This window comes from Burkholderia sp. ABCPW 14 (assembly GCF_001523835.1).
In the GTDB taxonomy this organism is placed as follows: Bacteria; Pseudomonadota; Gammaproteobacteria; order Burkholderiales; family Burkholderiaceae; genus Burkholderia; species Burkholderia mayonis.
In genome coordinates, this window is record NZ_LOVS01000034.1 from 1 (window position 1) to 56,602 (window position 56,602).

Genomic DNA, 56,602 nt, shown 5'->3' on the forward strand with positions numbered 1-56,602 from the left:
GGGTGGGCGGTGTGGGTGGTCGGGCGGGGTTGTGGGTGAGCGGCGTGGGTGTGCGCGTTGGCGGTTGGCGGTTGGCGGTTGGCGGTTGGCGGTTGGCGGTTGGCGGTTGGCGGTTGGCGGTTGGCGGTTGGCGGTTGGCGGTTGGCATTCGGCATTCGGCATTCGGCATTCGGCATTCGGCATTCGGCATTCGGCATTCGGCATTCGGCATTCGGCATTCGGCATTCGCTAATCGCTAATCGACGCTCATCATTCAGCGCTGCAGCCAAGCCACAAGCCACTCGGCTCTCGCCGCCACCGCGATACTCAGCGATCGCGCGTCCCACCATGCGCGGGCCGCGCGCGCCCCGTCGTCCCGCGCACGAGCAATCTCGGCGCGGAAGTCGTCCGCGCGCGCGCCGCTGCCGGCAGCGCCTCGCCGACGCCCCCACCCGTCTCGCGCAACGCGTTCAGCAGCTCGACCGCCAGGTCCGCCGCCTCGTCGATCGGAATCGCGACGGTCGTGAGCGCCGGCCGCACGTCGTTCGCCAGATGAATGTTCGTGATCCCGATGATCGACAGATCGTCCGGCACCCGCCTGCCGCGCTCGGCCGCCGTGTGCATCGCGCCGATCGCCGGCAAGTCGTTCGTCGCGAAAAGCGCGCTCAGGCGCGGCTTCGCGTCGAGCAGCCGGCGCGCCGCGCGCGCGCCGCCGTCGATCGTGTCCGGCTCGCAGGCGACAGCCGCGACGTCGAGACCGTGCTCGCGCATCGTGTCGACGAAGCCGTCGAATCGCGCCGCGTGCACGCCCGCCTCCGAACAGCCGCCGACGATCACGCCGACGTCGCAATGCCCGAGCGCGATCAGGTGCTGCGCCGCGAGCCGCCCCGCCAGCCGGAAATCGACCGCGACGCACGGCAGCGCGTCGGGCAGCGCGTCCGGGCGCTCCCACATGCACAGCACGACGGGCACGCCGCGCCGCTGCACGTCGAGCAGGTCCGGCAGATGCAGGTTCGCGTTCGTCACGAGGATGCCTTCGGAGATCGTCCCCGCGATCTGGTCGAGGTACGCGCGGCCTTCGGACGGGTTGTCGTTCGTATTGCAAACGATCAGGAACTGCCCGTTGCGCCGCACCGCCTTTTCGACCGCCAGCGCGAACTCCGGGTAGAACGGGTTTGCGATGCTCGACACCATCAGCGCGACCGTCGGCGCGCGCCCTTCGGCGAGCGCGCGGGCGGCAAGGTGCGGCCGATAGCCGAGCGCGCGCACCGCGTCCAGCACGCGCGCGCGCGTATCGGCGCCGACGCGCCCGCGGTTGCGCAGCACGTTCGATACGGTCGCGGCGGTCACGCCCGCGCGCTGCGCGACCTCATTTAACGTCGCCATCTCGCCTCTCACTATCTGAGCGGGTTATTCAATATTTGATTCGCGAATTTTTCTGGCGCACCATCGTCGCACATCGAGTCGCCGGAACACGGGCGCGGCCCATCCGCGATCGCAGGCGGTCATTTTTTTGAGCTTGATGATTAAGCGCTTAATCACACGCAGCGCATTAGAACATGGAGTGGAGACGATGGCGAGCATTTCATTGAGGCGCGTGCAGAAAGCGTATGGAGACGGCGCGCGGGTCATCCGCGACGTCGATCTGGAAATCGGCGCGCACGAATTCTGCGTGTTCCTCGGGCCGTCCGGCTGCGGCAAATCGACTTTGCTGCGGATGATCGCCGGGCTCGAGGATCTGAGCGACGGCGAGCTGCTGATCGACGGACGACGCGTCGACGATGTCCCCGCCGCCGAGCGCGGCGTCGCGATGGTCTTCCAGAGCTACGCGCTGTTTCCGCACATGACGGTCTACGAAAACATGGCGTTCGGCCTGAAGCTCGCGCGCACGCCGAAGCCGGAGATCGACCGGAAAGTGCGCGACGCGGCGCGCATCCTGCAACTCGACGCGCTGCTCGACCGCAAGCCGAAGGCGCTGTCGGGCGGCCAGCGGCAGCGCGTCGCGATCGGCCGCGCGATCGTGCGCGAGCCGAGCGTGTTTCTGTTCGACGAACCGCTGTCGAATCTCGACGCGACGCTGCGCGGGCAGACCCGCATCGAGATCGCCCGCCTGCACCGGCAGTTCGCGAACGCGAGCGTCGTCTACGTGACGCACGATCAGACCGAAGCGATGACGCTCGCGGACAAGATCGTGCTGCTGCACGCGGGCGCCGACGCCGCGCGCGACGGCAGCATCGCGCAGATCGGCACGCCGCTCGAGCTCTATCACCATCCGAACAGCCGGTTCGTGGCGGGCTTCATCGGCTCGCCGCGGATGAATTTCGTGCCGGCCGTCGTCGCCGCGCGCGACGCAAATCGCACGACCGTCACGCTCGCCTCCGGCGAAGCGCTGACGCTGCCGCGCGACGGCACGGCGCTGCGGGCCGGCGACGAAGTGACGCTCGGCATCCGCCCCGAGCATCTCGCGCTCGCCGACGAGCCAACGCCCGCGACGCTCACGCGCGACGTCGCGCTCGTCGAGCATCTCGGCGAGCTGAGCTACGTGCATCTCGACGAGCCGGGCGGCGCGCCGCTCGTCGCGAAAGTGCCGGGCGACGCGCGGCTGCGCGCGGGCGATCGCGTGCGGCTGCACGCGCCCGCCGCCGCCTGCCATCTCTTCACCGCAGACGGCCGCGCGGTGCCCGCGTGCGCCGACGTTCACCACTACGCATAAGGACTCGGCATGCGCATCGGCGTTTGTTACTACCCGGAACACTGGCCCGAATCGATGTGGGCGGAAGACGCCCGCCGGATGAAGACGCTCGGCATCGAGCAGGTGCGGATCGGCGAATTCGCATGGAGCCGCATCGAGCCGTCGCCGGGCGAATTCGACTGGGGCTGGCTCGATCGCGCGATCGACGTGCTCGGCGCGGCGGGACTCGACGTCGTGATGTGCACGCCGACCGCGACGCCGCCGAAATGGCTGATCGACCGCCATCCCGACATCCTCGCGACCGGCGCCGACGGCCGGCCGCGCGCGTTCGGCTCGCGCCGCCACTACGATTTCTCGTCGCCGACGTACCACGACGCGTCCCAGCGGATCTGCACGGCGGTCGCCGAGCGCTACGGCCGGCATCCGGCCGTGCGCTACTGGCAGACCGACAACGAGATGGGCTGCCACCACACGGTCGTCAGCTACTCGCCCGCCGCGCTGGCGCGCTTTCGCAACTGGCTGAAGGCGCGCTACGGGACGATCGACGCGCTGAACCGCGCATGGGGCACGGTGTTCTGGAGCATGGAGTACCGGCGCTTCGACGAGATCGACGCGCCGATCGGCACCGTGACCGAAGCGCATCCATCGCATCGCCTCGACTATCGCCGCTTCGCGTCGGACGAGCTCGCGCGCTATCACAGGATGCAGGTCGACGCGATCCGCGCGCATTCGCCCGGGCGCGGCGTCACGCACAACTTCATGCAGCTCTTCACCGAGTTCGATCACTACGAGGTCGCGCGCGATCTCGATTTCGCCGCATGGGACAGCTACCCGCTCGGCGCGCTCGAAGAGCAATGGTTCGCGCCGGAGCTGAAGGCGCGCTGGCTGCGCACGGGCCATCCGGATTTCGCGTCGTTCAATCACGACGTCTATCGCGGAATGTCGAAGCAGCCGTTCTGGGTGATGGAGCAGCAGCCGGGCCCCGTCAACTGGGCGCAATGGAATCCGGCGCCGCTGCCCGGCATGGTGCGGCTGTGGAGCTGGGAAGCGTTCGCGCACGGCGCAGGCTGCGTGTCGTATTTCCGCTGGCGGCAGGCCCCGTTCGCGCAGGAGCAGATGCACGCCGGGCTGAACACGCCGGACAACGCGCTCGACGTGGGCGGTCATGAAGCCGCGCGCGTCGCGCGGGAAATCGCCGCGCTGCGCGACGCCGCCGGCGCCGGCGCCGATGCCGAGGTTCGCGCGCAGGTCGCGCTGATCTACGACTACGAAGCGACGTGGCTGTTCGACGTGCATCCGCAAGGCGCGGATTTCCACTATCCGCGCTTCGCGTTCGAGTACTACTCGGCGCTGCGTGCGCTCGGCTTCGACGTCGACGTCGTTCCGGCCGGCGCGCCGCTCGACGGCTACCGGCTGATCGTCGTGCCGCCGCTGCCCGTCGTGCCGGACGGTTTCGCCGCGCGGCTCGCGGCGTCGAATGCGCATGTCGTGCTCGGGCCGCGCAGCGGCTCGAAGACGCGGGATCTGCAGATCCCGCCGACGCTGCCGCCCGGCCCGCTCGCATCGATCGTGCCGATCCGCGTGTGGCGCGTCGAGTCGCTGCGGCCAAACGCCGCCGAGCGCGTCGAAGGCGCGTTGCGCGACGGCACGGCGTTCTCGGGCGTCGCGCGTCACTGGCGCGATCTCGTCGAACTGCGCGACGGCGCGCGCGGCAACGTGCGCGCGCGCTTCGCCGACGGCCATCCGGCATGCATCGCGCACGGTCGGCTGCATTACTGGGCCGCCCTCTTCGACGAAGGCACGACCGAGCAGCTCTTCGCCGACGTCGCCGCCGAAGCGGGACTCGCGCCCGCGCCGCTCGGCGACAGCGTCCGCGTGAGCCGCCGCGGCGGGCTCACGTACGTCTTCAACTACGGCGACGCGCCGCACACGATCGACGCGGTTCCGCCGTCGGCGTTCGTGCTCGGCGACGCACAGGTCGAGCCGCGCGGCGTCGCGGCCTATCGCGGCTGACGGCGTCGGCGGTACCGGCGCCGCGCGGCGTCGTTCATCTACACCAACATCGGAGACACACATGAACCATCGCCCCATCCGCTTCATTGCCGGGCTCGCGGCGACGGCCGCCGTCGCGGTCGCGTCGTTCGGCGCCGCGTCGCCCGCCGACGCCGGCACGCTCGCGATCAACATCGCGTTCAAGGGCGCGAGCCAGCGCGCGGTGTGGCAGTCGACGATCGACGCGTTCCACAAGGCGCACCCGGACATCGACGTGAAGGCGACCTTCGTCGACGAAGAGGCGTACAAGGTCCAGTTGCCGGCGTGGCTCACGACGGTCGCGCCCGATGTCGTCAACTGGCACGCGGGCGAGCGGATGGCGTACTACGCGCGGCGCGGCCTGTTCGAGGACCTGAGCGCCGACTGGGCGAAGAACGGCTGGAACGCGATGTATGCGTCGACGCGCGACGCGTCGTCGTACAACGGCAAGCAGTACGCGGCGCCGACCGTCTACTACTCGTGGGGCCTCTTCTACCGGAAGGATCTGCTGCACAAGGTCGGCATCGCCGACGAGCCGAAGACCTGGGATCAATTCCTCGCCGCATGCAAGAAGCTGAAGGCGGCGGGGATCACGCCGATCGCGATCGGCGGCCGCGATGCATGGACGCTCGCCGGCTGGTTCGACTATCTCGATTTGCGAATCAACGGCAACGCATTCCATCAGCGGCTGATGGCGGGCGACGTGCCGTACACCGACCCGCGCGTGAAGAAGGTGTACACGACGTGGAAGTCGCTGATCGACGCCGGCTACTTCGTCGACAACGCGCTGTCCTACGATCTCGACGGCGCGCAGCCGTTTCTGTTCCAGGGCAAGGCGGCGATGATGCTGATGGGCACGTTCATCGCGGCCGGCTTTCCGCGGAACGTGAAGCCGCAGATGGGCTACTTCCAGTTTCCGATCATCGATCCGTCGGTGCCGACCGCCGAGGACGGCCCGGTCGAATCACTGCACATCCCGACGAAGGCGAAGAACAAGGCCGACGCGCGCACGTTCCTCGCGTTCGTCGAAACGCCGGAGATCGGCGCGAAGCTCGCGGATGGGCTCGGCTCGCTGTCGGCGAACAGCAAGTCGCCGGAACCCGACGATCCGATCTCGCGCATCGGCTTCCGGATCCTCGCCGACACGAAGGGCGGCGTCGCGCAGTTCTACGATCGCGACATGACGAAGGAAATGGCCGACGAAGGAATGAAGGGCATGCAGCAGTTCATGGCCAATCCCGCGCAGCTCGACGCCGTGCTCGCGCAGCTCGAACAGACCCGCAAGCGGATCTACAAGAAGTGATTCGGCGGCGGCCGCGCGCCGCCGCGTCCCGTTTCAGGAGTTCGCCGTGCCCCGATCGATCACGCCCCGCGAAATCGACGCCCGCCCCGACGCGCCGCCGCGCCGGGACGCCGCGCCAGTTGCGCCCGCCGCACCCGCCGCACCCGCGGCGCACCCAGCACACGCCGCGACGCCCGCGCGCCGCCCGTCGCTCGCCGCGCGCAAGCAGCAGCGCGCCGCGTGGCTCTTTCTCGCCCCCGCCTGCCTGATGGTTGCCGTCTACGTGATCTGGCCGATCCTGTCGACGATGTGGCTGAGCCTGTACAACTGGGACGGCATGAGCGAGCGCACGTTCGTCGGCATCGCGAACTACGTCGAGTTGCTGCACGCGCCGACGTTCTATACCGCACTGAAGAACAACGTGATCTGGCTCGCGCTCTTCATGCTCGCGCCGCCGCTCGGCCTCGCGTTCGCGCTGTACCTGAACCAGTCGGTCGGCGGCATCCGCCTCGTCAAGTCGCTGTGCTTCGCGCCGTTCGTGCTGTCGGGCGTCGTCGTCGGACTGATCTTCTCGTGGTTCTACGATCCGACCTTCGGCCTGCTCGCGCTCATCGCCGGACATGGCGTGCCCGTGCTCGGCGACGCGCGCTACGCGACGTTCGGCATCGTGCTCGCGGCGCTGTGGCCACAGACCGCGTACTGCATGATCCTTTACCTGACGGGCCTCACGGCGCTCAACGCCGAGCAGATCGAGGCCGCGCGAATGGAAGGCGCGCGCGGCTTCACGCTGTTCTGGCACGTCGTGCTGCCGCAACTGCGGCCGACGACCTTCATGGCGATCGTCGTCACAGTGATCGGCGCGCTGCGCAGCTTCGACCTGATCTCGGTGATGACGGGCGGCGGGCCGTTCGAAAGCTCGACCGTGCTCGCGTATTACATGTACGACCAGGCGATCAAGTACTACCGCCTCGGCTATTCCGCGTCGATCGCCGTCGTGCTGTTCGCGATCATGCTCGTCTATATCGTCTTCCAACTGCGCCGCATGTTGCGCAACGAACAGTGAGGTGCCGCCATGTTTCCGATGCCGCTCCAGCAATGGAAGCCCGTCTCTCGCAATCTGTACAAGCTGTCGCTGCCCGTCGCGCTCGTCGTGTGGCTGCTGCCGATGATCGCGGTGTTCGTCACGTCGGTCCGCTCGACCGAGGAGCTCCAGGAAGGCCGCTACTGGGGCTGGCCGAAGCACTTCTCGATGATCGAGAACTACCGCGATGCGCTGACGACGTCGCCGATGCTCCATTATTTCTGGAACAGCGTGCAGATCACCGTGCCTTCGGTGCTCGGCTCGATCGCGCTCGCGGCGATGGCGGGCTACGCGCTCGCAACCTATCGCTTTCGCGGCAACGCCGCACTGTTCGGCACGTTCGTCGCCGGCAACTTCGTGCCGGTGCAGGTGCTGATGATTCCCGTGCGCGACCTGTCGCTCAGGCTCGGCGTGTTCAACACGGTCGAGGCGCTGATCCTGTTCCACGTCGCGTTCCAGACCGGCTTTTGCACGCTGTTCTTGCGCAACTTCATCAAGCAGTTGCCGTTCGAGCTGATCGAGGCGGCGCGCGTCGAGGGCGCGGGCGAATGGACCGTGTTCTACCGGATCGTGCTGCCGCTGATCCGCCCCGCGCTCGCGGCGCTCGCGATCCTCGTCTTCACGTTCGTCTGGAACGACTACTTCTGGGCGCTGTGCCTCACGCAGGGCGACGAGGCAGCGCCGATCACGGCGGGCGTCGCGGCGCTGAAGGGGCAATGGACGACGTCGTGGAACCTCGTGTCGGCGGGCTCGATCCTCGCCGCGCTGCCGTCGGTCGCGATGTTCTTCGCGATGCAGAAGAATTTCGTCGCGGGGATCACGTTCGGCGCGACGAAGGGGTGAGCGGCATGCGTGCCGATTCGATATCCGCGAAGCGCACCGCACGCCGCGACGCCTTGAAGCGCGCGGCCGCGATCAGCCGTCAGGACAAGCCGGCCGCGAACGCCGCGGCGACCGAGCCGACGACGAGCACGACACCGACCGTGCGCCGCTTGTTGAGTTCGGTCCAGAGCAGCACGCCCGTCAGCGACAGCAGAACCATCGAACCCGCGATCGTATCCATCAGCAGCACCCAGAACAGGTTCATCCCGACGCCGCGGTGCAGGTTGTTGAGCGTCGTGAGAAATGCGTTGTCGGTGCGCTTCACCGACACGTAGCCGTTCCCCATCCAGTACTCGACCTGCACGTTGCCGTGCGGACCGAAGATGCCGAACTGCCAGTGCTCGGGCTGCGTGACGCGACGCTCTCCCCACGCGACGGGCTGCGCCGGCTCCTTCCGAATGCGGCCGAGCCGGCCATCGAACGCGAGTTCGCGCCCGACCCACGCGGCCATGGCGACGGGCGTCGCGGGTGCGGGCGACGGCAGCGCGAGCTGCAACTGGCTAACCTGCGGCTCGCCGGACGAGATCTTGAGCGGCGGCGCGCGGTGATTGAGCAGCACGCCCGTCACGCCGAACAGGAGGCCGAGCACCGCGCCCCACAAGCCGACCCAGCCGTGCACCTTGCGCAGCCACTTGATGAACGTCGCGCGCCGCGAGCGGCGGCGGCGTTCGGCCAGCTCGGCGGCGTCGAGCTTCCTCGGCGCGCCCGGATACGGCACCACCACGCCGGTATGTTTTTCGATCGATTCGGGCGCGTTCACGCTTCGGCTTCCATTCGCATAAAACATCGGGCGGCGCGCAACCGAGTCGCGCGCCGCCCGCTTCAATTAAATGAGAATGGATATCATTACACAGAATGCCGGCGGACTCAATGCTGCGGTCGGGCGGTCGGGCGGTCGGGCGGTCGGGCGGTCGGGCGGTCGGGCGGTCGGGCGGTCGGGCGGTCGGGCAGTCGGGCAGTCGGGCAGTCGGGCGGTTAGCCGGACGAGCATCGCCATCGCGCCGTTCAACCGTCACGCCGTCGCACCGCGGCGTCGCGGCGTCGCGGCGTCACGCATTCAGCGCTTCGGCAACGGCGGAAAGACCGGCTGCGCGCCGCCGCCATCGCCCGCGCCGCTCTCGAGCGCATACAGCCACGCGAGCAGCTCCGCGACCGCCTGATACAACTGCGGCGGAATCCGCGCGTCGAGATCGACCTGCATCAGCAGCGACACCATCTCGGGCGCGGTATGCACGTATAGCCCGGCGTCGCGCGCCCGCTCGATGATCCGCTCGGCGACGAGCCCGTAGCCCTTCGCGACGACGCGCGGCGCGGTATCGTCGCCCTTCGCGTCGTAGGCGAGCACTGCGGCGCTCTTGCGCTGCGGCCCGCTCATCGCGTGAACTCCCAATCGTCGTCAGTCTCGGTCGACGACGGCGGCGTCCGGCGCTCGGCGCTTGCCGCCCCGGCTGCCCCCACCGCATCCGCCAAGCCCGCCGCCCCCAGCGGCCCCGCTTCGCCGCCCGCGGCCGCGCGCGCATACGCGGACGCCGCCGCCCGCGCGACTGTCGTGTCGAAGCCGTCCAGCACGCCGTCGATCGCGCGAATCGACAGGCCGCTCACTTGCAGGCCAAGCGCCTGCAGGCGGGCGCGCAGCGCGTCGCCGTGCGGCGCGAGCCGCGCCGCGCCCGCATCGGTCGCGCGCAGCCGCGCGGTGAGCTGCTCGCCGTTCAGCACGAGCTCCGCGTCGATCGTGCCGAGCGACGGCAGCGCGAGCGTAAGGCGCGTGCGCCAGCCGCCCGCACCCGGGAAATCGGCGTCGGGCGCGGACCGTTCGCGGCCGTGCTGCTCGTCCGGCTCGATCGTCCAGTCGAGCCGCGCGCCCGGCCACGCCTCGCCGATCCAGCGAAACTGATCGGTCGCGAGCAGATCGAGCTGCTGGCGCACGATCGGCAGCGTCGCCGCATGCAGCGATGCCGCGACCGATGCCGGCGTGTCGGCGTTCGAAGGCGGCAGGCCGGCTCGCGTGCCGGACGTCTGCGCGGATGGCGCGGCGGCAGGCTTGCCGTGCGCGTCGGCGAGCGCCGCATACGCGTCGACGGAGCGCGCGAGCGCCGCCGCGTTCGGCAGTGCGCGGCCCGCCGCCGCGCCTTCGCCCGCATCGCCCGCCGTCTGCCCCGCCCCCCGCGCGGCCGCCTGCGCGGGCGCGTCGCGGACGCCTTGCGGCAGCGGCAGGCGCGCGGCGAGCAGCTCGGCAAGCGCGTCGTCGAGCGCATCGCCCGCCTGGGCGGTCTGCGCGCCCGGCTGGCCGCCTGTCGCCAGCCGCGCCTGCGGCTCGCGTGCGAGTTGGGCCGTCGTGCGCTGGCCGGCGAGCCATTGAGCGAGATGGGATTCGTAGAAGAGGCCGCTGCCAGCGACAGCCTGCGCGAGCGCTGCGCTCAGCGCGGCAGCGGGCGACGCGGCAGACGACGCTTGCGCGGCGGTCTGCGCGGCCGATGCGGCAGCGGACGGCGCGGCATTGCCCGCGCCGGCATCGAGCGGCAGGAACAACGGCTCGAGCAGCGCCCCGGCCTGCGCGGCGGAAGCGGGCGGCGCGGGCAGCAGCGGCGCGGCGCCGACGACGGCGGGCGTCGCGCCGCCGCCGTAGCGGGAAATCGCGTCGAGCGTGAGCGCGACCTCGGACAGCGCGGTCTGCGCGGACGCGGGCGGCGGTCCGCCCGTCGCGCCCTGCGGCGGCGCGGCGGCGGGCGGCGCGCGGGACGTGCCGACCGGCGGCGCCGCCGCGCCGCCCGCCGAGGGCTGGATCGCGTCGAGAAGGCTGTCGATGCGGCTCGCCAGGATGGCGGCGGCAGCGGTGTCGATACCGGTCATCGTGAATCCTGACGCGCGCCGGATGAAAATCGGGCAACCCGCGGAGACGAACGCGCGCCGTTCGTCCGTGCAAGCCGGCGCGCCCGAAGGCGGCGGCGCGCCCCGCCCGCCTTCAGCCGCGCGCCCGGTACAAGTCCTTCAGCGTCGAGCGGCTCGCGTGGATGAACGCGGACAGCCGCGCGATCTCGGGGCTCGCGAGATCGCGGATCGCGGCGTCGTCGGCGAGGATGCGGCGGATCAGCTCGAACTTGCGGGTGCGCTCGGCGTCGTCGAGCAGGACGCCCTGCTCGGCCTCCCTCAGCCCGTCGACGAGCCGCAGATACTCGTCCTGCAGCCCGCTCAGCGCATGCCACGACGCATCGCGTGCCGCGACGAGCATCCGTCCGGACACGTCGGCGATCGCTTCGTAGCGGGCAAAGTATTCGTCCTTCCGGTTCATCGCGACTGTTCCGTTCCTGCCTGCGCGGTCATCCTGGCAACCTCCGGGCCGATGCCCGTCCATGCGTCCTCGAGCGTCGCGAGCAGGCCGTCGGCCTCGATCAGCATCGCTTCGCTCGCGTCGACGTTCGCCTGCAGCAAACGCCGGCAAATGTACGTGTAGAGCGCGTCGAGGCGAGACGCGATGTCGCCGCCGACTTCGAGGTTCAGCGACTGCTGCAGGCCGCTCTCGACGATGCGGATCGCCTTGCCGATCGCCTCGCCGCGCGCGGCGACGTTGCCTTGCTGCAGATGCAGCCGCGCATGCGCGATCGCCTGGCGCGCGCCCTGGTAGAGCATGGCAATGAGCCGGTGGGGAGACGCGCCCATCACCCCTGTTTCGACGCCGACGCGCGCATAGGCACTGGCTCCAGCGTGGCCTGGGGTAAACATGGCGCTCCTCCTCTTTGGTGCATTCGATCCGATACCACCGCTCCGTGCGCGACACGGCGCGGCCTTGTACCGACGTTATCGGTAAGGAAGCCCGAAAGCTTTAGAAAAATGACGCGGAGCAACGTCCGTCAGACGGACATCTGCATGACCTCGTTGTAGGCGCTCACTAACCTGTTGCGCACCTGGAGTCCGAACTGGAAGCCGATGTTGGCTTTCTGCATGTCGACCATCACGTCGTTCAGCGACACGTTCTGCGCGCCGAGCTCGAACGCCCCGGCCTCGCCGAGCGCCTTGTGCTGGTCGCCGCTGATCTTGTCGAGCGACGCCTTCATCGCGCTTGCGAACGAGCCGGCCGTCGCCGCGCCGGAACCGGCGAGCGCCGCCGTCGGACTCGCCGCTCCGCCCGTGGCCTGAGCGGCCATCGCCTGCATTTGTTGCAGCGCCGAAGCGATTCCGTTGACGGGGGCAACCATGTGATCTCCGCAGAAGAAGCCGGGCCGCACGTGCCCGGTGGGGGGGGGGAACCCCGGCGTCCCGCGAGCGTTGCGAGGGCCGGATTGCGAAAAAGCATAGCAGCCGCGCAACGGCGAAAGCCGGAGAAGTACGGGCGAAACCCCGCTCTATTCGTCCGATCGCGCTTGACCGCGTTGCGGATAATCGCATCGTGTCAATGTCCGCCTGCTCTGCCGAGCCGGCATTCAGCCCGCAGTGGAGATACTCGACGCATGGACTCGCAGGCCAACTCGCTGATCAATCCCGACGCCCGCTCGAGCCTGACGGGTGCGTCGCCGCAAGCCGCGGCCGCGGCGGGCGCGCTGCCGGGCGCGGCGGCGGGCGGCGCGGATTTCGGCCTGGGCGGCTTCGCCGAACGCATCCCCGGCCTCGCGCGGATGAAGACGAACCCGCGCCTGCCGTTGCTGATCGGCGCGGCGCTCGCGATCGCCGCGATCGTCGCGCTCGTGCTCTGGAGCCGCGCGCCCGACTACCGCGTGCTCTACAGCAACCTGTCGGACCGCGACGGCGGCGCGATCATCGCCGCGCTCCAGCAGGCAAACGTTGCCTACAAGTTCGCCGACGCGGGCGGCGCGATCCTCGTGCCCGCGAACCAGGTCCACGAAACGCGCCTCAAGCTCGCGTCAATGGGGCTGCCGAAGGGCGGCTCGGTCGGCTTCGAGCTGATGGACAACCAGAAATTCGGGATCAGCCAGTTCGCCGAGCAGGTCAACTATCAGCGCGCGCTCGAAGGCGAGCTGCAGCGCACGATCGAATCGATCAACGCGGTGCGCTCGGCGCGCGTGCACCTCGCGATCCCGAAGCCTTCGGTGTTCGTGCGCGACCGCGAGGCGCCGTCGGCGTCGGTGCTCGTCGATCTGTATCCGGGCCGCGTGCTCGACGAAGGCCAGGTGCTCGCCGTCACGCGGATGGTGTCGTCGAGCGTGCCCGACATGCCCGCGAAGAACGTGACGATCGTCGACCAGGACGGCAACCTGCTCACGCAGACCGCGTCGGCGTCCGGCCTCGACGCGAGCCAGCTCAAGTACGTGCAGCAGATCGAGCGCAACACGCAAAAGCGCATCGACGCGATCCTCGCGCCGATCTTCGGCGCCGGCAACGCGCGCTCGCAGGTGAGCGCCGACGTCGATTTCTCGAAGATCGAGCAGACCTCGGAGAGCTACGGCCCGAACGGCACGCCGCAGCAGAGCGCGATCCGCAGCCAGCAGACGAGCACCGCGACCGAGCTCGCGCAAAGCGGCGCGTCGGGCGTGCCGGGCGCGCTGTCGAACACGCCGCCGCAGCCGGCGTCCGCGCCGATCGTCGCGAGCAACGGCCAGCCGGGCGGCCCGGCGGCGACGCCCGTCAGCGACCGCAAGGATTCGACGACGAACTACGAGCTCGACAAGACCGTGCGTCACGTCGAGCAGTCGATGGGCACGATCAAGCGGCTGTCGGTCGCGGTCGTCGTCAACTATCAGCCGGCCGCCGACGCGAAGGGCCACGTGACGATGCAGCCGCTCACCGCGGAAAAGCTCGCGCAGATCCAGCAGCTCGTGAAGGACGCGATGGGCTACGACGAGAAGCGCGGCGATTCGGTCAACGTCGTCAACAGCGCGTTCTCGACGGCCGCCGATCCGTTCGCCAACCTGCCGTGGTGGCGCCAGCCCGACATGATCGAGCTCGGCAAGGACATCGCGAAGTGGCTGGGCGTCGCCGCCGCGGCCGCGGCGCTCTACTTCATGTTCGTGCGCCCGGCGCTGCGCCGCGCGCTCCCGCCGCCGGCGGAGCCCGCGGCGGCCGCGGTCCCGGCGCTCGACGGCCCGAACGACGCGATCGCGCTCGACGGCCTGCCGAGCCCCGACAAGAAGCAGCTCGCCGACGAGGACGACGAGCACCCGGCCCTCCTCGCCTTCGAAAACGAGAAGAACCGCTACGAACGCAATCTCGACTACGCGCGCACGATCGCGCGCCAGGATCCGAAGATCGTCGCAACCGTCGTCAAGAACTGGGTGTCCGATGAACGCTGAAGGCTTGAACAAGAGCGCGCTCCTGCTGATGTCGATCGGCGAGGAGGAGGCCGCGCAGGTATTCAAATTCCTCGCGCCGCGCGAGGTGCAGAAGATCGGCGCCGCGATGGCCGCGCTGAAGAACGTCACGCGCGAAGAAGTCGAGGGCGTGCTGAACGACTTCGTGCTCGAGGCGGAGAAGCACACCGCGCTGTCGCTCGATTCGAGCGAGTACATCCGCTCGGTGCTGACGAAGGCGCTCGGCGAAGACAAGGCGGGCGTCCTCATCGACCGCATCCTGCAAGGCAGCGACACGAGCGGCATCGAAGGCCTCAAGTGGATGGATTCGGCGGCCGTCGCCGAGCTGATCAAGAACGAGCATCCGCAGATCATCGCGACGATCCTCGTGCACCTCGACCGCGATCAGGCGTCCGAGATCGCGTCGTGCTTCACCGAGCGGCTGCGCAACGACGTGCTGCTGCGGATCGCGACGCTCGACGGCATCCAGCCGACCGCGCTGCGCGAGCTCGACGACGTGCTCACGGGCCTGCTGTCCGGCAGCGACAACCTGAAGCGCGCGCCGATGGGCGGCATCCGCACCGCGGCCGAGATCCTGAACTTCATGACGAGCGTGCACGAAGAAGCGGTGCTCGAGAACGTCAAGCAATACGATCCGGACCTCGCGCAGAAGATCATCGACCAGATGTTCGTGTTCGAGAACCTGCTCGAGCTCGAGGACCGCGCGATCCAGCTCTTGCTCAAGGAAGTGGAGTCGGAAGCGCTGATCGTCGCGCTGAAGGGCGCGCCGCCCGCGCTGCGGCAGAAGTTCCTGTCCAACATGTCGCAGCGCGCGGCCGAGCTGCTCGCCGAGGATCTCGACGCGCGCGGCCCGGTTCGCGTGTCCGAAGTCGAGACGCAGCAGCGCAAGATCCTGCAGGTCGTACGCAACCTCGCCGAGAGCGGCCAGATCGTGATCGGCGGCAAGGCGGAAGACGCGTATGTCTGATCGCACGAGCGCGTCGAGCAAGCCCGTCACCGCGTACCAGCGGTGGGAGATGGCTTCGTTCGATCCGCCGCCGCCCCCGCCGCCCGACGACGGCGGCGCGGCGGCGGCCGCGCTCGCCGCCGAACTGCAGCGCGTGCGCGACGCCGCGCACGCGGAAGGCCTCGCGGCCGGCCACGTCGAAGGCCAGGCGCTCGGCTATCAGGCAGGCTATGAACAAGGGCGCGCGAAAGGCTTCGACGACGGCCAGGCCGAGGCGCGCACGCAAGGCGCGCAGCTCGCCGCGCTCGCCGCATCGTTTCGCGACGCGCTCACGGGCGTCGAGCGCGATCTCGCCGAAGACATCGCGACGCTCGCGCTCGAGATCGCGCAGCAAGTCGTACGCCAGCACGTGCAGTACGACCCGGCCGCGCTGATCGCGGCCGCGCGCGAGGTGCTCGCCGCGGAGCCCGCGCTCGCCGGCGCGCCGCATCTGATCGTGAATCCGGCGGATCTGCCCGTCGTCGAGGCGTATCTGAGCGACGAGCTCGACACGCTCGGCTGGAGCGTGCGCACCGACGCGACGATCGAGCGCGGCGGCTGCCGCGCGCAGGCATCGACGGGCGAAATCGACGCGACGCTCACCACCCGCTGGGAGCGGGTCGCGGCCGCGATCGGCAAGGTGAGCGCATGGTGAGCGACGCATCCGGCGCGCTCGGCCGCGACGAACTCGACGCGCTCGAACGCGAGCTCGCGCTGGCGTCGCGCGGCCCCGAGCACGTCGATGCGGCCGCGCACGACATCGGCGCCGGCGCGCACCCTCATCACCCTCGCCCGCTCGCGGCGCCGCCCGCGACATCGCGCGCGGCGCTCGCGAATCCGCATCTCGCGCACTGGCGCGCCCATCTCGACGGCATGCGCGAGCGCAACGCGCGCGCGCTGCCGCTGCGTCCGTGCGGACGCCTCACGCGCGCGGCGGGTCTCGTGCTCGAAGCGATCGGGCTGCGCCTGTCGGTCGGCGCAGAATGCACGATCGAGCTGCCCCCGGGCAGCGCGCTGCCGTATGCGGAAGCCGAAGTCGTCGGCTTCGCGGGCGACCGCCTGTTCCTGATGCCGACCACCGCCGTCGCGGGCGTGCTGCCCGGCGCGCGCGTGTGGCCGCTCGAAAGCGCGCCCGTCGCCGATCCGCTCGCGGGCGCGAAGCGGCTGCCCGTCGGCTGGGAAATGCTCGGGCGCGTCGTCGACGCGTCGGGCCGCCCGCTCGACAATCTCGGGCCGCTCGCGTCGAAGGTCGACGCGCCGCTCGCCGCGCCGTCGATCAACCCGCTCGAACGCGAGCCGATTCATCACGTGCTCGACGTCGGCGTGCGCGCGATCAACACGCTCCTCACCGTCGGCCGCGGCCAGCGGATGGGCCTCTTCGCGGGCTCGGGCGTCGGCAAATCGGTGCTGCTCGGCACGATGGCGCGCTACACGAGCGCCGAGGTGATCGTGATCGGCCTGATCGGCGAGCGGGGCCGCGAAGTGAAGGAATTCATCGAGCAGATTCTCGGCGAGGACGGGCTCGCGCGCTCGGTCGTCGTCGCCGCGCCGGCCGACGTGTCGCCGCTCTTGCGGATGCAGGGCGCGGCGTACGCGACGTCGCTCGCCGAATACTTCCGCGACCAGGGCAAGCATGTGCTGCTCTTGATGGATTCGCTCACGCGCTATGCGATGGCGCAGCGCGAGATCGCGCTCGCGATCGGCGAGCCGCCCGCGACGAAAGGCTATCCGCCGTCGGTGTTCGCGAAGCTGCCCGCGCTCGTCGAGCGCACCGGCAACGGACCGGAAGGCGGCGGCTCGATCACCGCGTTCTACACGGTGCTCACCGAAGGCGACGACCAGCAGGACCCGATCGCCGATTCCGCGCGCGCGATCCTCGACGGCCACATCGTGCTGTCGCGCTCGCTCGCGGAAGCCGGCCACTATCCGGCGATCGACATCGAAGCGTCGATCAGCCGCGCGATGACCGCGCTGATCGACGACGCGCACCTCGACCGCGTGCGCCAGTTCAAGCAGATGCTGTCGCGCTACCAGCGCAACCGCGACCTGATCGCGGTCGGCGCGTACGCGCCCGGCCGCGACGCGCAGCTCGACCGCGCGATCGCGCTTTACCCGCGCATCGAATCGTTTTTGCAGCAAGGCTTTCGCGAATGCGCACCGTACGCGCCGAGCCTCGCCGCGCTCGATGCGCTGTTCGATATCGAAGGAGGCTGATCGCCATGGCCCAATCCTTTCCTCTGCAACTCCTGCTCGACCGCGCGCAGCACGATCTCGACGCCGCGACGAAGCAGCTCGGCCACGCGCAGCGCGAGCGCACCGACGCGCAGACGCAGCTCGACGCGCTCGTGCGCTATCGCGACGAATATCGCGTGCGCTTCGCCGAATCCGCGCAATCGGGGATGCCCGCCGGCAACTGGCGCAACTTCCAGGCGTTCCTCGACACGCTCGACGCGGCGATCGACCAGCAGCGGCGCGTGCTCGCCGCCGCGGAGACGCGCATCGACGCGGCGCGCCCCGAGTGGCAGGCGAAGAAGCGCACGCTCGGCTCGTACGAGATCCTGCAGGCGCGCGGCGCGCAACAGGAAGCAAAACGCGTCGCGAAACGCGAGCAGCGCGACGCCGACGAGCACGCGGCGAAAGTGCTGCGCATGCGCGCGGAAGCGGCGAAGTAAGCGCCGCGCCCATCGAACCCGAACACGAGATCCGACATGCCTCCTCTTCCCCTGATCGGTATGCTGCTCGGCGCGGCGAGCACGATGATCAAGTCGTCGTCCGGCTCCGCGGCGAACGCGTCCGGCTCGTCGAGCGCGTCGTCTGGCGATGCGTCGTCGGCCGCGCCGTTCGCGCAAACGCTCAAGCAGAGCGTGCAGACGCAGCGTCAGACCATCGCGAATGCGAACGTGAACGCGCAGAACGCCGGCAACACGACGAATGCCGCGGCGAACAACGCGGCGAATTCGTCCGGCTCCGGCGCGAGCGCGCAGACGACGGCGAGCGCGGGCAACGCGAAGAGCGCCGGCAAACCGGATGACGGGGACGACGACCCAACCGCGACGCAATCGGCGAGCGCCGACGCGGCGGCGCTCGCCGCAGCCGCATCGCTGCAAGCGCAGTTGCAAGCGCGGCCCGACGCACAGACGGCGCAGGCGGCGCAGACGGCCGCCGATGCGGCCGCCGCGCAAGCGGGCACGGGCGACGCCGCCCATCCGTCGACCACGATCGCGGCGGGCGCCGCTCAGGACAGCGCCGCTTCGTCCGATCGCGCCGGCGCGCAGCAGCCGATCGGCGATGCGCTGAATGCCGCGTTGAGCAAGCTCACGGGCGCCGGCAAGACGAGCGCGGCGACGACGCCCGCCGCGCTGCCGGCGAGCCAAGGCAACGCGCCGCTCGCCGCGAACGGCTCCGCATTCGACAAGATGCTCGCCGGCGCGAAGGCTCCGGGCATGCAAACCGCACTCACCGATGCGTCGGGTGCGACCCCCGCGGCCACCATGGCGAATACCGCCGCGAATGCGGCCCAGCCGGACGCGGCGGGCGCGCTCGCCGCGTTGCAGGACGCGGCCGATTCCGCGCGCGCGACGCTCGCCGCCTCGACCGCGCCGGCTGCGCTGCAACAGGCGGCGCCGGCCGCGCTCGCCACGAACGCAGCGGCGGCTTCGGCGGCGCCGACGCTCGCACCGCCCGTCGGCACGCCGGACTGGGCCGACGCGCTGAGCCAAAAGGTCGTGTTCCTGTCGAACGCGCATCAGCAGAGCGCGGAGCTCACGCTGAATCCGCCCGATCTCGGGCCGCTGCAAGTCGTGCTGCGCGTCGCGGACAACCACGCGCACGCGCTCTTCGTGTCGCAGCACGCGCAGGTGCGCGACGCGGTCGAAGCCGCGCTGCCGAAACTGCGCGAAGCGATGGAAGCGGGCGGACTCGGGCTCGGCAGCGCGAGCGTCAGCGACGGCGGCTTCGCGTCCGCGCAACAGCAGCAGACCCCGCAACGACAATCGTCGGACGCAGCCGCGACGCGACGCGCGTTCGGCGCGACGACGGCCGACGTCGCGCTCGACGACGTCTCAGCGACAACCTCCAGCGGCGCGACGCGACGCAGCGTCGGGATGGTCGACACGTTCGCCTGACGGCCGCGCCCGCGGCCGCCTGCACGGCAGCGCGCATCAGCCGCCGTGCGTCGCCGCGACCCGCTCGCGAGCGGGCGCGGCCTGCCCTTTGCGCGCGGCCACGATGAACTCCGCCGCGCGCTCGCCGATCATCACGGTCGGCGCATTCGTGTTGCCGCCGATCAGCGTCGGCATCACCGACGCATCGACGACCCGCAATCCTTCCACCCCGTTCACGCGCAATTGCGGGTCGACGACCGCGCGCGCATCGGTGCCCATCCGGCACGTGCCGACCGGGTGATAGATCGTGTCCGCGTGCTCGACGATCGCCGAGCGCAATTGCGCGTCGGTGTCGTTCGGATCGGTGTACAGCTCGCGCCCGCCTTGCGATGCGAGCGGCGCGGCGGACAGTATCTTGCGCATCGCCTTCGCGCCGCGGATCAGCAGGTCGAGATCGCGCTCGTCGCTGAAGAAGCGCGGATCGATGAGCGGTGCGACGCGCGCGTCGCTGCTCGCGAGCGCGACGTTGCCGCGGCTCTTCGGCCGCAGCGCGCACACGTGCAGCGAATAGCCGAAGCCCCAGTGCATGTTGCGGTTGTGGTCGTCGACGAGCGCCGTGCAGAAATGCAGTTGCAGATCGGGGCGATCGAGGCCGGGGTCGCTCTTGATGAAGCCGCCCGCCTCGGCGACGTTGCTCGTCATCATCCCTTCGCGCTTCGACAGGTAGCTGAACAGCGCGGGCGTCATCTTCGCGACGCCGCGCACGCAGATGCCGACGAGCTCGGACGAATTCACGCGCTTGTTGATGATGAAATCGATGTGATCGATCAGGTTCTCGCCGACGTCGGGCGCATCGTGCACGAGCGCGACGCCGTGACGGCGCAACTGCGCGGCGGGACCCACGCCGGAGCACATCAGCAGTTGCGGCGTATTGAACGCGCCTGCGGACAGAATGACTTCCGCGCGCGCGCCGAGCGTCTCGACGCGTCCGCCGCGCGCGACCTCGACGCCCGTCGCGCGCTTGCCGTCGAACACGACGCGCAGCACCGTCGCATCGACGATCACATGCAGGTTCGGCCGCGTGCGGCCGTACACATAAGCGCGCGCGACGCTGCAGCGCGCGCCGTCGCGGTGCGTGACCTGATAGAAGCCGACGCCTTCCTGATTCTCGCCGTTGAAGTCGTCGTTGAGCGGATAGCCCGCTTCGTGCGCGGCCGCGATGAATCGTTCGGAGAACGGATTACGGAAGCGCAGATCGGATACCGTGAGCGGGCCGTCCGCGCCGTGCCATTCGTTCGCGCCGCGCTCGTTGCCTTCCGCGCGGCGGAAGTACGGCAGCACGTCGCGCCATCCCCAGCCGGTGCAGCCGAGCTGCTCCCATTCGTCGTAATCGTGCGGATGGCCGCGCGTGTAGATCATCGCGTTGATCGCACTCGAGCCGCCGAGCCCGCGGCCGCGAGGCTGATAGCCGCGGCGTCCGCCGAGGCCCGGCTGCGGCACCGTTTCGTAGCCGTAGTTCGTGCCGAGCTTGAACGGCACGAGCGCCGCGATCCCCACCGGCATGTTGACGAGCAGATTGCGTTCGGTGTGACCGCCCGCTTCGATCAGCGCGATCGTCGCGTCCGGGCACGCATCGGCCAGGCGACCCGCGAGGCTCGATCCGCCGGACCCGGCCCCGACGATAATGTAGTCGTACTGCATGTCACGTCTCCCTGTTTGTCATCAACGGCGGCTGGAATCGCGATCGAGACAGCCGGCTTGCGTCGCCATGTTCGCGCATTTTAGGAACGCAAGACGAGCCGGGACATCCCGACTCAAGAGCGATTCCTCTAAACGGCGGCGTGAACTAAATTTAAGATGATCGGATTCGCCTCGCGCGGAGGATGCGGCCAACAGAAGCCGGGCCCCGCGAAATGGGAGACAAAGGCATGCAGCAAGACCTTCTGGCGGCGACGCACCGGGTGACGAACCAGGCGCCGCCGCTTCACGATTACAACGCGTTTGAAACGGATGCCGCGCTCGTGGCCGCCGTCGAACGGTACGGCGCGAGCTGGCATCAAACGGCGCTCGCGCGCGACGGCGCCGCGCTGACGACGCTCGACGCGCTCGCGCTCGCCGATCTCGCCAACCGGCACGCGCCCGAGCTGTCGACGCACAGCCCGCGCGGCGAGCGGATCGACGCACTCGAATTCCATCCGAGCTGGCACCGGCTGCTCGCGCTGCTGCGCGACGAAGGGCTGCACGCGCTGCCGTTCTCGGACCCGCGGCCGGGCGCGATGGTCGCGCGCTGCGCCGGGTATTTCCTGCATGCGCAACTCGAATCGGGCTCGCTGTGTCCGCTCACGATGACGTTCGCAAGCATTCCCGTGCTGCAGCGCGAGCCGGCCCTTTTTGCGACGCTGCGCGACAAGCTCTATTCCCGCGAGCACGACGCGCGCGACGCGCCGCTTCCGGAAAAGCGCACGATGATGGTCGGCATGGGAATGACCGAGAAGCAAGGCGGCTCCGACGTGCGCAGCAACGAGACGCAAGCGTATGCGCTCGGCGCGGGCGGACGCGGCGAAGCGTATCGGCTCGTCGGTCACAAATGGTTCTTCTCCGCGCCGCAATGCGACGCGCATCTCGTGCTCGCGCGCACGACGGAACACGCGGGCATCTCGTGCTTCTACGTACCGCGCTTTTCGCCGGACGGCACCAAGAACGCGGTACAGGTGCAGCGCCTGAAGGACAAGCTCGGCAACCGCTCGAACGCGAGCAGCGAAGTCGAATTCCTGAATGCGTACGGCGTGATGATCGGCGACGAAGGACGCGGCGTGCCGACGATCATCGAGATGGCGAACTACACGCGGCTCGATTGCGTGATCGGCAGCGCGGCGCTGATGCGCGCGGCGCTCGTGCAGGCGATCCACCATGCGCGGCATCGCAGCGCATTCGGCCGCCTGCTCGCCGATCAGCCGCTGATGCGCAACGTGCTCGCCGATCTGGCGCTCGAATCGGAAGCGGCGACCGCGCTCTTCATGCGGCTCGCGCATGCGTTCGAAGAGGATGCGTCGGCGCGCTCGCCGCAGGCGCGCGGCTGGCGCCGCATCGTCACGCCGGCCGCGAAGTTCTGGGTCTGCAAGCGCACGCTCGAATTCACCGGCGAAGCGATGGAAGTGTGGGGCGGCAACGGCTACGTCGAGACCGCGCCGATGGCGCGCTTCTATCGCGAAGCGCCCGTCAACTCGATCTGGGAAGGATCGGGCAACGTCATGTGTCTCGACGTGCTGCGCGCGATCGAGCGCGAGCCCGACGCGGCCGCCGCGCTCTTCGCCGAATGGCGGGATGCGGCAAAGCACAGCGCGCCGCTCGCCGATGCGCTCGCGGAATTGACGCGCCTTCTGTCCCTCGAACCCGAGCAGCGCGAAGCGTGCGCGCGCCGGATCGCACAACGCATCGCACTCGTCGCGCAGGCCTCGCTGCTGCTGCGCGACGGGCCGCCCGCCGTCGCCGAGGCGTTCGTCGCCACGCGCTTCGGCGACGCCAGCAGCGAAACCGGACGCGTTTATGGAACGCTGCCGGCCACCTTCGATCACGCCGCGCTCATCGAGCGGGCGTTCCCGGCCTGAATGCCGGCCACACCCGTATCGCACTGGAGACGCCATGAAGAACGATCTGCCCGGTTTAGCCACCCTCGACGCACTGCTGCGCGACCAGCGCGCCGCATATCTGCGCGCGCCGTATCCGTCGTGGGCAACGCGCGCCGACCACCTGCGCGCACTGCGCAAGATGCTGCTCGACAACCGCGACGCGCTCGCGGCGGCGATCAGCGCGGACTTCGGCCATCGCGCGAAGGAGGAAGTGCTGATGTCCGAAATCTGGCTCGCGAAAGAGGAAATCGACGAAGCGCTCAAGCACGGCAAGCGCTGGATCAAGCCGAAGAGCCGGGCGATGAACAAATGGATGCGCCCGGCGCGCGCGAAGGTGATGCCGCAGCCGCTCGGCGTCGTCGGCATCGTCGTGCCGTGGAACTACCCGGTGCTGCTCGCCGCGGGGCCGCTCATCTGCGCGCTCGCCGCGGGCAACCGCGCGATCATCAAGATGTCCGAACTGACGCCGCGCACGTCGCAGCTGTTCGAGGAACTGATCGCGAAGACCTTCGCGCGCGATCACGTCGCGGTCGTCAACGGCGATGCTGAAATCGGCGCCGCGTTCAGTGGGCTGCCGTTCGATCACCTGCTCTTCACCGGCTCGACGAACGTCGGCCGCCACGTGATGCGCGCGGCCGCCGAACACCTGACGCCCGTCACGCTCGAGCTCGGCGGCAAGTCGCCCGTGATCGTCGGGCCGCGCGCACGCTTCGACGCGGCGGTCGATGCCGTCATCACCGGCAAGACGCTGAACGCGGGCCAGACCTGCATCGCGCCCGACTACGTGCTCGTGCCGCGCGGCAAGGAAGCAGCGTTCGTCGCGCGCGCGAGAGAGCGGATGGCGAAGCTCTATCCGAACCTGTCGACGAACCCGGACTACACGTCGATCGTTTCCGAGCGTCACTTCGCGCGGCTGCAGCGGCTCGCGAGCGAAGCGCAGGAAGCGGGCGCGCAGCTCCATCCGCTCGCCGACGCGGTACCCGATCCCGCGCTGCGCCGGCTGCCGCCCGTCCTCGTCACGCAGGCGCCCGACGCGTCGCAGTTGATGCAGGAGGAGATCTTCGGGCCGCTGCTGCCGATCGTCCCGTACGACACGCTCGACGATGCGATCGCCTACGTGAACGCGCGCCCGCGGCCGCTTGCGCTGTATCTGTTCGACGAAGACCGCGCGACCGTCGAGCGCGTGATGCGCGACACGATCTCGGGCGGCGTGACGGTCAACGACACGCTGATGCACATCGCGTGCGGCACGCTGCCGTTCGGCGGCGTCGGCGCGAGCGGGATGGGCGCGTACCACGGCTACGACGGCTTCGTCACGTTCTCGAAGATGAAGCCCGTGCTCACGCAGCCGCGTCTCAACACGCGCGGCATGATCGCGCCGCCGTACGGCAAACGCTTCGCCGCGATTCTCAAGATGATGCTGAAGTTCTGACGCGTCGCCGCCGAGGCCGGACGACCGAAGGGCCGCAGCGCCTGCACATGGCGCAGCCGCCGCTGTCCCGGCAAGTGCGCCTGCTCGAGCACCAGATCGGCACCGAGTTGCTCGAGCGCACGCGCCGCTCGGTGAAGCTGACGGCGGCCGGGCGCAGCTTCCTGCCCGATGCGGCCCGCATTCTGCGACTCACCGACGAAGCGGCGGCGAGCCGCGCGACGCGTCGCGACGGGCGCGGCCGGCACGCTCGCGATCGGCTTCACCGCGTCGGTCGGCTATGGCTTGCTGCCGTCGCTCGTGAGCGCGGTGCGCGCCGCGTCGCCGGACGTGCGGCTGACGCTGAAGGAGATGGTGAGCGGCGCGCATCTGGAAGCGCTCGACGCGCGGCTGATCGACGTCGGGCTGCTGCGCCCGCCCGTCGAGCACGGCGAGCTCGCATCGGTGCCGTGCGTGCGGGAGGCGCTCGTGCTCGCGTTGCCGGAGGCGGCCGCCGACGCATGGCCGAAGCGCCCGACGCTGCGCGATTGCGAGGGCCGGCCGCTGCTGATGTACTCGCCGTACGAGGCGCACTATTTCCACCAACTGGTGAGCGGACTGTTCGAGCGCGCCGAGGTGCTGCCCGACATCGTCGAATACGTGAGCCAGATCCATTCGATGCTGGCGCTGGTGCGCGCGGGCATCGGCGCCGCGCTGATTCCGGCGGCGGCGTCGATGCTGCACTTCGAGGGGGTCGTCTATCGGCCGGTGCGCACGACGCCGGCGAAGCCCGTCGAGCTGATGCTCGCGTGTCGGAAGGACAACGACAATCCGGTGTTCGGCGCGCTGAAGGACGTGCTGCGCAAGTCGCTCACGGGCGGCCGTCGAAGCAGGGCGTCGGCGCCGCCGACGCCTGCAAGGGACGCGATGACGCGCGTGCGAAGCGAGCCTCGTCGCATGCGACGCGATCAATCGATCGTTAGGGAAGCTGACGTTATGGAATCGCGAAGACTGCGGCGCACACGCCCATGATGTCGATCGAGTGCAGGCCGCGCCCGACCGGCCCGGCGAACGTCACACGGGCCACAACGGTCCTTCCTGCATCGCGCCGATCTGCTCGCGCAATTCGAGCACGCGCGCCTCCCAATAGCGATGCGTGTTGAACCACGGAAACGCGGCCGGAAACGCGGGATCGTCCCAGCGGCGCGCGAGCCACGCCGCGTAATGAATGAGCCGCAGCGTGCGCAGCGCCTCGATCAGATGCAGCTCACGCGGATCGAATTCGCAAAAGTCCTCGTAGCCGGCGAGCAGATCGGCAAGCGCGCGCGTCGCGTCCGGCCGGTCGCCCGGCAGCAGCAGCCACAAGTCCTGCACGGCGGGCGCCATCCGGCTGTCGTCGAAGTCGACGAAGTGCGGGCCCGCGTCGGTCCACAGCACGTTGCTCGGATGGCAGTCGCCGTGCGCGCGCAGCATCCGCACGTCGCCCGCGCGCTCGTACGCTTGCGCGATGCCTTCCAGTGCGAGCGTCACCGCCGCTTCATAAGCAGGCCGAACGTCGTCCGGCACGAAGTCGTGCGACATCAGGAAGTCGCGCGGCTCGTAGCCGAACGTATCGATATCGAGCGTCGGCCGCGCGACGTACGGCTTCGTCGCGCCGACCGCGTGAATGCGACCGATGAAACGGCCGAGCCACTCGAGCGTGTCGCGACGATCGAGCTCGGGCGCGCGACCGCCGCGCCGCTCGAAGATCGCAAAGCGAAAGCCTTCGAATTCGTGCAGCGTGCGGCCGTCGAACGCGAGCGCCGGTACGGCCGGAATCTCGCGCGCCACCAGTTCGGCGACGAACGCATGCTCTTCGAGGATCGCGTCGTTCGGCCAGCGATGCGGACGATAGAACTTCGCGACGATCGGCGGCCCATCTTCGATGCCTGCCTGATAGACGCGGTTTTCGTAGCTGTTGAGCGCGAGCAGGCGCCCGTCGGTGCGCGAACCGGCGGGGATCAGCACGCTGTCGAGCGCGTCGAGAACACGCTCCGGCGTGAGACCTGCAAAAGGCAAGCCGGCGTTGTCGCCGGCTGCGGTGGATTCGGAAGTGGCGTCGGTCATGCCCCGCATTGTGCCGCGCGCGAGGCCGAAAGACGAGCGGTCAGTGCAGCGCCGCGCCCGCGGGAAGCACGGATTCGCCGGTGTCGATCAGATCCTCGAGAAAGAATGGCTCGGTATTGAGCTCCTTGGATTCGCCCGGCACGCCCGCGTACCAGGTCACCATCGCCATGTCCCCGAGAATGCGCTGGACGATGCCGCGCGCGCCTTTCGGCACGGCGATGTGGGTGGTGCAGACAATCGAACCGACATGCATGATGTTTCCCCGCTTTCAAAGCCGGCCGCGTGCTGCCCGGCCGGAAATACCCGAATTGCGCATCCATGCGGCGACGGTTGCGCGTATCCCATTGTTCACCGTTCATGGAATCGCGAAAACGCGAGCTGACGACAAAGGTACCGCCAATTCGCGGGATGCGTCGATTACGCCGCCGCGACGCCGCCATTATTACGGCAGCGCGTCGCTCCATCATACCCTGACGCGCGCGACCGCCATTCGGCGATTGATTCTGAAGTGCGGCCAAAAGCCAACGCCTCATCTGACGAAACGACGCCGAACGAACAACCGGCGTATCGTTTAGGTTTGCTTCGCTTGGAGAATCAGCGTGACTGTATCATCCGGCGCGCCGCGGCGCGCCGCCCGCGCGCGTCAGGACGACGCATCGGCCGTCGAGCGCGCGCCGTCCGCTTCGTCCGCTTCGTCCGCTTCGTCCGCGCCGTCCGCGCCGTCCGCGCCGTCCGCTTCGTCCGCGCCGTCCGCGCCGTCCGCTTCGTATCTCGAACGCGGCTCGCGCAGCTACTGGCACGCGAGCCTCGCGCTGCTGTTCGCCGGCTACGCGACGTTTTCGCTGCTCTACTACGTGCAGCCGCTCTTGCCCGAGTTCTCGAACACGTTCGGCGTGAGCCCCGCGCAGAGCAGTCTCGCGCTGTCGTTCGCGACCGCCGCGCTCGCCGCCGCGGTCTTCGTCGCAGGCTTCATCTCCGAAGCGCTGAGCCGTCACAAGCTGATGACGGCATCGCTCACCGCATCGTCGCTCCTCACGCTCGCCGCCGCGTTCGCGCCGCATTGGCATCAGTTGCTGATCCTGCGCGCGCTGACGGGACTCGCGCTCGGCGGCGTGCCCGCGGTCGCGATGGCGTATCTCGCGGAAGAAGTGCATCCGGACGGGCTCGGACTCGCGATGGGTCTCTACGTCGGCGGCACCGCGATCGGCGGGATGGCGGGGCGCGTGATCACCGGCATTCTCACCGGTCTGTTCTCGTGGCGCGTCGCAGTCGGCGTGATCGGCCTGCTCGGTCTCGCATCGATGCTCGCGTTTCGCACGCTGCTGCCGCCGTCGCGGCACTTCACGCCGCGCCGCGGCCTCAACCTCGCGCATCATCGCGCGTCGCTCGCCCACCATCTCGGCAAGCGGCGCGAACTGCCCGTGCTGTTTCTGATGGCGTTCGTGCTGATGGGCAGCTTCGTCACGCTCTACAACTACATCGGCTATCGGCTGCTCGCGCCGCCGTATTCGATGGGCCAGACGACGATCAGCGCGATCTTCGTCGTCTATCTGACGGGCGTCATCGCGTCGCCGCTGTCGGGGCGACTCGCCGATACGCTCGGCCGCGGCCGCGTGCTGATCGCAAGCCTCGTCGTGATGCTCGCGGGCGTCGCGCTGACGCTGCTCCATCCCGTCGCCGCGATCGCCGCGGGCATCGCGTGCGTGACGTTCGGCTTCTTCGCCGGCCACGCGGTCGCGAGCGGCTGGGTCGGCCGGCTCGCGCAGCACGGCAAGGGCCAGGCCGCGGCGCTCTATCTGCTCGCGTATTACATCGGCTCGAGCGTCGTCGGCTCGTTCGGCGGACGCTTCTGGAGCACGCTCGACTGGCCGGGCGTCGCGATGCTCGTCGGCGCGTTGCTCGTGCTGGGTGTCGTCGCGGCGACTTGGCTGCGCGTGCGCGAACGCGTCGGCGCCGCTTGACGGCATGACGCCGCCGAAGCGATTGCCAAGCGACGCATCGATGCGCTACCTTTGACGCTCTTGCATTTCCTTTCCCACTCGCCGCGATGAAACCCTCGTTGCCCGCCCGCGCCGTATCGAAGCCGTCAATCGCACGGCTGCCGCGCGCGTGCGCGCATCGTCCGCCTGCCGCTTTGCCGCGCGTCGGCGCGCCGCCTCCTCCGGCCGCGCTGCTCGGCTGACCGCCGCGCAACTTCTCTCGCTCTCCGTTCGCCGCTGACCGAACCGTTCCGCGCGCTCGTGCGCGGCGTATTCGCGCGCGCGTGCGTTCGGAGCGTTCCGATCCGATCGACAGGTGGATTTCAGATGGCTTCAGTCAAACCCGCGCTCGCTGCGCATGGTGCGACGTCGCTCTTCGTGCTGCTGTGGAGCAGCGGAGCGATCTTCGCCGAACTCGGCCTGCGGCATGCGTCCGCATTCGCTTTCCTGATCGCGCGCTTCGCGCTCGCATCGCTCGTTCTGCTCGTGCTGTCGCTCGCGCGACGCCGCTGGCTGCCGCCGCCCGGCGCGCGCCGCACGACGGTCGCGACCGGGCTGCTGCTCACGGGCGGCTACTCGATCCTGTATCTGCTCGCGCTCGAGCGCGGGCTCGCGCCCGGCATCCTCGCGACGATCCTCGGCGTGCAGCCGATCCTCACGCTCGTCGTACTCGAACGCCGCGCATCGGGCGCGCGGCTCGCGGGACTCGCACTCGCGCTGATCGGCTTGAGCCTCGTCGTCTACCGGAGCATTGCGGGCGGCGACGCGCCGGTGTCGGGCGCCGCGTGCGCACTCGGCGCATTGCTCGCGATCACGACAGGCGCGCTGCTGCAAAAACGCGTGCGCGCGGCGCCGATCGACGTGCTGCCGCTGCAGAACGCACTCGGCCTCGGGCTGTGCGTGCTGATCGCGCCGTTCGAGCCGATCTCGTTCGAAGCGAGCTGGTCGTTCGTGCTGCCGCTCGCATGGCTCGGCATCGTGATCTCGGTGTTCGCGCAGTTGCTGTTCTATCGGCTGATGCAGCAAGGCGACCTCGTCGACGTGACGAGCCTTTTCTATCTCGTCCCGGTCGTCACCGCGCTCATGGATGCCGCGTGGCTCGGCAATCGTCTCGCGCCGCTTGAGATCGTCGGCATGATCGCGATTCTCGCGGGGCTCGCGCTCGCGTTCCGACGCACCGCGCGCGAATGACGGCGGCCTGAAGACAAGGCGCCCGCACTGCAACATGCGGGCGCCTTGTTCACTGCGTCGCAACACGAGAAAGCAATTAGAAAGACGAAATGAAAGCGTATCGCCAGATTGTTCGCAATCAACCCAGCAAACTGCGAATTTTCGTCGCGCTACGAGGCTTCGGATAGCCCCAAATCGCCGGCCGTTACCTATACTCGAAGCAACCGGCCGCCCCGCACGCGACCGGGCCAGACAAGAAAGGAGACACGCATGTCGACTTACTTCACGATCGGCGACTTCATCCTGCTGATCCCGATGGCGCTCGCCGGCGCGCTGTTCCTCGGCGCGATCCCGTGCGCGACCGAATTCCGTCATAACGTACTGCGCGTGCTCGGCGCGATGCTCGGCATGGCCGTCGCCGTGCTGCTGGTCGAAGGGCTCCCCGCGCTAATCTAGCCGCGACGCCCGCGCCACGCACATCCGCCTGCGCCGCATTCGGCACGCCGGAAACCGGCAGCAGGCACGTCGTCAGGATGACTACCGATCAGATCGCCTGATCGGTGGACGGCTTTTCCCACAAGTTGATCCCGCCTTCCGTCGCATAGCGATCGATTTCGGCGATCTCATCGTCGCTGAATGCGAGCTGCTGGAGCGCCGCCACGTTTTCGCGCACCTGCTCCGCGCGGCTCGCGCCGATCAACGCGGACGTCACGCGCCGATCGCGCAGCACCCACGCGAGCGCCATTTGCGCGAGACTCTGGCCGCGCCGCTGCGCGATCTCGTTCAGCTTGCGCACGTGATCGAGGTTCTGCACGCTCAGGTGATCGTCCTTCAACGATCCGCCGCCCGGCTTGTTGATTCGCGCATCGGCTGGCACGCCGTTCAGGTACTTCGACGTCAGAAGCCCCTGCGCGAGCGGCGTGAACGCGATGCAGCCAGAACCCGTCTCGTCGAGCGCATCGAGCAGTTCGCGCTCGATCCAGCGATTGAGCAGATTGTACGCGGGCTGGTGAATCAGGAGCGGCACCTTGTATTCGGCGAGCAGTTTCGCGATCTCGCGCGTCTTCGCCGCCGAATACGACGAGATCCCGATGTAGAGCGCCTTGCCCTGCTGCACGGCCGTCGCGAGCGCGCTCGCAGTTTCCTCGAGCGGCGTGTGCGCATCGAAGCGGTGCGAGTAGAAGATGTCGACGTAGTCGAGCCCCATCCGTTGCAGGCTCTGATCGAGGCTCGCGAGCACGTACTTGCGCGAGCCGCCGCCGCTGCCGTACGGACCGGGCCACATGTCCCAGCCGGCCTTCGTCGAAATCAGGAGTTCGTCGCGATACGGCTTGAAGTCCTCGCGCAGCAGCCGGCCGAAGTTCGTTTCGGCGCTGCCGTACGGCGGCCCGTAGTTGTTCGCGAGATCGAAATGGGTGATGCCGAGATCGAATGCGGTGCGCATGATCTCGCGCTGCGTCGAGATCGGCGTCGTGTCGCCGAAGTTGTGCCACAAGCCGAGCGAAAGCGCCGGCAGTTTGAGCCCGGATTTGCCGCATACGCGATACTGCATGTCCGCATAGCGCTCGGAAGCTGCTTCGTAGGCCATCTGAATTCCCGTCAGGACGTTGAACGAGGCCGGACGCGATCCGGCCGGACGAACCTCAGCCGGCCATGTTAGCCAACGATCGCGAATCGTGCAGCAATGCGCTGCCGCGATGGACGCGACGGCGGCGCTCCCCTACACTGCGGCGTCTTCATCATCCGATTCAGCGAGGATTTTCATGACTCGAGCGATTTCCGTTGCGCTCATCGTCGGCGGCGTCGTGCTGCTGTATTTCGGTGGCCAGTCGTTTCATTCGATCAACGACGGCATCGCACGCTTCTTCACCGGCTCGCCTTCGACAAAGACGACCATGCTGATCGCGGGCGGCGTCGTCGCGACGCTCGTCGGGCTGATCGGCCTGTCGATGCCGAGCGGCAAGCGCTGACGCGCTCGCGCTTTCGGCACTGCCCCAAGACGAAAACGGGCGGCCCGCATGCGGCCGCCCGGTCGTTGTCCGATCATCAGTTGCTTGCGCGCGATGCAAGGCCGCGCGCATCCGATCCCGCATGAGACGAACGCGCGACACGCGACGCATCGCTAATCGCGAATCACGCCGCTCCCGGCCGCCGCCGCGAACGGCGAACTAGAAGCGCACTTCCGGCTTCGACGCCGAGCGCGAGCCCGGAACCGGTCGATTGCTGTCGCCGTGGTAGGTGAACACGAGCGAGAACTTCACCTGATCGGTGCGGTTCTGACCCGCCGAATGCAGCGTGTTGCAGTGGAAGAACACGACGTCGCCCGCGGCGAGCTCCGGACACACTGCCTGGTCGATCAACTGCCGGTTCGCCGGCACGTCGCCGCGGAAAAACTTCGCTTCGTCGAAGCTCTCCGGCCCGAATTCCGCGCCATGCGAGCCCGGCACGAGCCACAGCGCGCCATTCTCGTTCGTCTCTGGCCCGAGCGCGAGCCACACGGACACGAGGTCCGGACGCTCGAACGACCAGTAGCGCACGTCGCGATGCCAGCCGGTCAGGCTGCCGTATGCCGGATGCTTCGTCATCATGCAGTTGTGATGCGCGCGCGACAGCATCGGCGTCTCGCCGAAATACGCACGCATCCACGCGGCGATCTCGGGCGCCGTCGCGCGCTCGGCGAACGCTTCGTCGCGCGCGTACGCGTCGAGCAGGCGCCGCACCGTATGGCCGCCCGGCGCGTGCCGCGATTCGGGCGCGCCCGGATAGCGCAAGTCGGCCTCGAATTCGAGCGGCTGCGCCGCTTCGTGCAATTGCCGCTCGGCAATCGCCTTCAGTTGCGCGCACCGCTCGGGCGCCACGAGCCCCGGAGCAACGACGAAGCCGCGCTCGCGCAGCGTCTGGACCTGCGTGTGAATCAACTCCGGGTGCAAGGAAGACATGGGATGTTCGACATAATTTTTATCAACGATCGATTGTAAAGCGGACGTGCTCGACATGCTCGGCCGCGACGCCGCCAAGCGGAAAACGGCGCGCGATCGCAGCGGCGAATTTGATGTAACGCAAAGGAACTGCCGGCCGCGCGCGCGCCACTAAGTTCGGCAGGCCCGCGCGCCACGCGCCTGCGCACAAGGGTTAGCGCGACTTTTTGGCGTCACGAATCGCCTGTAGCCTCGACGCACCTGCTAGTTTTCGCGGGCAGCGGCGCACCGATGCTTTCGGTACGATGGGTTCGACCCGTGCCGCATAACGGCCGTTTTTACATTCGCGCCCCGAAATGGGCGCAATCTACGAGCGAATTATTTTCGTCATGCCTTTCCGACTGACTTCCCGTCTTCACCGCACCCCGAAGAGCGCGCCGTCGGCGCCGCACCGGATCGTGCGCGCGTTGCGCCACCACAGCGCCCGGGCGAGCGTGCTCGCCGAGCGCGCTCGCCAGCACCAGCCGCGGCTCGACGGCCTGCGCGCGTGGCTGCACGCGTTCCTGTCGCTGATGAGTGCGCATGCGGCGGCACGCCGCACCGCGCTGCGCTCGCTGCTGCAAAAGCCGGCGTTGCGACTGCGCGTGCCGTCGCTGCATCGCGCGAGCGTCGCGCCGCCCCGGATCAACCGGCCGCGCCGTCTCGCAGCGAGCACCGGCTGGTTCGTGTTCGCCGCGCGCTGAACGCGCGAAGCACGCGGCAATTCGCCGCGTCCCGCAAGCCGCATGCCGCGACGAACGCAGGCAACGCCGAAGCAGGACGCGAGCGAAGCCGAAATGAAAAAACCCCGGCCGAGACCGGGGTTTTTGTTTGCTACGGCGAACCGTGCGTCAGGCGACTTGCACGGCCGGCTCGACGCCAGCCGCTTCGGCGAGCACGAGCGCCTTGTCGGCGGCTTCCCACGAGAATTCCGGCTCTTCGCGGCCGAAGTGGCCGTAGGCGGCGGTCTTCTCGTAGATCGGACGCAGCAGGTCGAGCATCTGGATGATGCCCTTCGGACGCAGGTCGAAGTGCTCGCGGACGAGCTTCGTGATCGTCTCGTCAGACACGCGGCCGGTGCCGAACGTATTGACCATCACCGAGGTCGGCTCGGCGACGCCGATCGCGTACGACACCTGGATCAGCGCGCGCGACGCGAGGCCCGCGGCGACGATGTTCTTCGCAACGTAGCGGCCCGCGTAAGCAGCCGAGCGGTCGACCTTCGACGGATCCTTGCCCGAGAACGCACCGCCGCCGTGCGGGGCCGCGCCGCCGTACGTGTCGACGATGATCTTGCGGCCGGTCAGCCCGCAGTCGCCTTGCGGGCCACCGATCACGAAGCGGCCGGTCGGGTTCACGAGGAACTTGATGTCGCCCTTGATCAGGTCGGCGGGCAGCGTCGGCTTGATGACCTCTTCGATCACCGCTTCACGCAGCGCGGGCAGTTCGATGTCCGGCGCGTGCTGCGTCGACAGCACGACGGTGTCGATCGAATGCGGCTTGCCGTCGACGTAGCGGACCGTCACCTGCGACTTCGCGTCCGGACGCAGCCACGGCAGGCGGCCGTCGCGGCGCAGGTTCGCCTGGCGCTCGACGAGGCGGTGCGACAGGTGGATCGGCAGCGGCATCAGCTCGGGCGTTTCGTCGCACGCATAGCCGAACATCAGGCCCTGGTCGCCTGCGCCTTGATCGAGGTTGTTGTCGTGCGCGCGGTCGACGCCTTGCGCGATGTCCGGCGATTGCTTGTCGTACGCGACGAGCACCGCGCAGCCCCGGTAGTCGATGCCGTAATCTGTGTTGTCGTAGCCGATGCGCTTGATCGTGTCGCGGGCGATCTGGATGTAGTCGATGTTCGCCGTCGTCGTGATTTCACCGGCCAGCACGACGAGGCCGGTGTTGCACAGCGTTTCGGCTGCGACACGGGAATACTTGTCTTGCGCGAGGATTGCGTCGAGGATCGCGTCGGAGATTTGGTCCGCGACCTTGTCCGGATGGCCTTCGGAAACGGATTCGGACGTAAAGAGATAATCGTTTGCCACGTTCTCAGGCTCCTGTTTTGGTTACGGTTGAAGTTCACGTAGCCAGCTTCCTGAGGCCCGAAGTGGCGACGCTTTAGCGGATTTCCTGCGCCGTGGACGCTTGTCGCGCCCGCCGGCTTCGCCCCGCAAGTTGTCAGTTAACTCGGCGAAGCCCGTATTATAGCGGCTTTCTCGAATTGTCACAGAGCGTCGATCGTGTTGCCCCTTCCGCTGTCCTTCAACCCTGTTCTCATCGCGCCGGCCGTCCGGATCGACGGAGGATTCGCATGCTAGGCCGTCTCGGCACGCAGCTCGCCGTCGCATTCCTCAAATTCCTCGCGGTCCTGCCCTACGGATTGACCGCGCGCCTCGGCGACGGCCTTGGCTGGCTGCTCTATCGGATCCCCAGCCGGCGAAAGCGCATCGTACACATCAATTTGAAACTTTGCTTCCCTGATTGGAGCGACGCGCGCCGCGAGGAAGTGGCCGGCCAGCACTTCCGGCACGCGATCCGCAGCTACGTCGAGCGCAGCTATCAGTGGTTCGCGTCGGAAGAAACCTTCCGCAAGCTGTACACGGTCGAGAGCGAGATCGACCTCACCGATCCGGACATGCCGCCGACCCTGCTGCTCGGCTTCCATTTCGTCGGCATCGAAGCCGGCTCGATGGCGATCAATCTCGCGCTCGGCCGCATATGCGGCTCGCTCTATACGCCGATGAAGAATCCTTTGATCGAAGCCGCGGCCAAGGCCGGCCGCAGCCGCTTCGGCGCGGAGCTGGCGAGCCGGGCGGACAACGCCCGCGTCGTGCTGCGCTGGCTGCGCGACCGCAAGCCGGTGATGCTCGGCGCCGACATGGACTACGGGCTGCGCAACTCGACCTTCGTGCCGTTCTTCGGCGTCCCGACCTGCACGCTGACGGCTGTCGGCCGCTTCGCGCAGGTCGGCCGTGCGCAGGTCGTGCCGTTCATCGGCGAAGTGCTGCCCGATTACAAGGGTTATCGGCTGAAAGTGTTCAAACCTTGGGAAAATTATCCGACGGGCGACGACGATCTCGACGCGCGCCGGATGAACGCATTCCTCGAAGCGCAGATCCCGCTGATGCCCGAGCAGTACTACTGGGTGCACAAGCGCTTCAAGACGCGCCCGCCCGGCGAGCCGAGCTTCTATTGACCTCGCCGCCGCGGCATACAATAGCGCCCATGAAACTCTCGTTTACCAAGATGCACGGCGCGGGCAACGACTTCGTCGTGCTCGACGGCTACACCCGCGCGCTGCCCACGCTCACCGGCGCGCAGGTGCGCGCGCTCGCCGACCGCCACTTCGGGATCGGCGCCGATCAGCTCTTGCTCGTCGAAAAGCCGACCGTCGAAGGCGCCGATTTCAAATACCGGATCTTCAACTGCGACGGCGGCGAGGTCGAGCACTGCGGCAACGGCGCGCGCTGCTTCGTCAAGTTCGTCCGCGACAACGGGCTCACCGACAAGGCGAGCGTGCGCGTCGAAGTGAAGCACGGCGTGATCACGCTGACGATGCAGGACAACGGCGAGGTCGTCGTCGACATGGGCGCGCCGGTATTCGAGCCGGCTCGCGTGCCGTTCGACGCGAGCGGCCTCGATGGCCGCCGCGAAGGCGCCGACACGCTGTGGCCGCTCGACGTGAACGGCGCGACGCGCTGGATCTCGGTCGTGTCGATGGGCAATCCGCACGCGGTGCAGATCGTCGACGACGCCGAGGCGTTCCCGGTGCTCGTCGACGGGCCCGCGATCGAGCGCCATCCGCGCTTTGCCCAGCGCGTGAACGCGGGCTTCATGCAGCGCGTGTCGCGCCACGAGGTGAAGCTGCGCGTCTACGAGCGCGGCGCGGGCGAGACGCTCGCGTGCGGCACGGGCGCGTGCGCAGCGGTCGCGGCGGGCATCCGGCGCGGGCAACTCGATTCGCCCGTCACGGTCCATACGCATGGCGGCACGCTGACGATCTCGTGGGACGGCGCGCGCGACGAAAGCGCGCCGCTGCTGATGGCCGGCCCGGCGACGACCGTCTTCGAAGGCGTGATCGACCTGTCCGTCCGGCCTTTTGTTGTCTGACCTTTCATTTGCTGAAGCTGAACGAAGCGCCATGAACGATCGCGAAGTCGCCGACTACCTGCTCGCCAACCCCGAATTCTTCGCCACGCACGCGGAGCTGCTCGCGACGATCAAGCTCGCGAACCCGCACGGCAAGGCGGCCGTGTCGCTGCAGGAGCGGCAGATGGAGATGCTGCGAGACAAGAACAAGCATCTCGAACGCCGGCTCGCCGAGCTGTTGCGCTACGGCCACGAGAACGACGGGCTCGCCGCGAAATTCAACCGCTGGACCGCGCGCGTGATCGCCGAGCGCGATCCGTACGCGCTGCCGCGCTCGATCGCGGGCGGCCTCGCCGACATGTTCGACGTGCCGCAGACGGCGCTGAGGCTCTGGGATGTCGCCGACACCTACGCGCAAGCCGATTTCGCGCGCAACGTCGGCGAGGAAGTGCGGCTCTTCACGAACAGCCTTGCGACCCCTTATTGCGGAGCGAATACCGGCTTCGAGGCCGCGCAGTGGCTCGCGCCCGTCGCGGCCGCGCCAGCCGTCGACGGCGGCGACGCGCCCGCCGCGAGCGGCGCCGCCGAATCGGTCGCGCTGATCGCGCTGCGCGCGCCCGCAGCGGGCGACGGCGCGAGCGCGTTCGGCCTGCTCGTGCTGGGCTCGCCGGACCCGCGGCGCTTCCACGACGGGATGGGCACCGATTTCCTCACGCAGATCGGCGCGCTCGCGAGCGCGGCGCTCACGCGCCTGCTGCCGCACTGACGGCCGCGCAGAGCGCCTCGCCTCCCGACCGCGCCATGGCCGCCGACCCGATCGCCGACTACCTGTCGAACCTGCGGCACGTCAGGAAGCTGTCGGACCACACGCTGCGCGCGTACGCGCACGAGCTCGACGAGCTGAAGAAGCTCGCGAACGGCCGGCCGTTCGAAAGCCTGACGGCCGTCGACGTGCGCAGCGCGGTCGCGCGCGCGCATGCGGGCGGCCTGTCGGCGCGCTCGATCTCGCACCGGCTGTCCGCATGGCGCGCGTTCTACCGCTGGTTCGCGCAGCACGTCGAGATGAACGCGAATCCGGTGGCGACGATCCGCGCGCCGAAGCGCGCGAAGCTGCTGCCGAAGGCATTGTCCGTCGACGACGCAGCCGCGCTGATGGACGCACCGACGTCCAGCACCGCCGAGAGCCTGCGCGACCACGCGATCCTCGAGCTGTTCTATTCGTCCGGGTTGCGGCTCGCCGAGCTGATCGGCCTCGACGTCGCGTACGTGAGAAACGGCGAGCATCGCTCCGAAGGCTGGCTCGACCTCGCCGAAGCGGAAGTCACGGTGCGCGGCAAGGGCGACAAGGAGCGCAAGGTGCCCGTCGGCCGCAAGGCGATCGACGCGCTCAACGCATGGCTCGCGGTGCGCGGCGAGTTCGTGAGGCACGATCCGCATCCGCTCTTCCTGTCGGTGCGCGGCAACCGGATGTCGCCCGGCGTCGTGCGCGAGCGCGTGAAGCGCGCGGCGCTCGCGGCGGGCATCCCGGCGAACGTCCATCCGCACGTGCTGCGCCACTCGTTCGCGACGCACGTGCTGCAGTCGAGCGGCGACCTGCGCGCGGTGCAGGAGTTGCTCGGCCACGCGAGCATCTCGGCGACGCAGGTCTATACGTCGCTCGACTTCCAGCATCTGGCGAAGATTTACGACAGCGCGCATCCACGCGCGAAGAAGCGCGACTGACGCGCGTCGCCCACGCTCACCGAATCACATTCCGCCGCGTCCGACGCGGCTTTTTCGATCCCGACATGCATACCGTTACGCTCAAGCCGTCGAAAGACAAATCCCTGCTGCGCCGCCATCCGTGGGTCTACGCGAACGCGATCGAGCGCGTCGACGGCAAGCCCGCGCCCGGCGCGACCGTCATCGTGCGCGCACACGACGGGCGCTTCCTCGCGCGCGCGGCGTATAGCCCGCATTCGCAGATCCGGCTGCGCGCGTGGAGCTTCGACGAGGCCGAGCCGATCGACCACGCGTTCTTCAAGCGGCGCGTGCAGCGCGCGATCGCGCATCGCAACGCGATGATCTCGGGCACGGGCGCGGTGCGGCTCGTCTTCGGCGAGGCGGACGGGCTGCCGGGGCTCATCGTCGATTACTACATCGCGGCGCAAGTTCCCGGCGGAGCCACCGCGGCGCACGCCGCCGAGGACGGTGCGGCGGCGCAAGCCACGTCGAACGACGGCACCGCCGGCGCGGGCCGCGCGCAGCTCGTCTGCCAGTTCATGGCGGCGGGCGTCGAGCAGTGGAAGGACGCGATCGTCGCGGCGCTCGTCGCCGCGACCGGCTGCCCGAACGTCTACGAGCGCTCGGACGTGTCGATCCGCGAGAAAGAAGGCCTCGAACAGACGACGGGCGTGCTCGCCGGCGACGCACCGCCCGATACGCTGATCACGAACGAGAACGGCGTGCTGTATCACGTCGACGTCCGCAACGGGCACAAGACGGGCTTCTACGTCGACCAGCGCGACAACCGCGCGCTCGTCGCGCAGTACGCGCGCGATCGCGACGTGCTGAACTGCTTCTGCTATACGGGCGGCTTCTCGCTCGCAGCGCTGAAGGGCGGCGCGAAGCGGGTCGTGTCGATCGATTCGTCGGGCGACGCGCTCGCGCTCGCGCAGCAGAACGTCGCGACGAATGGCTTCGACGCGGCGCGCGCCGAGTGGCTCGACGCGGATGCGTTCAAGACGCTGCGCCGTCTCGTCGAAGACGGCGAGCGCTTCGACCTCATCGTCCTCGATCCGCCGAAATTCGCGCCGACTCGCGACAGCGTCGACCGTGCCGCGCGCGCCTACAAGGACATCAACCTGAGCGGCTTCAAGCTGCTGCGCCCGGGCGGCCTCTTGTTCACGTACTCGTGCTCCGGCGCGATCGACATGGATCTATTCCAGAAGATCGTCGCGGGCGCGGCGGCCGACGCGAAGGTCGACGCGCGGATCCTGAAGCGCCTCGGCGCGGGCGTCGACCACCCGCTGCTGACCGCGTTCCCCGAAGGCGAATATCTGAAAGGGCTGCTGTTGCAAATCGCGTGATCACCCCGATCTGAACCGGCGGCACAGTGCGAGCCCGCGCCGCCCTGGCCGTCCGGCCGGCAGCGGGGGCTTGACAGATATGTTTCAATTATCAATTGAGCGCCCGGGAAGTCTCGCCGGGCGCGCTGTTTTATTCAGCGGTTTTGACCCCGTTTCACGAACCACAGGCGATCGACGACATGGCCATTCCCGTCACTATCCTCACCGGCTTCCTCGGCAGCGGCAAGACCACGCTGCTCAAGCGCATCCTGAACGAACAGCACGGCATGAAGATCGCCGTGATCGAAAACGAGTTCGGCGAGGAGAACATCGACAACGAGATCCTCGTCCAGGAATCGAACGAGCAGATCATCCAGATGAGCAATGGCTGCATCTGCTGCACGATCCGCGGCGACCTCGCGCGCGCGCTCGCCGATCTCGCCGCGAAGAAACGCGACGGCAAGTTCGATTTCGACCGCGTCGTGATCGAGACGACGGGCCTCGCGAATCCGGGCCCCGTCGCGCAGACGTTCTTCATCGATGGCGAAATCGCCGACGAATTCCTGCTCGACGCGGTCATCACGCTCGTCGACGCGAAGCATGCCGACGCGCAGCTCGACGAGCACGAGGTCGTGCAGCGACAGGTCGGCTTCGCCGATCGGCTGTTCATCACGAAGGCGGATCTCGTCGACGACGAGACGGTCTCGGACCTCAAGCACCGCCTGCTGCACATGAACCCGAAGGCGGCGATCATGGTCGTGAACTTCGGCGACGCGGACATCAAGGAGATCTTCGACCTGCGCGGCTTCAACCTGAACGCAAAGCTCGAGATCGATCCGGACTTCCTCGCCGAAGACGAGCACGAGCATCACGACCATCACGATCAGGGCCACGACCATGATCACGCGCATTGCGACCACGATCACGGCCATTGCGAGCATGATCACGAGCACGGCCATCAGAATCATCACCACGCGCACCACGACGACAAGATCAAGTCGTTCGTCTACCGCAACGACCGCCCGTTCGACCCGAACAAGCTCGAGGACTTCCTCGGCGGCATCCTGCAGATCTACGGCGAGCGGATGCTGCGCTACAAGGGCGTGCTGTACATGAAGGGCGTCGACCGCAAGGTCGTGTTCCAGGGCGTGCACCAGATGATGGGCAGCGACCTCGCGGCGAAATGGCTGCCGGCCGAGAAGAAGACCAACAAGATGGTGTTCATCGGCATCGACCTGCCGCGCGACCTCATTACCGACGGCCTCGACGCCTGCCTCGCATAAGCGAGCGGCAACGGCGCGCGCGGCTCGGAATCCGCGCACGGACTCGCACGATGCGGCCTGCGCAGTACGATTCGAGCGGGCCGGGCGCGCGAGTGCGGCGCGGCTTCGCCGCCCGTCGCCGATCTCGATAGCGCGCGGCCGCCGACCGCGCGCCGCAAATCGCGCGCCGCAAATCGCGAGCCGTAAGCCGTAAGCCGCAAGCCGCCGGGCCGCAAGACGCAAGACATTTGGCAGGCGAATCGCAGCAACGCAGAACGACCGGGCCAACCACAAAACCCACGCGTCACGGCAGCCGCAAGCGGAACGTCCGAGCGTCGGCCACGGGCAAGCCGTTGGCCGCTGCCGCGCGCATGCCGGGAAGGCCGCCGCGCCGGCTGCGGACCGACATGCGGACGTCATCGCTTTTTCCTGATTTGCGGGTTATATTTTCACGATACCGCTTGATCGGCAGGGGATCGACCCGATACGGCGACGGCTTGTGATTCAGTTACAATACCTGCCCGCTGGAGAAGGGCGACGGCAGGCCCGATCCTTGCGTGGAGCCTGGGCGGCGCGGTAGAGCGCCGGGGATGGCCGCCCGCCGGTCACGCGCAATCCGGTCCGCCCAAGGGAGTACTGAACGAGATGGGTCCGGTATCCGGAGGCTTTCGGCCCCGCCGCAGCGAATGGCAAACAATTGCAAGGGCTGTTGCGGGTAATCCCAAAGTGCGGGCAATATCCATGGATTCGCCGCACATTGAAGAAGCAAGCAGATGACGAAGAAACTCTTGACCGAAGCCGAAATCCTGAAGATGAGCGACAAGGATTACATGAATGAGGATCAGCTCGCCTTCTTCAAAAATCGGCTCGAACAATTGCAGGCGGAAATTCTCCGCAATGCGGGCCAGACGACCGAGAATCTGCGCGAAACGGTGATCGTGCCGGATCCCGCCGATCGTGCGACGATCGAGGAAGAGCACGCGCTCGAACTGCGCACGCGCGACCGCGAACGGAAGCTTCTCAAGAAGGTCCAGCAGTCGCTCGCCCGTATCGATTCGGGCGAATACGGCTGGTGCGAAGAGACGGGCGAGCCGATCGGCATCCCGCGTCTGCTCGCACGTCCGACAGCGACGCTGTCGCTCGAGGCGCAAGAGCGCCGCGAGCTGCGTCAGAAGCTGTTCGGCGACTGACCTTCCCGGCGCGGCCCGCCTTCCGCGCCCGACACGCTTTGCACAAAGCGCGCGGCCTGCCGCGCGCTTTTGTTTTTCCCGCCGCCGCGTCCTTTCCCCTCGCGGCGACGCCCGCCGCACGCCGCTCTTGATATCGCGGCGCCCGCCCTAAAATGAAGACAATGCGCGTCGAGCCGGCCGCCAGGCCACGGCTTCCGCGCGCCGCATCACGCGGCGGCGCCCCGCGCGCCCCGCATCCCCCGTCTTTCTCGAGGAATACAGATGGAGCAATTTCACGGCACGACGATCGTCTCCGTGCGACGCGGAGACAAGGTTGCGCTCGGCGGCGACGGCCAGGTCACGCTCGGCAACATCGTGATGAAGGGCGGTGCGCGCAAAGTGCGCCGCATCTATAACAACCAGGTGCTTGTCGGCTTCGCGGGCGGCACGGCCGACGCGTTCTCGCTCCTCGACCGCTTCGAGGCGAAGCTCGAAAAGCACCAGGGCAACCTGACGCGCGCCGCCGTCGAGCTCGCGAAGGATTGGCGCACGGACCGGATGCTGCGCCGTCTCGAAGCGATGCTGATCACGGCCGATGCGAGCACGACGCTCGTCATCACCGGCAACGGCGACGTGCTCGACCCGGAAGGCGGGATCTGCGCGATCGGCTCGGGCGGCGCGTACGCACAGGCCGCCGCGCGCGCGCTCGCGGAGAACACCGATCTGTCCCCGCGCGACATCGTCGAGAAGGCGCTCGAGATCGCGGGCGACATGTGCATCTACACGAACCACAACCGGATCATCGAGACCATCGAGTAAGGACGAAGCAATGAGCACCATGACCCCTGCCGAGATCGTCTCGGAACTCGACAAGCACATCATCGGCCAGGACAAGGCGAAGCGGGCCGTCGCGGTCGCGCTGCGCAACCGCTGGCGCCGCCAGCAGGTCGCCGATCCGCTGCGCACGGAAATCACGCCGAAGAACATCCTGATGATCGGGCCGACGGGCGTCGGCAAGACCGAAATCGCGCGCCGCCTCGCGAAGCTCGCCGATGCGCCGTTCATCAAGATCGAAGCGACCAAGTTCACCGAAGTCGGCTACGTCGGCCGCGACGTCGACAGCATCGTGCGCGACCTGATCGAGACCTCGGTCAAGCAGACCCGCGAAGCGGAAATGCGCAAGGTGCGCAGCAAGGCGACCGACCAGGCCGAGGACCGCATCCTCGATATCCTGCTGCCGCAGCCGCGCGCGGTCGGCTTCGGCGCGAGCGCCGAGCACGCGAACGACGACAACAACGCGACCCGCCAGACATTCCGCAAGCGCCTGCGCGAAGGCCAGCTCGACGACAAGGACGTCGAGCTCGACATCGAGCAGCCGACGGTCGGCATGGACATCATGGCGCCGCCGGGCATGGAAGAGATGACCGAGCAGATCCGCTCGATGTTCTCGAACCTGGGCGGCGGCAAGAAGACGCGCCGCAAGCTGAAGATCAAGGAAGCGCTGAAGCTGCTCACCGACGAGGAAGCGGCGAAGATGCTGAACGAAGAGGAAGTGAAGACGAAGGCCGTGCAGAACGTCGAGCAGAACGGCATCGTGTTCCTCGACGAGATCGACAAGATCACATCGCGCAACCACGAAGGCGGCGGCGGCGAAGTGTCGCGGCAGGGCGTCCAGCGCGATCTGCTGCCGCTCGTCGAGGGTACGACGATCAACACGAAGTACGGGATGGTGAAGACCGATCACATCCTGTTCATCGCGAGCGGCGCGTTCCATCTCGCGAAGCCGAGTGACCTGATCCCCGAACTGCAAGGGCGCTTTCCGATCCGCGTCGAGCTCGATTCGCTGTCGGTGAAGGACTTCGAAGCGATTCTCGTCGCGACCGACGCGAGCCTCGTCAAGCAGTATCAGGCGCTCCTCGCGACCGAGGACGTGCAGCTCGAGTTCGCCGACGACGGCATCCGCCGGCTCGCCGAGATCGCGTACTCGGTCAACGAAAAGACCGAGAACATCGGCGCGCGGCGTCTCTACACGGTGATCGAGAAGCTGCTCGAGGAAGTGTCGTTCGCGGCGGGCAACCACGCCGGCCAGAGCGTGACGATCGACGCAGCGTACGTCGACCGTGCGCTCGGCGAGGTGTCGAAGGACGAGGATCTGTCGCGCTACGTGCTGTAACGCGAAGCGATTTCTCCGCCGCCGCATGAAAAAAACGGGCAGTCCCTTGCGGGCTGCCCGTTTTTTTTCGTTTCGGCGCGGCGCGCACAAGGCGGCGCGCGGCGCGGCATCGATGGCGCGGCGGTTGCCGCCGGTCGCCGGCCGTCGCCGCGACACGCCGAGCGCCGCTCGCGCGCCCGCGGCGCGCCTCCCGCTTACTGCCGCACCGGCTTCTTCGCGAGCTTGCGCTGCAGCGTGCGGCGGTGCATGTTGAGCGCGCGCGCGGTCGCCGAGATGTTGTTGTTGTTCTCCGCGAGCACGCGCTGGATGTGCTCCCATTCGAGCCGGTCGACCGACAGCACCACCGGATTCTCGAGCGCCTCCTCGGCCTGCACTTCGCTCGCGTTCGTCTGCAGCGCGGCGAGGATCGATTCGACGTTCGCCGGCTTCGCGAGATAGTTGTCCGCGCCGTCCTTCACCGCCTGCACCGCGGTCGCGATGCTCGCGTAGCCCGTCAGCACGAGGATCCGCGCATCGGGCTGCAGATCGCACAGCGGCGCGATGAGGCTCAGGCCCGAATCGTCGCCGAGGTGCAGATCGACGGTGATGAACTGGAATTTCTCGGCGCCCGCAAGCTTGAGCGCCTCGTCCTTGTTGTGCGCCTGCCGCACCACGTAGCCGCGGCGCTCGAGCCCGCGCGCCAGCGTGCCGGCAAACACTTCGTTGTCGTCGATCACGAGGAAATTCTTGTCGCTCATTTGCATCACTCCGTCTTGTCTATCCGTTACCGTTCGCCATCTCGGCCGCCACCTGGCGCGCGACCGGCAGCCGCAGGATCGCCCGCGTGCCCCGCGGCTGCGCGTCGGCGAGCTCGATCGAGCCGCTGAGGCGCGCCGCCGCGCTGAACGCCAGATACAGGCCAACCCCGTGGCCGCCCTGCGTGCTGTCGACCGGCGCCGCGCCGAGCGCATCGCGCAACGCAGCCGGGATGCCCGGTCCGTTGTCGCATACTTCGAACTCGATCTCGTCGCGTGCGCCGTCGTGCGCGATCGTTGCCATCAGCGTAACGCGATCGCGGCTCGCGCGCGCGGCATTGTCGAGCAAGATGGTCAGGATCTGGCCGACCGCGACCGTGTCGTCGAGCGCGACGCCCACGGGCTGCGGCCCCCGCCGCTCGAACAGCACGTGCGGATGGCGCAGCCGCCAGTGCTCGACGAACGTGTCGAGCCATTCGGCGGCCGGCTGCCGGCTCGGCCGCTCCGATGCGCGGCTTCTGAGGCGCGCGAGCGCCGACGTGCACTGCGACATCTGCTCCTCGAGCACCTTCAGGTCGGCATCGTAGCGCGCGAGCCCCACGTCCGTGCGAGCGGCCTCGCGCAATTCCTCGGTCAGCATCGCGATCGTCGACAGCGGCGTGCCCATCTCGTGCGCGACCGTGGCTGCCTGCACGCCGAGCGCGACCGCGCGCTCGTCGCGCAGAAGAGCCTGCTGCGCCTCGCCGAGCGCCGCGTCGCGCTGGCGCAGCGCGCTCGACATCCGCGCGACGAACCACGCGATGAGCCCGACGCTCACCATGAAGTTCACCCACATGCCCGCACGGAAATAATCGAACAGATTCGCCGGATTATCCAGGTTGAGCGGCACCGAATCGAAGCCGAGCGCGAGATAGCAGGCGACCGCGAACGCTGCGAGCCAGATCATCAGGTGCCACGGCAGCACCGCGGCCGCGATCGCGAGCGACGGCAGATAAAGCGACACGAACGGGTTCGTCGTCCCGCCGGACAGGAAGAGAAGCGCCGAGAGCGCGCCCAGGTCGACCCACAGCTGGCCGAGCAGCTCGAAGTTGGTCTCGGGCCGCGCGCGCAGCACGCGCACCCACGTGAGCGCGTTGAAGACGATTTCGAGCGCGATCACCATCAGCATCGCGGGCAACGGCAGATGGACGCCGAAATAGGTCTGTACGACGGCGATCGTGACGAGTTGGCCGATGATCGCGAGATTGCGCAACCAGAACAGATGGCTCAGGTTGACGCGTCCGGTGGTGGTGATTCGTTGCATCCGCGCAGTTTACCTTCTTAGTCTTCGCGCGCCGGGCGGTCGCCCCCTTCGCTTGCGGCGACGCGCCGGGCAATCTCGTCGGCGAGACACTCCGGACACAGGCAGCGCGCGCCCGTCGCGGGCTGCGCGCCCGGCGGCAGGCCCGGCATCGCCGCGCACCAGCAGGTGAACGGACGCGTGCGGGCACCGCAGTCGAATGCGCTGCCGCAGCGCGGGCAACGCTTGCTGATCAGGCCGGACGAAGCGGCGGGCACGGTCATCGCGGATTGGCCGGGTCAAGCCGGAATGGGCAATAAAGGACGAAAGGGCGAACATCGGCGCCGGCCGGGACAGCCGACCCGCGACCTCGACGCGACCGCTCGGCAACCGCCTCGCGGCCGCAGCCGAGCACTACGCCCCAAGCATAAGCGCCGCGCGCGGAAATTGCATGCGGATTGCGCAGGAAAACCCCACTTTTCGGTCGGCGGCCCCGGGTTGCCGCACGCGCTTTCGGCATCGGCCGAACGGCCAAAAACCCCATGCTGCGCTGCGCCACTCCTGTACAATTCCGCCTGTTTCAACCGTTTCGCACCAGAGCCGCCGCCATGTCCGAGCCGATCGACCTCTCGCAGATCTCTCCCGTACTGAAAGCCGAAGTCCTCGCGGAGGCGCTGCCTTACATTCGCCGCTACCACGGCAAGACCGTGGTCATCAAATACGGCGGCAACGCGATGACGGAAGAACGGCTCAAGCAAGGCTTCGCGCGCGACGTGATCCTGCTCAAGCTCGTCGGCATCAATCCGGTGATCGTGCACGGCGGCGGCCCGCAAATCGACCAGGCGCTCAAGAAGATCGGCAAGCAGGGCACGTTCATCCAGGGGATGCGCGTCACCGACGAAGAGACGATGGAAGTCGTCGAATGGGTGCTGGGCGGCGAGGTGCAGCAGGACATCGTCACGCTGATCAACCACTTCGGCGGCCATGCAGTCGGCCTGACGGGCAAGGACGGCGGCCTCATCCACGCGCGCAAGCTGATGATGCCGGATCGCGACAACCCGGGCCAGTACGTCGACATCGGCCAGGTCGGCGAGGTCGAGGCGATCAACCCGGCCGTCGTGAGGGCGCTGCAGGACGACGCGTTCATCCCGGTGATCTCGCCGATCGGCTTCGGCGAAGACGGCCTCTCGTACAACATCAATGCGGACCTCGTCGCCGGCAAGCTCGCGACCGTGCTGAACGCCGAAAAGCTCGTGATGATGACGAACATTCCCGGCGTGATGGACAAGGAAGGCAACCTGCTGACCGATCTATCCGCGCGCGAAATCGATGCGCTGTTCGAAGACGGCACGATCTCGGGCGGCATGCTGCCGAAGATCTCGTCGGCGCTCGACGCGGCGAAGAGCGGCGTGAAGTCGGTGCACATCGTCGACGGCCGGATCGAGCACTCGGTGCTGCTCGAGATTCTGACCGAGCAGCCGTTCGGCACGATGATCCGCTCGCATTGAGCACGCGCCGTCCGCCGCCTCGCGCGGCCTTGCCGCCGGCGGGCGAGCAGACGCCCGAACGCCAGCGCGCGCGGCGCCCCCGCCCGCACGCGGGCGGCCCCGTCTGGCTCTTCGACCTCGACAACACGCTGCACCATGCGTCGCACGCGATCTTCCCGGCGATCAATCAGGCGATGACGCAGTACATCGTCGATATGCTGAAAGTCGAGCGCGCGCAAGCCGATCACCTGCGCACCCACTACACGCGCCGCTACGGCGCGGCGCTCCTCGGCCTCGCACGCCATCATCCGATCGATCCGCACGATTTCCTGAAAGTCGTCCACACGTTCGCCGACCTGCCGTCGATGGTGCGCGCCGAGCGCGGGCTCGCGCGGCTCGTCGCCGCGCTGCCCGGCCGCAAAATCGTGCTGACGAACGCGCCCGAAGCGTACGCGCGCGCCGTGCTGCGCGAACTGAAGATCGAGCGCCTGTTCGAGCGCGTGATCGCGATCGAGCACATGCGCGACCGCCACGCGTGGCGCGCAAAGCCCGATGCGACGATGCTGCGCCGGGCGATGCGCGCCGCGCACGCGCGCCTTTCGGACGCGATCCTCGTCGAGGACACGCGCGGCCACCTGAAGCGCTACAGGCGGCTCGGCATCCGCACCGTCTGGATCACGGGGCACCTGCCCGGTCATCTGCCAAGCTACGGACGACCGCACTATGTCGATCGTCGCATTGGTTCGCTAAAATCGCTGCGATTGGGCACTCGATCGGGGCGACGAAAATGCAGCCGACTTACCCGCAGGACCCGGCAGTAAACGCAGCGGCGAACGACGAACGCAACACCGCTTCGGGCGCCCGCGCGCGCCCGAAGCCGGGCGAGCGCCGCGTGCACATCCTGCAGACGCTCGCATCGATGCTCGAATCGCCGAAAAGCGAGAAGATCACGACCGCGGCGCTCGCCGCGCGCCTCGACGTATCGGAGGCCGCGCTCTACCGGCATTTCGCGAGCAAGGCGCAGATGTTCGAAGGACTCATCGAATTCATCGAGGGGACGTTCTTCGGGCTCGTCAACCAGATCGCCGCGAACGAGCCGAACGGCGTGCTGCAGGCGCGCTCGATTGCGCTGATGCTGCTCAATTTCTCCGCGAAGAATCCCGGCATGACGCGCGTGCTGACGGGCGAGGCGCTCGTCGGCGAGCACGAGCGCCTCGCCGAGCGAGTCAATCAGATGCTCGAGCGGATCGAGGCGTCGATCAAGCAATGCCTGCGCGTCGCGCTCCTCGAGGCCAACGCCCGCGCCGACGCCCCGCCTGCCGTGCCGCTGGCGGATGACTACGATCCGGCGCTGCGCGCGAGCCTCGTCGTCAGCTACGTGCTCGGCCGCTGGCACCGCTACGCGAAGAGCGGCTTCACGAAAGCGCCCGGCGAGCACGCCGACGCGCAGTTGCGGCTGATCCTGCAGTGACGGGGCGCGGCGCCCCCGAAGGGCGCCGGCGCGAGAGCCGCGCCGCTCTTGGCTCCTGGCTCCTGGCTCCTGGCTCCTGGCTCCAGGCTCCTGGCTCCTGGCTCCTGGTTCGCGGCTCTCGGCTCTCGGCTCTCGGCTCTCGGCTCTCGGCTCGCGATCCACGATTCGCACGCCCGCCCCGGTTCCCGACTCGTCGGCTCCCCGCATCATGATCTTGCTCCGCGATGCGCCGCGCCGTTCCCGCGTCCGATTCGCCCCATCCGTCGCCACGCCGCATGCAACGCCGGTCCGCACCGCGCCGGACGCCAACCGCACATGTTTCGATGCGTCGCCGCAATGACGCCTCCCTCGCCGCCCGCTTCTTGCAGCCCGATCGACCGTCCGCCGCCTGCGCCTCGATCACGCTCACCTCGACCACGACCCGCGTCCGCGCATCGCCGCGACGCCGAAGTTTTTCCGTTATGCGCCGGATCGCCGGCCGCACATGCGTCAACGCGCCGCCACGACGGCGCCACATCCCCGCCGCCGACTCCCCGCAGCCCGATCGACGTTCACCACCCGCGCCTCGATCACGCCCGCCCCGACCACGACCTGCGTCCGCGCACCGCCGCGACACTGGAGTTTTTCCGTTATACTTGCCCGGCTGTCGTCGCCGCCTTTCGGCGACGCTCGGAAAGCGCGCCGATTTGCTGACTCGATTGCGGGCGCGCGAACCGGCCGGGGCTGCGTCCCGGCGGTTCACTACAAATGCGGCTAAAGAGGTCGTCAGCCGGCTCCCCGCTTCCCGCGCACGCCCGACAACCCCATTTAGCCGCCCAGCCATAAGGCGGAACGAATGGAATCGATCGGCATCGTCGCTCCACAAACCATGCATTTCGCCGAACCGCTGCGCCTGCAAAGCGGCAGCGTGCTCGGCAGCTATCAGCTCGTCGTCGAGACCTACGGCGAGCTCAACGCCGCGCGTTCGAACGCGGTGCTCGTCTGCCACGCGCTCAACGCGTCGCACCACGTCGCGGGCGTCCATGCGGACGATCCGCGCAGCACCGGCTGGTGGGACAACATGGTCGGACCGGGCAAGCCGCTCGACACGAACCGCTTCTTCGTGATCGGCGTGAACAATCTCGGCTCGTGTTTCGGCTCGACCGGACCGATGAGCATCGATCCCGCGACGGGCACGCCGTACGGCGCGCGCTTTCCGGTCGTGACGGTCGAGGACTGGGTGCACGCGCAGGCGCGCGTCGCCGACGCGTTCGGCATCGAGCGCTTCGCCGCGGTGATGGGCGGCAGCCTCGGCGGAATGCAGGCGCTCGCGTGGAGCCTGCTGTATCCGGAGCGCGTCGCGCACTGCATCGACATCGCGTCGACGCCGAAGCTGTCCGCGCAGAACATCGCGTTCAACGAGGTTGCGCGCTCGGCGATCCTGTCGGACCCGGATTTCCATGGCGGCGACTATTACGCGCACGGCGTGAAGCCGCGGCGGGGCCTGCGCGTCGCACGGATGATCGGCCACATCACGTATTTGTCCGACGACGACATGGCCGAGAAATTCGGGCGCGCGCTGCGCCGCGCGGACGGCGCGCTCGACGCGTACAACTTCAACTTCGACGTCGAGTTCGAAGTCGAGTCGTACCTGCGCTACCAGGGCGACAAGTTCGCCGACTACTTCGACGCGAACACCTACCTGCTCATCACGCGCGCGCTCGATTACTTCGATCCGGCGAAGGCGTTCGGCGGCAACCTGACGGCGGCGCTCGCACACACGACGGCGAAGTACCTCGTCGTGAGCTTCGCGACCGACTGGCGCTTCGCGCCCGTGCGCTCGCGCGAGATCGTGAAGGCGCTGCTCGACAACCGGCGCTTGGTGTCGTACGGGGAGATCGATGCGCCGCACGGGCACGACGCGTTCCTGCTCGACGACGCGCGCTATCACAACCTGGTGCGCGCCTATTACGAACGGATTGCCGAGGAGGTGGGCGCATGAATCAACAAGCGCTGAACATGCTGTCCGCGCGCGCGGACTTTCGCGCGATCGCGCGCTGGGTCGAGCCGCGCTCGACGGTGCTCGATCTCGGCTGCGGCGACGGGTCGCTGCTGTCGCTGTTGACCGAAGAGCTCGAAGTGTCCGGCTACGGCGTGGAGATCAACGACGCCGGCGTGCTCGCGAGCGTGAAGAACGGCATCAACGTGATCCAGCAGAACCTCGAGGACGGTCTGCGTCTTTTCGAAGACCACAGCTTCGATTTCGCGATCCTGTCGCAGACGCTGCAGACGATTCACCAGACGGCCGCGATCCTGCGCGAGACGGCGCGCGTCGGCCGCGAATGCATCGTGTCGTTCCCGAACTTCGGCTATTGGGCGCACCGGCTGTCGGTGCTGCACGGGCGCATGCCGGTGTCGAAATCGCTGCCTTATCAGTGGCACAACACGCCGAACGTGCGGGTGCTGACCATCAAGGATTTCGAAGCGCTCGCGCCGGAAGTCGGCGTCGAGATCCTCGATCGCGCGGTGCTGCACGAAGGACAACCGATTCGATGGGGAGTGAACTGGCGTGGTAGTCTTGCGGTCTACCGCGTCAAGCGGAGACAACCCTAGTATCGTTCGATGACCAAACCGCCTCACGACGCGCCCGCCCTCAACGCCCACGAGGACCACCCGGGCTGGCGCGCCTATCTGAACACGCACATGCTGATTTGCGTCTTTCTCGGCTTCACGTCGGGACTGCCGCTCTTCACGCTCGTCTACCTCGTGCAAGCCTGGCTGCGCTCGGAAGGCGTGAACCTGAAGGAAATCGGCCTCTTCGCGCTGATTCAGTTCCCCTACACATGGAAGTTCCTGTGGGCGCCGCTGATGGACCGCTTCATCCCGCGCCTGCCGGGCTGGCGGCCCGGGCGGCGGCGCGGCTGGATGGTCGTCACGCAGTTGCTGGTCGCGTGCGCGATCGCGGCGCTCGGCTTCGTGTCGCCGCGCGAATCGATCTGGACGGTCGCCGCATTGACGACGCTCGTCGCGTTCTTCGGCGCGAGCGCCGACATCGTGATCGACGCGTACCGCCGCGAACTGTTGCGCGACACGGAGCAAGGCCTCGGCAACGCGGTGCACGTGAACGCCTACAAGATCGCGGCGCTGATTCCCGGCTCGCTGTCGCTGATCCTGTCCGACCATCTGCCGTGGGACGTCGTGTTCGCGCTCACCGCCGCGTTCATGCTGCCCGGCATCGTGATGACGCTCGTCGTGCGCGAGCCGGACGTGCACGGCGTGCCGCCGAGGAGCCTGACGGAAGCGGTAATCTTGCCGTTTCGCGAGTTCATCGACCGCGACGGCTGGCGCGGCGCGCTGCTCGTGCTCGGCTTCATCTTCCTCTACAAGCTCGGCGACACGATGGCGACGACGCTGTCGACGTCGTTCTTCCTCGACCTCGGCTTCAACAAGACGCAGATCGGCGTGATCGCCAAGACGACCGCGTTCTGGGCAAGCCTCGCGGGCGGCATCATCGGCGGCGTGTGGCTCGTGAAGATCGGGATCGCGCGCGGGCTGTGGATCTTCGGCGTCCTGCAGATCGTGTCGACGCTCGGCTTCGCGTGGCTCGCGAAGGCAGGCCCGGACCCCGTGCTGATGGCGGCCATCTACGGCTTCGAGACGTTCTCGACGGGCCTCACGCTCGCCGCGTTCACCGCGTACATCGCGAGCACGACCGACCCGCGCTACACCGCGACGCAGTTCGCGCTCTTCACGAGCCTCGCGTCGGTGCCGCGCACGCTCGCGTCGGCATCGAGCGGCTTCATCGTGTCGCAGATCGGCTGGTTCGACTACTTCCTCGTCTGCGCGGTGCTCGGCATTCCAGGCATGTTGCTGTTGCTGAAGATCGCGCCGTGGAACGGCAGCACGACTGGCAACGAGGCCGCCCGTGCGGGCTAAGCTGCGCACCGCCCGCACTGCGCTCACGTTCGTGGGCGGCGTCGCGCTCGGTGTCGCGGGTCCGGCAGGCGGGCTCGAGCTGTGCATGGCCGAGCCGATGCTCGTCGCCGAAAACGGTACGCCGTCCTCCGCGCCGCCGACGCCGAGCGCATCGCCCGCCGCAGCCCCCGCTGCTCCGGCCGCGGCACCCGCCGCAGCGCCCGCGGCCGGCAACGCGCGGTCGTACGGGCTCGGCGACCAGCAGGTTCGCTACGGCAACGCGATCGTGTTCCGCAGCCTGATTCCGTCGCCGCTCCTCGAGCAGTTGACCGACAGCGAATACCGGCAGACCGTGCAGGACGCCGCGCAGCGCGACCGCCTGCTGCCGCCGAACAACCCGCGCGTGAAGCGGCTGCGCACGATCGTCACGCGGCTCGCGCCGTATGCGGTCAAGTGGAGCGAGCGCGTGAAGGGCTGGAACTGGGAAATCGAGGTGCTGCGCTCGCGCTCGATTCGCGCGTTCTGCCTGCCTGGCGGCAAGGTGCTCGTCGACAGCGGGCTCCTCGATCGGCTGCGACTCACCGACGACGAACTCGGCGTGCTGTTCGCGCACGAGATCGCGCACGCGCTGCGCGAGCATGCGCGCTCGGGCCTCGGCGAGCAGCAGGCCGCGTCGCTCGGCACGGGCGCGACGCCGCTGCCGTCGCTCTTCGGGCTGTCGGAGCCGCTGCCCGCGCCGCTCGGCGTCGTCGAGCGCTTCGCGTCGGTCCGCTACGGCCCGACCGACGAAACCGAAGCCGACGTGATCGGCGGCGACATCGCCTCGCGCGCGGGCTTCGATCCGCGCGCGGCGATCACGCTGTGGGACAAGCTCGCGGTCGCGACCCGCGCCGACAAGGACAACGGATTCATCTACGCGCATCCTTACGACACACGGCGCCGCAACGATCTGCGCAAGCGCCTCGCCGACCTGATGCCGCTCTACAAAAAGGCGCTCGACAAGAACGCCGATGCGCGTGCGAACGTCGCGGGGGCGGGCGCCGCGGCCGGCGCGAAGCAGCGCGGCACCGCCGCGGCGAATCGCTGAACGCCGGCGTTTCGACAGCGCGCCGCGTCGAACCTGCGGCTCGCGTGATCGGCCCGCTCCGGCCACCCGATCGCGACATTCGCTCGCGCGTTCGTTTCGCCCGTCACTCCGCCGTATCGAGTTCGAGCGGCTGCCGGTCGCCCGCTTGCACCCAGCGCACTTCGTCGCTCGGGCTGCGCCCGAACAGGCGCTTGAACTCGCGGCTGAACTGCGACGCGCTCGCGTAGCCGACGCGCGCCGCCGCCGCGCCCGCGCTCAACCCGTCCTGCACCATCATCAGCCGCGCGTGATGGAGCCGCGTCGCCTTCACGTACTGCATCGGCGACGTCGCCGTCACGCTCTTGAACTGCGCGTGGAACACGGCGAGACTCATCCCCGCTTCGCTCGCGAGCATTTCGACGTCGAGCTCGCCGCTCAAGTCCGCGTGGATTCGCCGCAGCGCCTTCGCAACGCGCCCGAAGTGATGCTGCTGCGCGAGCGCCGCGCGGATCGCGTTGCCTTGCGCGCCCGTCAGCACGCGATAGCCGATCTCGCGCATGATCGCCGGCCCGAGCACGCGCGTGTCGGCGGGCGACGCGAGCGCTTCGAGCAGGCGCAGCACCGCGTCGGCGAGCGGTGCATCGAGCGGCGTCGAATAGATGCCGCGCGGCTCGCTGACCGACGCGCCGTGCGTCTCGTCCAGCAGGATCGCGAGCTCGGCGATCACCGCGAGATCGATACGGATCGAAATGGCGAGAAACGGCTCTTCCGGCGTCGCGAAGGTCTCGCATTCGAACGGTAGCGGCACCGACAGAACGAGATACTGCTGCGCGTCGTAGACGAAGGCCTGCTCGCCGAGATAGCCGCGCTTGCGCCCCTGGCACACGACGACGATGCTCGGCTCGTACAGCACCGGCATCCGCGGCACCCGCCGGTTCGCGCGGATGAAGCGCACGCCGTCGAGATCCGCGTACGTATAGCCTTCGTTCGGCGCGAGCTGGTCGAACAGCGCGATGATGCGGCGCTGCAGATGCGCGCCGCCATCGGGGAAAAAGGGTTCGAAGCTCATCGGACTTCCTTCGGACTGCAAGAGAATCAGGCTTGCAATCTAGCACCGGAAAAGCCCTTTTGCCGCGCCTCGCTCGAAATTCAAGAGAAATAGGCAAAGCTTCAAGATCTTCAGGTATTCCTCGTGTCTACGCGCGTGCCTACGATGTGCTCCCATGCCGCCACGCCGCCGCATTCCGCGGACCGCGCACGGCACACGTCTTTTTCGAGTCAGGAGTCTTCATGAGCACGACTTACGCATACGCGGCAGCAAGCGCCACGACGCCGCTCGCGCCGTTCGAATTCCAGCGCCGCACGCTGCGCGATCTCGACGTGCAGATCGAGATCCTCTACTGCGGCGTCTGCCACTCCGATCTCCACCAGGCCCGCAACGAATGGAAGAACACGGTTTACCCGGTCGTGCCGGGGCATGAGATCGTCGGCCGCGTGACGGCCGTCGGCCCGCAAGTCGCGCGCTTCAAGGCGGGCGAGCTGGTCGGTGTCGGCTGTCTCGTCGATTCGTGCCGCGCGTGCCCGAGCTGCGCGGAAGGGCTCGAGCAGTTTTGCGAGAACGGTTTCGTCGGCACCTACAACGGCCGCGATCGCGCGACGGGCGACGTCACGCTCGGCGGCTACTCGACGCAAATCGTCGTCGACGAGGCATTCGTGCTGCGCGTGCCCGACACGCTCGATCCTGCGGGCGCGGCGCCGCTCCTCTGCGCGGGCATCACGACGTATTCGCCGCTGCGCCAGTGGGGCGCGGGGCCCGGCAAGAAGGTCGGCATCGTCGGCCTGGGCGGCTTGGGCCACATGGGCGTGAAACTCGCCCGCGCGATGGGCGCGCACGTCGTGCTGTTCACGACGTCGCCGTCGAAGATCGACGACGGCAAGCGGCTCGGCGCGCACGAAGTCGTGATCTCGAAGGACGAAGCGCAGATGCATGCGCATCTGAACAGCTTCGACTTCATCCTGAACACGGTCGCCGCGCAGCACGATCTGAATCCGTTCCTCGACCTGCTGAAGCGCGACGGTACGATGACGCTCGTCGGCGCACCGGAGCACGACCATCCGTCGCCGAAGGTGTTCAACCTGATCCGCAAGCGCCGCCGCCTCGCGGGCTCGCTGATCGGCGGGATCGCCGAGACACAGGAGATGCTCGATTTCTGCGCGCGGCACGGAATCACGTCGGATATCGAAGTGATTCCGATGGCCCAGATCAACGCAGCCTACGAGCGGATGCTGAAGAGCGACGTCAAGTACCGCTTCGTGATCGACATCGGGTCGATCGCGCCGAAGCGCTTGGCGTAGCGGGCGACGGTGTGCTCGGTGTGCTCGGTGTGCTCGGT

At 68.3% G+C, this 56,602-nt stretch carries 53 protein-coding genes and 1 pseudogene (1 of these 54 cut by a window edge); 37 read left to right on the forward strand and 17 right to left on the reverse strand.

Annotated features, from left to right (window positions below; all coding sequences use genetic code 11):
- Positions 1-306 precede the first annotated feature (306 nt).
- Entirely contained in the window at positions 307-1,365 is a 1,059-nt protein-coding gene (locus WS62_RS05310; RefSeq protein WP_066568691.1) for a LacI family DNA-binding transcriptional regulator, read from the reverse strand.
- Between the two features lie 187 nt (positions 1,366-1,552).
- Here WS62_RS05310 and WS62_RS05315 point away from each other — a divergent pair, with 187 nt between their 5' ends.
- The 5 genes from WS62_RS05315 to WS62_RS05335 all read left to right on the forward strand — a co-directional run bounded on the left by WS62_RS05315 (position 1,553) and on the right by WS62_RS05335 (position 7,908).
- A complete protein-coding gene (locus WS62_RS05315; protein WP_066568695.1) occupies positions 1,553-2,692 on the forward strand; it encodes an ABC transporter ATP-binding protein in 1,140 nt (379 codons plus the stop codon).
- Between the two features lie 9 nt (positions 2,693-2,701).
- Positions 2,702-4,684 carry a beta-galactosidase gene (locus tag WS62_RS05320; protein WP_066568697.1) on the forward strand — a complete coding sequence of 661 codons (1,983 nt, stop codon included), beginning with the start codon at positions 2,702-2,704 and terminating at the stop codon, positions 4,682-4,684.
- Positions 4,685-4,745: 61 nt separating this feature from the next.
- A complete protein-coding gene (locus tag WS62_RS05325; protein WP_066568700.1) occupies positions 4,746-6,005 on the forward strand; it encodes an ABC transporter substrate-binding protein in 1,260 nt (419 codons plus the stop codon).
- Between the two features lie 46 nt (positions 6,006-6,051).
- Positions 6,052-7,047: a carbohydrate ABC transporter permease gene (locus tag WS62_RS05330; protein WP_442855060.1), complete on the forward strand. Its 996-nt coding sequence runs from the start codon at positions 6,052-6,054 to the stop codon at positions 7,045-7,047.
- Between the two features lie 9 nt (positions 7,048-7,056).
- Complete coding sequence (locus tag WS62_RS05335) at positions 7,057-7,908, forward strand: carbohydrate ABC transporter permease (protein ID WP_066568702.1); 852 nt, start codon at positions 7,057-7,059, stop codon at positions 7,906-7,908.
- A gap of 79 nt (positions 7,909-7,987) precedes the next feature.
- On the opposite strand, the gene WS62_RS05340 is transcribed toward WS62_RS05335, so the two are convergent.
- From WS62_RS05340 to fliE, 6 genes are all read right to left on the reverse strand, one after another.
- Complete coding sequence (locus tag WS62_RS05340; RefSeq protein WP_066488336.1) at positions 7,988-8,707, reverse strand: PepSY-associated TM helix domain-containing protein; 720 nt, start codon at positions 8,705-8,707, stop codon at positions 7,988-7,990.
- 297 nt (positions 8,708-9,004) lie between these two features.
- Positions 9,005-9,322, reverse strand: a complete 318-nt coding sequence (locus WS62_RS05345) for an EscU/YscU/HrcU family type III secretion system export apparatus switch protein (protein ID WP_066568707.1) — start codon at positions 9,320-9,322, stop codon at positions 9,005-9,007.
- Positions 9,319-10,797 carry a flagellar hook-length control protein FliK gene (gene fliK, locus WS62_RS05350; protein WP_066568708.1) on the reverse strand — a complete coding sequence of 493 codons (1,479 nt, stop codon included), beginning with the start codon at positions 10,795-10,797 and terminating at the stop codon, positions 9,319-9,321. Before fliK ends, WS62_RS05345 begins: the two co-directional genes overlap by 4 nt.
- Positions 10,798-10,909: 112 nt before the next feature.
- Positions 10,910-11,236, reverse strand: coding sequence for a flagellar protein FliT (locus tag WS62_RS05355; protein WP_066568710.1), 327 nt, complete (start codon positions 11,234-11,236; stop codon positions 10,910-10,912).
- Positions 11,233-11,667: a flagellar export chaperone FliS gene (gene fliS, locus WS62_RS05360; RefSeq protein ID WP_066568712.1), complete on the reverse strand. Its 435-nt coding sequence runs from the start codon at positions 11,665-11,667 to the stop codon at positions 11,233-11,235. Before fliS ends, WS62_RS05355 begins: the two co-directional genes overlap by 4 nt.
- 128 nt (positions 11,668-11,795) lie before the next feature.
- The gene (fliE, locus tag WS62_RS05365; RefSeq protein WP_066568714.1) at positions 11,796-12,140 is read right to left on the reverse strand and encodes a flagellar hook-basal body complex protein FliE; all 345 of its coding nucleotides are present in this window, start codon (positions 12,138-12,140) and stop codon (positions 11,796-11,798) included.
- 252 nt (positions 12,141-12,392) lie between these two features.
- On the opposite strand from fliE, the gene fliF reads away from it, so the two are divergent.
- The 6 genes from fliF to WS62_RS05395 are packed head-to-tail and all read left to right on the forward strand — an operon-like array spanning position 12,393 to position 19,316.
- Positions 12,393-14,189, forward strand: coding sequence for a flagellar basal-body MS-ring/collar protein FliF (gene fliF / locus WS62_RS05370; protein WP_066568716.1), 1,797 nt, complete (start codon positions 12,393-12,395; stop codon positions 14,187-14,189).
- Positions 14,179-15,174, forward strand: coding sequence for a flagellar motor switch protein FliG (gene fliG / locus WS62_RS05375; protein ID WP_059471519.1), 996 nt, complete (start codon positions 14,179-14,181; stop codon positions 15,172-15,174). Before fliF ends, fliG begins: the two co-directional genes overlap by 11 nt.
- Positions 15,167-15,847 (forward strand): flagellar assembly protein FliH, encoded by a 681-nt coding sequence (gene fliH / locus WS62_RS05380; RefSeq protein WP_066568718.1) that lies wholly within the window; start codon positions 15,167-15,169, stop codon positions 15,845-15,847. Before fliG ends, fliH begins: the two co-directional genes overlap by 8 nt.
- Positions 15,841-17,406 carry a flagellar protein export ATPase FliI gene (gene fliI, locus WS62_RS05385; protein WP_066568721.1) on the forward strand — a complete coding sequence of 522 codons (1,566 nt, stop codon included), beginning with the start codon at positions 15,841-15,843 and terminating at the stop codon, positions 17,404-17,406. The genes fliH and fliI overlap by 7 nt, the downstream gene beginning before the upstream one ends.
- Before the next feature lie 5 nt (positions 17,407-17,411).
- Positions 17,412-17,864, forward strand: a complete 453-nt coding sequence (gene fliJ, locus WS62_RS05390) for a flagellar export protein FliJ (RefSeq protein WP_059471516.1) — start codon at positions 17,412-17,414, stop codon at positions 17,862-17,864.
- A 36-nt stretch (positions 17,865-17,900) separates the two neighbouring features.
- Positions 17,901-19,316, forward strand: coding sequence for a flagellar hook-length control protein FliK (locus tag WS62_RS05395; protein WP_066568723.1), 1,416 nt, complete (start codon positions 17,901-17,903; stop codon positions 19,314-19,316).
- Between the two features lie 36 nt (positions 19,317-19,352).
- Here the strand turns inward: WS62_RS05395 and WS62_RS05400 are convergent, their stop codons facing one another.
- Entirely contained in the window at positions 19,353-20,996 is a 1,644-nt protein-coding gene (locus WS62_RS05400) for a GMC family oxidoreductase (RefSeq protein ID WP_066568724.1), read from the reverse strand.
- Between the two features lie 227 nt (positions 20,997-21,223).
- Here WS62_RS05400 and WS62_RS05405 point away from each other — a divergent pair, with 227 nt between their 5' ends.
- The 3 genes and pseudogenes from WS62_RS05405 to WS62_RS05415 all read left to right on the forward strand — a co-directional run.
- On the forward strand, positions 21,224-22,903 hold the full coding sequence (locus WS62_RS05405; RefSeq protein WP_066568726.1) for an isovaleryl-CoA dehydrogenase: 1,680 nt from the start codon (positions 21,224-21,226) through the stop codon (positions 22,901-22,903).
- Between the two features lie 34 nt (positions 22,904-22,937).
- Positions 22,938-24,356 (forward strand): coniferyl aldehyde dehydrogenase, encoded by a 1,419-nt coding sequence (locus WS62_RS05410; protein WP_066568728.1) that lies wholly within the window; start codon positions 22,938-22,940, stop codon positions 24,354-24,356.
- Positions 24,357-24,391: 35 nt separating this feature from the next.
- Positions 24,392-25,217 (forward strand): annotated as a pseudogene (locus tag WS62_RS05415) (LysR substrate-binding domain-containing protein); the annotation flags it as partial.
- A gap of 189 nt (positions 25,218-25,406) precedes the next feature.
- On the opposite strand, the gene WS62_RS05420 reads toward WS62_RS05415, so the two are convergent.
- Entirely contained in the window at positions 25,407-26,438 is a 1,032-nt protein-coding gene (locus WS62_RS05420) for a serine/threonine protein kinase (protein ID WP_066568731.1), read from the reverse strand.
- 40 nt (positions 26,439-26,478) lie between these two features.
- Positions 26,479-26,691 (reverse strand): hypothetical protein, encoded by a 213-nt coding sequence (locus WS62_RS05425; RefSeq protein WP_004198969.1) that lies wholly within the window; start codon positions 26,689-26,691, stop codon positions 26,479-26,481.
- A 346-nt stretch (positions 26,692-27,037) separates the two neighbouring features.
- Between WS62_RS05425 and WS62_RS05430 the strand changes: the two genes are divergently transcribed.
- From WS62_RS05430 to WS62_RS05445, 3 genes are all read left to right on the forward strand, one after another.
- Positions 27,038-28,399 (forward strand): MFS transporter, encoded by a 1,362-nt coding sequence (locus tag WS62_RS05430; RefSeq protein WP_066568733.1) that lies wholly within the window; start codon positions 27,038-27,040, stop codon positions 28,397-28,399.
- A 345-nt stretch (positions 28,400-28,744) separates the two neighbouring features.
- Complete coding sequence (locus tag WS62_RS05440) at positions 28,745-29,608, forward strand: DMT family transporter (protein ID WP_066568738.1); 864 nt, start codon at positions 28,745-28,747, stop codon at positions 29,606-29,608.
- A 249-nt stretch (positions 29,609-29,857) separates the two neighbouring features.
- A complete protein-coding gene (locus WS62_RS05445) occupies positions 29,858-30,043 on the forward strand; it encodes a hypothetical protein (protein ID WP_010100910.1) in 186 nt (61 codons plus the stop codon).
- Between the two features lie 88 nt (positions 30,044-30,131).
- Here WS62_RS05445 and mgrA read toward each other — a convergent pair whose 3' ends face one another.
- The gene (gene mgrA, locus WS62_RS05450; RefSeq protein WP_066568741.1) at positions 30,132-31,175 is read right to left on the reverse strand and encodes an L-glyceraldehyde 3-phosphate reductase; all 1,044 of its coding nucleotides are present in this window, start codon (positions 31,173-31,175) and stop codon (positions 30,132-30,134) included.
- Between the two features lie 175 nt (positions 31,176-31,350).
- On the opposite strand from mgrA, the gene WS62_RS05455 reads away from it, so the two are divergent.
- Positions 31,351-31,557, forward strand: a complete 207-nt coding sequence (locus WS62_RS05455) for a DUF3185 family protein (protein ID WP_059471506.1) — start codon at positions 31,351-31,353, stop codon at positions 31,555-31,557.
- A 198-nt stretch (positions 31,558-31,755) separates the two neighbouring features.
- On the opposite strand, the gene WS62_RS05460 is transcribed toward WS62_RS05455, so the two are convergent.
- A complete protein-coding gene (locus WS62_RS05460) occupies positions 31,756-32,526 on the reverse strand; it encodes a phytanoyl-CoA dioxygenase family protein (RefSeq protein ID WP_066568744.1) in 771 nt (256 codons plus the stop codon).
- Positions 32,527-32,894: 368 nt separating this feature from the next.
- On the opposite strand from WS62_RS05460, the gene WS62_RS05465 reads away from it, so the two are divergent.
- Positions 32,895-33,248 carry a hypothetical protein gene (locus WS62_RS05465; protein ID WP_066488993.1) on the forward strand — a complete coding sequence of 118 codons (354 nt, stop codon included), beginning with the start codon at positions 32,895-32,897 and terminating at the stop codon, positions 33,246-33,248.
- A 147-nt stretch (positions 33,249-33,395) separates the two neighbouring features.
- Here the strand turns inward: WS62_RS05465 and metK are convergent, their stop codons facing one another.
- Entirely contained in the window at positions 33,396-34,583 is a 1,188-nt protein-coding gene (metK, locus tag WS62_RS05470; RefSeq protein WP_059471504.1) for a methionine adenosyltransferase, read from the reverse strand.
- A 266-nt stretch (positions 34,584-34,849) separates the two neighbouring features.
- Between metK and WS62_RS05475 the strand changes: the two genes are divergently transcribed.
- The 9 genes from WS62_RS05475 to hslU all read left to right on the forward strand — a co-directional run bounded on the left by WS62_RS05475 (position 34,850) and on the right by hslU (position 44,278).
- Complete coding sequence (locus WS62_RS05475; RefSeq protein ID WP_066568746.1) at positions 34,850-35,734, forward strand: lipid A biosynthesis lauroyl acyltransferase; 885 nt, start codon at positions 34,850-34,852, stop codon at positions 35,732-35,734.
- A 29-nt stretch (positions 35,735-35,763) separates the two neighbouring features.
- Positions 35,764-36,648: a diaminopimelate epimerase gene (gene dapF / locus WS62_RS05480; RefSeq protein ID WP_066568750.1), complete on the forward strand. Its 885-nt coding sequence runs from the start codon at positions 35,764-35,766 to the stop codon at positions 36,646-36,648.
- A gap of 31 nt (positions 36,649-36,679) precedes the next feature.
- Positions 36,680-37,393, forward strand: a complete 714-nt coding sequence (locus WS62_RS05485) for a DUF484 family protein (protein ID WP_066568753.1) — start codon at positions 36,680-36,682, stop codon at positions 37,391-37,393.
- Positions 37,394-37,428: 35 nt separating this feature from the next.
- Positions 37,429-38,349 (forward strand): tyrosine recombinase XerC, encoded by a 921-nt coding sequence (gene xerC / locus WS62_RS05490; RefSeq protein ID WP_066568756.1) that lies wholly within the window; start codon positions 37,429-37,431, stop codon positions 38,347-38,349.
- A 65-nt stretch (positions 38,350-38,414) separates the two neighbouring features.
- Entirely contained in the window at positions 38,415-39,695 is a 1,281-nt protein-coding gene (locus WS62_RS05495; RefSeq protein ID WP_066568758.1) for a class I SAM-dependent rRNA methyltransferase, read from the forward strand.
- A 179-nt stretch (positions 39,696-39,874) separates the two neighbouring features.
- On the forward strand, positions 39,875-40,957 hold the full coding sequence (locus tag WS62_RS05500; RefSeq protein WP_066568761.1) for a CobW family GTP-binding protein: 1,083 nt from the start codon (positions 39,875-39,877) through the stop codon (positions 40,955-40,957).
- Positions 40,958-41,709: 752 nt separating this feature from the next.
- Positions 41,710-42,126 (forward strand): RNA polymerase-binding protein DksA, encoded by a 417-nt coding sequence (dksA, locus tag WS62_RS05505; RefSeq protein WP_010100883.1) that lies wholly within the window; start codon positions 41,710-41,712, stop codon positions 42,124-42,126.
- Positions 42,127-42,387: 261 nt separating this feature from the next.
- Positions 42,388-42,924 (forward strand): ATP-dependent protease subunit HslV, encoded by a 537-nt coding sequence (hslV, locus tag WS62_RS05510; RefSeq protein ID WP_059471495.1) that lies wholly within the window; start codon positions 42,388-42,390, stop codon positions 42,922-42,924.
- Positions 42,925-42,934: 10 nt separating this feature from the next.
- Positions 42,935-44,278, forward strand: a complete 1,344-nt coding sequence (gene hslU, locus WS62_RS05515) for an ATP-dependent protease ATPase subunit HslU (protein ID WP_066568764.1) — start codon at positions 42,935-42,937, stop codon at positions 44,276-44,278.
- A 194-nt stretch (positions 44,279-44,472) separates the two neighbouring features.
- On the opposite strand, the gene WS62_RS05520 is transcribed toward hslU, so the two are convergent.
- Genes WS62_RS05520 through WS62_RS05530 form a run of 3 tightly spaced genes read right to left on the reverse strand, consistent with a single transcriptional unit; the run spans position 44,473 to position 46,575 of the window.
- Complete coding sequence (locus WS62_RS05520) at positions 44,473-45,015, reverse strand: response regulator transcription factor (protein WP_010100880.1); 543 nt, start codon at positions 45,013-45,015, stop codon at positions 44,473-44,475.
- 19 nt (positions 45,016-45,034) lie between these two features.
- Positions 45,035-46,315, reverse strand: a complete 1,281-nt coding sequence (locus tag WS62_RS05525) for an ATP-binding protein (RefSeq protein ID WP_066568765.1) — start codon at positions 46,313-46,315, stop codon at positions 45,035-45,037.
- Positions 46,316-46,332: 17 nt separating this feature from the next.
- Entirely contained in the window at positions 46,333-46,575 is a 243-nt protein-coding gene (locus tag WS62_RS05530; protein WP_066568766.1) for a cysteine-rich CWC family protein, read from the reverse strand.
- A gap of 324 nt (positions 46,576-46,899) precedes the next feature.
- Between WS62_RS05530 and argB the strand changes: the two genes are divergently transcribed.
- The 7 genes from argB (at position 46,900) to WS62_RS05565 (ending at position 54,230) form a co-directional block, all read left to right on the forward strand.
- A complete protein-coding gene (gene argB / locus WS62_RS05535; protein ID WP_010100875.1) occupies positions 46,900-47,799 on the forward strand; it encodes an acetylglutamate kinase in 900 nt (299 codons plus the stop codon).
- Positions 47,796-48,599: a pyrimidine 5'-nucleotidase gene (locus tag WS62_RS05540; protein ID WP_082720724.1), complete on the forward strand. Its 804-nt coding sequence runs from the start codon at positions 47,796-47,798 to the stop codon at positions 48,597-48,599. The genes argB and WS62_RS05540 overlap by 4 nt, the downstream gene beginning before the upstream one ends.
- Positions 48,566-49,249: a nucleoid occlusion factor SlmA gene (gene slmA / locus WS62_RS05545; RefSeq protein ID WP_066568771.1), complete on the forward strand. Its 684-nt coding sequence runs from the start codon at positions 48,566-48,568 to the stop codon at positions 49,247-49,249. Before WS62_RS05540 ends, slmA begins: the two co-directional genes overlap by 34 nt.
- 835 nt (positions 49,250-50,084) lie before the next feature.
- Positions 50,085-51,230 (forward strand): homoserine O-succinyltransferase MetX, encoded by a 1,146-nt coding sequence (gene metX / locus WS62_RS05550; RefSeq protein WP_066488404.1) that lies wholly within the window; start codon positions 50,085-50,087, stop codon positions 51,228-51,230.
- A complete protein-coding gene (gene metW / locus WS62_RS05555) occupies positions 51,227-51,841 on the forward strand; it encodes a methionine biosynthesis protein MetW (RefSeq protein ID WP_066488407.1) in 615 nt (204 codons plus the stop codon). The genes metX and metW overlap by 4 nt, the downstream gene beginning before the upstream one ends.
- Positions 51,842-51,850: 9 nt before the next feature.
- Entirely contained in the window at positions 51,851-53,164 is a 1,314-nt protein-coding gene (locus WS62_RS05560) for an AmpG family muropeptide MFS transporter (RefSeq protein ID WP_066568773.1), read from the forward strand.
- Positions 53,154-54,230, forward strand: coding sequence for a M48 family metallopeptidase (locus tag WS62_RS05565; protein ID WP_066568776.1), 1,077 nt, complete (start codon positions 53,154-53,156; stop codon positions 54,228-54,230). The genes WS62_RS05560 and WS62_RS05565 overlap by 11 nt, the downstream gene beginning before the upstream one ends.
- A 103-nt stretch (positions 54,231-54,333) precedes the next feature.
- Here WS62_RS05565 and WS62_RS05570 read toward each other — a convergent pair whose 3' ends face one another.
- On the reverse strand, positions 54,334-55,278 hold the full coding sequence (locus WS62_RS05570) for an AraC family transcriptional regulator (RefSeq protein ID WP_066488417.1): 945 nt from the start codon (positions 55,276-55,278) through the stop codon (positions 54,334-54,336).
- A 221-nt stretch (positions 55,279-55,499) separates the two neighbouring features.
- On the opposite strand from WS62_RS05570, the gene WS62_RS05575 reads away from it, so the two are divergent.
- The gene (locus WS62_RS05575; RefSeq protein ID WP_066568778.1) at positions 55,500-56,564 is read left to right on the forward strand and encodes an NAD(P)-dependent alcohol dehydrogenase; all 1,065 of its coding nucleotides are present in this window, start codon (positions 55,500-55,502) and stop codon (positions 56,562-56,564) included.
- 11 nt (positions 56,565-56,575) lie between these two features.
- Positions 56,576-56,602: the start of a hypothetical protein gene (locus WS62_RS37895; protein WP_231748200.1), read on the forward strand. The gene runs 342 nt beyond the window's last position; only the first 27 of its 369 coding nucleotides appear in the window; it begins with the start codon at positions 56,576-56,578; its stop codon lies off the right edge, out of view.

Bases quoted from the DNA above. Each gene is read 5' to 3' on its own strand.
- metX (WP_066488404.1), top strand. From the start codon at position 50,085: ATGGAATCGATCGGCATCGTCGCTCCACAAACCATGCATTTCGCCGAA.
- WS62_RS05355 (WP_066568710.1), bottom strand. From the start codon at position 11,236: ATGAACCGGAAGGACGAATACTTTGCCCGCTACGAAGCGATCGCCGAC.
- hslV (WP_059471495.1), top strand. From the start codon at position 42,388: ATGGAGCAATTTCACGGCACGACGATCGTCTCCGTGCGACGCGGAGAC.
- WS62_RS05405 (WP_066568726.1), top strand. From the start codon at position 21,224: ATGCAGCAAGACCTTCTGGCGGCGACGCACCGGGTGACGAACCAGGCG.
- fliH (WP_066568718.1), top strand. From the start codon at position 15,167: ATGTCTGATCGCACGAGCGCGTCGAGCAAGCCCGTCACCGCGTACCAG.
- WS62_RS05420 (WP_066568731.1), bottom strand. From the start codon at position 26,438: ATGACCGACGCCACTTCCGAATCCACCGCAGCCGGCGACAACGCCGGC.
- dapF (WP_066568750.1), top strand. From the start codon at position 35,764: ATGAAACTCTCGTTTACCAAGATGCACGGCGCGGGCAACGACTTCGTC.
- mgrA (WP_066568741.1), bottom strand. From the start codon at position 31,175: ATGGCCTACGAAGCAGCTTCCGAGCGCTATGCGGACATGCAGTATCGC.
- WS62_RS05345 (WP_066568707.1), bottom strand. From the start codon at position 9,322: ATGAGCGGGCCGCAGCGCAAGAGCGCCGCAGTGCTCGCCTACGACGCG.
- fliF (WP_066568716.1), top strand. From the start codon at position 12,393: ATGGACTCGCAGGCCAACTCGCTGATCAATCCCGACGCCCGCTCGAGC.
- fliK (WP_066568708.1), bottom strand. From the start codon at position 10,797: ATGACCGGTATCGACACCGCTGCCGCCGCCATCCTGGCGAGCCGCATC.
- WS62_RS05440 (WP_066568738.1), top strand. From the start codon at position 28,745: ATGGCTTCAGTCAAACCCGCGCTCGCTGCGCATGGTGCGACGTCGCTC.
- WS62_RS05410 (WP_066568728.1), top strand. From the start codon at position 22,938: ATGAAGAACGATCTGCCCGGTTTAGCCACCCTCGACGCACTGCTGCGC.
- WS62_RS05315 (WP_066568695.1), top strand. From the start codon at position 1,553: ATGGCGAGCATTTCATTGAGGCGCGTGCAGAAAGCGTATGGAGACGGC.
- dksA (WP_010100883.1), top strand. From the start codon at position 41,710: ATGACGAAGAAACTCTTGACCGAAGCCGAAATCCTGAAGATGAGCGAC.
- WS62_RS05425 (WP_004198969.1), bottom strand. From the start codon at position 26,691: ATGCATGTCGGTTCGATTGTCTGCACCACCCACATCGCCGTGCCGAAA.
- slmA (WP_066568771.1), top strand. From the start codon at position 48,566: ATGCAGCCGACTTACCCGCAGGACCCGGCAGTAAACGCAGCGGCGAAC.
- WS62_RS05475 (WP_066568746.1), top strand. From the start codon at position 34,850: ATGCTAGGCCGTCTCGGCACGCAGCTCGCCGTCGCATTCCTCAAATTC.
- WS62_RS05395 (WP_066568723.1), top strand. From the start codon at position 17,901: ATGCCTCCTCTTCCCCTGATCGGTATGCTGCTCGGCGCGGCGAGCACG.
- WS62_RS05530 (WP_066568766.1), bottom strand. From the start codon at position 46,575: ATGACCGTGCCCGCCGCTTCGTCCGGCCTGATCAGCAAGCGTTGCCCG.
- fliG (WP_059471519.1), top strand. From the start codon at position 14,179: ATGAACGCTGAAGGCTTGAACAAGAGCGCGCTCCTGCTGATGTCGATC.
- argB (WP_010100875.1), top strand. From the start codon at position 46,900: ATGTCCGAGCCGATCGACCTCTCGCAGATCTCTCCCGTACTGAAAGCC.
- WS62_RS05500 (WP_066568761.1), top strand. From the start codon at position 39,875: ATGGCCATTCCCGTCACTATCCTCACCGGCTTCCTCGGCAGCGGCAAG.
- WS62_RS05485 (WP_066568753.1), top strand. From the start codon at position 36,680: ATGAACGATCGCGAAGTCGCCGACTACCTGCTCGCCAACCCCGAATTC.
- fliI (WP_066568721.1), top strand. From the start codon at position 15,841: ATGGTGAGCGACGCATCCGGCGCGCTCGGCCGCGACGAACTCGACGCG.
- fliJ (WP_059471516.1), top strand. From the start codon at position 17,412: ATGGCCCAATCCTTTCCTCTGCAACTCCTGCTCGACCGCGCGCAGCAC.
- metW (WP_066488407.1), top strand. From the start codon at position 51,227: ATGAATCAACAAGCGCTGAACATGCTGTCCGCGCGCGCGGACTTTCGC.
- WS62_RS05525 (WP_066568765.1), bottom strand. From the start codon at position 46,315: ATGCAACGAATCACCACCACCGGACGCGTCAACCTGAGCCATCTGTTC.
- WS62_RS05570 (WP_066488417.1), bottom strand. From the start codon at position 55,278: ATGAGCTTCGAACCCTTTTTCCCCGATGGCGGCGCGCATCTGCAGCGC.
- fliE (WP_066568714.1), bottom strand. From the start codon at position 12,140: ATGGTTGCCCCCGTCAACGGAATCGCTTCGGCGCTGCAACAAATGCAG.
- hslU (WP_066568764.1), top strand. From the start codon at position 42,935: ATGAGCACCATGACCCCTGCCGAGATCGTCTCGGAACTCGACAAGCAC.
- WS62_RS05335 (WP_066568702.1), top strand. From the start codon at position 7,057: ATGTTTCCGATGCCGCTCCAGCAATGGAAGCCCGTCTCTCGCAATCTG.
- WS62_RS05465 (WP_066488993.1), top strand. From the start codon at position 32,895: ATGCCTTTCCGACTGACTTCCCGTCTTCACCGCACCCCGAAGAGCGCG.
- WS62_RS05325 (WP_066568700.1), top strand. From the start codon at position 4,746: ATGAACCATCGCCCCATCCGCTTCATTGCCGGGCTCGCGGCGACGGCC.
- WS62_RS05400 (WP_066568724.1), bottom strand. From the start codon at position 20,996: ATGCAGTACGACTACATTATCGTCGGGGCCGGGTCCGGCGGATCGAGC.
- WS62_RS05455 (WP_059471506.1), top strand. From the start codon at position 31,351: ATGACTCGAGCGATTTCCGTTGCGCTCATCGTCGGCGGCGTCGTGCTG.
- WS62_RS05560 (WP_066568773.1), top strand. From the start codon at position 51,851: ATGACCAAACCGCCTCACGACGCGCCCGCCCTCAACGCCCACGAGGAC.
- WS62_RS05320 (WP_066568697.1), top strand. From the start codon at position 2,702: ATGCGCATCGGCGTTTGTTACTACCCGGAACACTGGCCCGAATCGATG.
- WS62_RS05575 (WP_066568778.1), top strand. From the start codon at position 55,500: ATGAGCACGACTTACGCATACGCGGCAGCAAGCGCCACGACGCCGCTC.
- WS62_RS05445 (WP_010100910.1), top strand. From the start codon at position 29,858: ATGTCGACTTACTTCACGATCGGCGACTTCATCCTGCTGATCCCGATG.
- WS62_RS05310 (WP_066568691.1), bottom strand. From the start codon at position 1,365: ATGGCGACGTTAAATGAGGTCGCGCAGCGCGCGGGCGTGACCGCCGCG.
- xerC (WP_066568756.1), top strand. From the start codon at position 37,429: ATGGCCGCCGACCCGATCGCCGACTACCTGTCGAACCTGCGGCACGTC.
- fliS (WP_066568712.1), bottom strand. From the start codon at position 11,667: ATGTTTACCCCAGGCCACGCTGGAGCCAGTGCCTATGCGCGCGTCGGC.
- WS62_RS05460 (WP_066568744.1), bottom strand. From the start codon at position 32,526: ATGTCTTCCTTGCACCCGGAGTTGATTCACACGCAGGTCCAGACGCTG.
- WS62_RS05520 (WP_010100880.1), bottom strand. From the start codon at position 45,015: ATGAGCGACAAGAATTTCCTCGTGATCGACGACAACGAAGTGTTTGCC.
- WS62_RS05495 (WP_066568758.1), top strand. From the start codon at position 38,415: ATGCATACCGTTACGCTCAAGCCGTCGAAAGACAAATCCCTGCTGCGC.